A 57,671-nucleotide genomic window follows, 5' to 3' on the forward strand; every position below is an offset into this window, starting at 1 on the left:
GGCACAGGCAATGACCTATTAGATGGCGGTTCGGAAAATGACTTCCTGTACGGGGAAGCTGATAGCGACACCCTCAAGGGTGGCACAGGCAATGACCTGTTAAATGGCGGTTCGGAAAATGACTTCCTGTACGGTGAAGCTGATAGCGACACCCTCAAGGGTGGCACAGGCAATGACCTGTTAGATGGCGGTTCTGGCAATGACCATCTGTACGGTGAAGCTGATAGTGACACCCTCAAGGGTGGCACAGGCAATGACCTGTTAGATGGCGGTTCGGAAAATGACTTCCTGTACGGTGAAGCTGATAGCGACACCCTCAAGGGTGGCACAGGCAATGACCTGTTAGATGGCGGTTCTGGCAATGACTTCCTGTACGGTGAGGCTGGCAATGATTCCCTGTATGGTGGCACTGGTGCAGATGAACTCTACGGCGGCACTGGTGCAGATGAACTTTACGGTCAAGCTGGTAATGATTACCTGGAAGGAAATTCCGGCAACGACTTCATAGATGGTGGCTCAGGAGTAGACCGACTTTACGGCGGTACAGGTGACGACAAACTCTATGGTCAAGCGGGTAATGACTTCCTGTATGGTCAAGCTGCCGACGATTTGCTGGATGGTGGCACAGGCAACGACTATCTAGAAGGCAATGATGGTGATGACACCGTTTATGGCGGTGCTAACAACGACACCCTATATGGTCAAGCGGATAACGACTTCCTAGATGGTGGCACAGGTGAAGACTATCTGGAGGGCAATGACGGCAACGATAAGCTGTACGGTGGTGCTGACAATGATGCTCTGTATGGCAACGCTGGCGACGACATGATGTATGGGGAGTCTGGCGACGACTTCTTGATGGGAGAAGCAGGCGACGACTACATTGATGGTGGCAGTGAAGTTGATACCGTCAGTTACTCTAATTCACCCAGTGGCGTAACTGTCAATATTGATGAAGGTCAAGGTTACGGAAATGATGTCAACGCCAGAGCTGCTGCTGCAATCAGTGATGCCAACCCTAGCACATATTACACCGACCTGGAAGCGAACTTTGCCATCAACTCAGGCACAGCCTACGACGGATTTGGTACAGAGGACACCCTCCGAAATCTGGAAAACATCATTGGATCTGAGTATGACGACATTCTAATTGGCAACAGCAGCAATAATCGCATTGAGGCTCTAGCTGGAGATGACTTGCTGATTGGTAATGGCGGGAATGACACTTTTTATGGTGGCGATGGCATTGATACTGTCAGCTACCGCCGCGACGCTGGCAGTGTCTACGTCAACTTAGAGAAGAACGAAGCCAGCGACGGCTTTGGCGGCTATGACCAAGTTTACGACGTTGAGAACGTAGTCGGATCTAACTACAGTGATTCGATCTTCGGTGACGCCATAGCCAACATCATCACAGCCGGGGATGGCAATGACTATGTTGAGGCTGGAGACGGTGACGACAGAGTTTACGGCGAACGAGGCGATGATGTCGTCTATGCTGGCAGCGGTAACGATACGGTCTTCGGCAACGAAGGGCGAGATAATCTGTTTGGCGAAGCTGGGGACGACATCATCTATGGCGGTGATGGCGATGACTATATGAGTGGCGGTACAGGTAACGACAAGCTTTACGGCGATAGTGGCTTCGGCAATGACACTATCTATGGCGATGAAGGCGACGATGAACTGTACGGTCGCTTAGGCAATGATAGTCTCTATGGTGGTGACGGAAGCGATCTGCTGCTGGGTGAAGAAGGAGATGATAGCCTCGATGGTGGTTCTGGCAATGACAATTTAGATGCAGGAGACGGCAACGACCAACTCTACGGTCAAGCAGGCAACGACTACCTTAATGCTGGCGACGGTAACGACTTGCTGATGGGTGGAGATGATGAGGACACCCTCTTAGGCGGATCGGGAGACGATCAAATTGATGGCGGTACAGGTGACGACTACCTGGAAGGGAACGACGGCAATGACTTCCTCTTGGGGCAAGATGGGAACGATACCCTAATCGCTGGCACTGGCGACGATCGCCTGCAAGGTGGTGACGGTAATGACACCCTGGACGCAGACGCTGGCAACGACTTATTGCTTGGTGGTGCTGGGGATGATTCTCTCACAGGTGGCGACGGCGAAGATCGGCTTTTTGGCGAAGATGGAAGCGATCGCCTAGATGGTGGTGCTGGCGACGATATCCTCGACGGCGGACAAGGAAATAATCTCCTCGACGGCAGGACTGGTAACGACATCCTCTCGGCTGGTGATGGGGACGACTGGATGGATGGCGGCGACGGCGACGATAAACTCTATGCAAACAATGGCAATAACATTCTGTATGGTGGCTCTGGCGACGATGAAGTGTACGCTGGCTCTGGTGATGACAGAATTGAAGGTGGCGACGGCAACGACATCCTAGCGGCAGGAGAAGGCAACAACGCCTTGTATGGTGGTGACGGTGATGACGAACTCTACGCGGGTTCTGGCGACGACATCTTAGACGGCGGTGAAGGCAATAACAAAATGTACGCCGGGGATGGCAACAACACCATCTATGGTAACTCTGGCGATGACATTTTTTATGGTGGTTCTGGCAATGATAGCTTTTATGGTCGCGGCGGTAACGACCAGCTTTACGCAGGTGAGGGCAACAACAAGGTTTACGGCGATGACGGCGACGACATCCTCGCAGGCGGTGCTGGCGACGACATTTTAGACGGTGGTGAAGGTAACAACATCCTCTACGCCGGGGAAGGCAACAACGAATTATCTGCCCTTTCCGGCAACGACAAGATGTATGCCGGTGCTGGTAATGACATCATTCTTGCAGGCGATGGCGATAACAGCGTCTTTGCCGGAAACGGAAACAACCGAATCGAAAGCGGTTCTGGTAAAGATTTTCTGAATTCTGGCTCTGGCGACGATGTAATTAACGCTGGGGCTGGCGATGATATTATCTACGCTGGCGTTGGCTCTAACAATATTGATGCAGGTGCTGGTAATAATACCGTCTACACTGGCGGTGGTGGCAAAGACATCATCGATGCCGAAGCTGGCAATGACATCATCGGTACTGGCGGCGGTGATGACATCATTCGTGCAGGCGATGGCAATAACACGCTCTATGCCGGAGAAGGTAACAATCAACTTTACACCGGATCTGGTAGCGATCGCATCTCTGCTGGTTCCGGCAACGATCTAATTGAGGCTGGTGCTGGCGATGATACTGTCTACGCTGGCGAAGGCTCCAATAATATTGATGCTGGTGCCGGGAACAACACCGTCTACACTGGTACAGGCAACGATGTCATCATTGCAGAAGCTGGCGATGACTTGCTCTCCTCTGGTGGTGGTGATGACATCATCCGTGCAGGCGATGGCAATAACACTGTTTGGGCTGGAGAAGGCGATAATCAGCTTTATAGTGGCTTTGGTAACGATACCATTTCAGCCGGATCTGGCAACGATTTAATTACGGCTGGTGCAGGCGACGACCTAATTTACGCAGGCGAGGGCAATAACACTATCTATGCTGGTGCTGGTAGCGATACTATCTACACTGGCACTGGCAACGATACGATCCTCGCTGGTGCTGGCAACGATCTGCTGTATGCGGGTGAAGGTAACAATACCATTTACGGCGGTGCTGGTAACGATACGCTATTTAGCGGCAACGGTAATGACTTGTTCGTGCTGGCACTTGGCGCGGGAACTGACACCATTGTAAACTTCAATGTCGGTCAAGATTTAATCGGCTTATCCAGCGGTCTGACATTTGACCAACTGGCAATTGTCCAAGGCACTGGCACCAACAACGATTTCTTTACCCTAATCAGCGATCGCAACAGTGGTGAACTCTTAGCATCCCTCAGCTGGGCGCAAGCAAACACTATCACCAGTTCTTCCTTCACGATCGTCTAGGAATTAAAAAACGCGATCGCTCTAGTTCACCATTTGAATAATTTACTACTCTCACCGCCAGCAACTACACTGAAATTTTGAGGCAATACGGTTCACTACCGAATAGTTGTAGGTTGGGTTGAGGAACGAAACCCAACACGCATAAGCATTTTTTGGGTAACGTTGCCTCAACAATTCCCGACGCAGATTTGGGATTTTTAGCTCTAAATGAACCGGATTGGATTTTGAGGTTACATCTAAATACCTGCAACAGAGGTTAGCCATGTACGTATTGATTGGTGGAGCTGGACTGGTCGGGCTGGACTTAGCCCAACAATTGGTAGAATTGGGACACACGATTGCCATCATCGATACCGATCCCACCGCCTGCCGGTATGCACGCGAACAAGTAGGCGCGATGGCTTTTGAAGGCAGTGCTGTCAGTACGCAAGTGCTGATGGAAGCAGGAATTCGCAAGGCAGATGCGGTTGTTGCCGCCCTCCGCGATGATGCTTTAAATCTGGCAATGGTGACACTTGCCAAACACTATGGCGTCTCCCATATCGTGACTCGGATGCGCCAAGGTGATTTTGCCGAACCTTATCGGATTGCCGGAGCGCACCATGTAATTAGTACGATTGAGTTAGCCGTGACCACAATGGTGAACGCTATCGAATATCCCCAAGTAGAATCGATGATGCACTTCGAGCAGGGTCAGGTAGAAGTCTTCAAACTCAAAGTGCCACCGGAGTCTGACATTGCGGGTCATACCGTGGCACAAGTCGCTCAGGATGACCGTTTTCCTAGTGGTTCTTTGATCATTGGCTATCAATCCCATCCCCAAACCGATCTAATTATTCCTAATGGAAAGACAGTGCTGGAGGCGGGATCGACCGTGCTAGTAGTCACCAAATCGGAAAAGTTACATCAGGTGATTGATTTCTTAGGGTTGTGTTCTAGTCATCTTCCAAACTTAGAAGTTGCTCGTTAATAGTTTTGATGCGCTCTTGCACTACTTCTTCTGAGAGAATTCGCCTGCGGAGAGCGTCATTGAGTACCTGCTTTTCTGCCAACAGTAATTGCCGACGAATCGGGTCTAATTTTAGGCGATCGCTACTCTCATCAGCAGCATCTTCTGGACGCTGATTATATATCTCCCGCAAAGTCCTTTCAGAAGCTGCCACCCGCACCTGATAAGCTGCTCGCATCTCTTCGTAGATGGATTTTGGTAAAACTCCCGATTTCAGGAGACTCTCTAATTCATCCTGTGCTGCTTTGGAAGTCATCAATTGAGCTTGCAATTGTTCGATCTGCTGCCGTGAATCTGAATGGCGGTCGAGCTTTAAACGTCGTACAAACCCAGGTAAACTTACTCCCTGTCCCACCAACGACAGCAGCACAATCCCTAAGACAATCACAACCAGCGTATCTCGCCCTGGCAAATTAGTCGGTAAGCTTAAAGCCAAGGCTGTGGAAAGCGAACCTTTAATATTGCCCAAAAAGAGAACGTGTCGCCATTTCACAGGAATAGGTTTGTCAAAAAAACGCACCAAGTCCAAGAGTGGATAAACGGTGAGTGCCCTCCCAACTTGGTAGGCAATCAGTGCTAAAAGAACAGCTGGTAGCGTCTGCCAAAGGGTGACGAGATTAATCTCTAAGCCGATGAGTAAGAAAATAAAGGTATTGACTCCAAACCCGGCAAATTCCCAGAAACTGAACAAGGTGACTTGAGTGGAAGCAGAGGTACTGCGAGAAACCCCCAGGTTGCCCACAATCAGTCCTGCCACCACAACGGCAACCACACCGGATACGTGAAAAAATTCGCCTACTTGGAAGGCTCCCAGGGCTACGGCAACCGTGAGTAAAATCACGCTGAGAGGATCGTCTGCTTGGCTAAATAAACCAATACTAAGGTAGCCCAAGGCTAAGCCAACTAAGATTCCGCCGACAATCACGAACAAAAATGCCTGTACGACATCAAGGGGCGTTAATGACCCGGTTGAATTTGCAGTCAAGATCAGGCTAAATAAAACTAGCGCCACATCATCGTTGACCAAGCTTTCACCCTCTACTAGAGTGACCAGTCGGTGGGGAACAGACACTTCCTTGAAAACCGCAATGACCAAGGCGGTATCGGTGATTGACAAAATGACCCCAACCAGCAAGGCGGGTACCCAATCTAAGCCTAGTTCTAGTTTCAGCAAGACTGAGGTGATGCCAGCGCAGAGGGGAAATCCCACGCCTGCTAGCAAGGCAATGGGTTTAAACGTGCTGCGTAGGCGACTGATGTCGGTATTAATTGCCGATTCAAAGAGCAGAATCGGCAAAAAAAGATTAAAAATTAGGGAGGAATCCAGACGGATGCGACCTGGCAAAAGCTCTGTAATCGCCAACCCTGCCAACACTAACCCTGTAATGTAAGGAATCCGAAATCGTCGAGATAGTAGGGCAACCCCGGTGGCGACCAACAACAAGACGATCAGAAAAATTACTAATTCAGCAACATTTCCCTGATTCTCGCTGCCTGTGACCGTAGGGACTGCCAAGAGCGATCGCTCGTCTAGCCACTGCATAGCGCGTACTCACAAGTGATGAACGATACACCTAGGGTCAGTTTCTACAGAACTGCCCTTAGTATCTTAAAGGATGAATTACGATGCTTTTGTTCTGAGTTTACAAATGAAAAAACTCTTAATTACAGGTGCCAGCGGTTTTTTAGGATGGCATCTTTGCCAGCTAGCACAACCAGAATGGGACGTTTATGGAACCTACTTTTCCCATTCTCTAGAGATTCCCGGCGTAAATTTGCTGAAAGTTGACTTAAAAGATTTTCAGGAACTCAAGCACCTTTTTCAGAAAATTCAGCCGGATGGAGTGATTCATACCGCCGCGCGATCGCAGCCTAATTTTTGCCAAAAATATCCTGATGAATCCTACCCAATTAATGTCACGGTATCTTGTAATATTGCTGGACTTTGTGCGGATGCTTCGATTCCTTGCGTTTTCACTTCAACTGACTTAGTTTTCGATGGTTTAAACCCTCCCTATCAGGAAATAGATCCCGTGTGTCCTGTCAATGTTTACGGAGAGCAAAAAGTGATGGCGGAGGAAGGGATGTTAGAACGTTATCCCATGACTGCTATTTGTCGGATGCCTTTAATGTTTGGTATAGCAACGCCTACTGCTACAAGTTTTATGCAGCCGTTTATCCAAGTATTGAGAGAGGGAAAAGAGCTAAGTTTATTTATCGATGAATTCCGAACGCCAGTTAGCGCAAAAACTGCTACGCAAGGGCTTTTATTAGCCTTGGAAAAAGTAAACGGACGCATTCATTTAGGCGGAAAAGAGCGAATATCACGCTATGAATTTGGTCGTTTATTAGTGGAAGTGCTGCAACTTCCCGAAGCAAAACTTAAATCTTGCCGACAAGAAGATGTAAAAATGGCTGCGCCAAGACCAGCGGATGTTTCTTTGGATAGTTCAAAAGCTTTTGAATTAGGATATTCGCCTTTATCTGTGCGGGAAGAATTAGCGGCATTGCGAAGTAAGATTTGATAAATGCCCTGGCGATTAGCCCTGACGAATAGAATTCGCGGCTAAACATACACGCACCCGCTGGCGCGGGTTTCACAATATTATTAGTTGTAGGTTGGGTTGAGGAACGAAACCCAACACGCATAAGCATTTGTTGGGTTTCGTTCCTCAACCCAACCTACGCAGATTTGGGATTTTTAGCTCTAAATGAACCGTATTGCTTTATACATTGAATTCCGCGTAGACGGTAGGGACACGGCACTGCCGCGTCCCTACGTTTGTGTAGCTAACGTGCTTGATATGCTTGCCAAAAATAAATTCCAACTGTACCAAAAATAACTATAAGAAATATCGGCAAAAAGGCTATTCCCAAACCTGTTGATTTACCCAAAGCCACTTGAATAATCTGCCATTCTATGTAAGTAAATAGCCAGACGATTTCTGTTTTCAGCCAATTCATTAATCCAATAGCTATTTGATATTGGCGGTAGGCATTTTCTTGTGTAATTGCCCAAGGATAATTAAATGTATGAGGAAAACGCCTTAATAAAGTAAATACTAGATAAAGTACAATACTCAAAGCAGGAAATAGCAAAATAGTTGTTTTGCTACCCATAGCATCTGGCTTACCTGCAACATTAAAATGTACGGGAATAGTATTAGGCATTGTCCAAGATTGGAGAGTAAGCAAGAATAGTACAACAATGCCCGCGATCGCTACTACATCCAAGGCTAAATCTACAGGCGATCGCGCGATTGTCAAAATCGGTCGTTGATTTGATGGATTCCTCGTCATAGGGTTAATTGCTAGGCAATAACAGCATATGTTTACTACATATTTTATCTCTAAAGTCAATCGCCATAATTAGAGAAAAGTTAGTAAAGCCATCAATCTTAACATTGGCAGATAGAGGGTTGATGGGTTACAACCAAATGGAAAGCATAGCCAACCTGTGACAGATGGTACTTGAATTTACAGCAGCAAAGATTGCAGAAATCGCTTTTGGCGGAATGATAGAAGGTGGCGCTGGTAAGTTGATGGAAATTGCCATTGAAAAGGTAAATCCGCTACGCGAGAAAATTTGGAATAAATTACGGGCTAATCCAGACGCAGAAAGAGCCATTCAAGCCGTTGAGCAAGGCTCGAAGTCAGAATTAGTGAAGGTTGTTACTGAATATTTGCAGGCTTGCATGGATAAAGAGCCAGCATTTGCCAAAGATATTCGGATGATGGCTAGAGAAATTCAAATCAGCAATACTCAAGACAACAGCAGGACTCAGATTAACCGGGATAATGCCAAGGGCTATCAAGTAGAAACAGTGAATTCTCAAAGCGTGCAGTTTGGTGACACCATCAACCATCACTGACTGCTGGGAGACAACCAGGGAACAAGCCCTCAACCAGTTCAAAACTCAGCTAACCTCGATGAAATGCGCCCTCACTTGAAGTGTTGGCAAGGGCGCACGCAGGAAAGGCAGAAAATCGGGGAATGGATGGCGGATGGAAATATCCTGCTGATTGGCATTACGGGTTTAGGTGGCTTTGGTAAATCTACCCTGGCTGCCAAAATCTACGAAGACGATAGCGCTGAGTTTGATAAAAAGTTCTGGGTAGATGTCAGCCGCCGCGTGACTTTTACCGAGTTGGCGCGACGAGTCTTGCTGCGGTTGGGACTTTCCCCGTCAACTGTGGAGGCAATTCCAGAATTGTCGCTGGTGGATGCGTTGGTGAACCATCTGCGGGAGGGGCAGTATTTACTTATCATTGACAACCTGGAAAGTCTGCTGCAACCCGATGGGCAGTGGTTGGATGCTATCTACGAGCAGTTTTTTCACGGTTGGCTGGGATGTGGCGGTAAGAGTGTCATTCTGGTGACGACGCGAGAACGCCCGGATTTTCCAGAAATCAAGTTGAAATGGCTTCCTTTGTCGGGATTGTCACCAGCAGAGGGGGCTACTTTGTTGAGGGCTGCGGGGGTTCTGGGAACTGAGACAGAATTGCAAGATTTTGCGAAAAAGGCAGAGGGGCATCCCTTGCTGCTGACGCTGGTTGCAGGTTTTTTGCGGGCAGAGGAGGAGTCAGATCCGCAGATTAGCCACTTGCAGAGGTATGGTTTGGCTGACGTAGCCCAGCTAGTGACTGAGGAAAAGCTGAAAGGGCTGCACCGGGGCAAAATCGATATCTGGATGCGTCAGGTGTTAGATGCCAGCTTTAACCGTATCAGTGACAAGTTGCAACGACTGCTACTAAATCTGAGTGTCTATCGGCTTCCTTTCAATGCGGCGATGGCAGATGTCCAGTTGCCGGGAGAGAATGTATTGGAGCAGGATTTAAGGCAGTTGGCTAGGCGTTCTCTGTTGCAAGAGGAAAGGGACAAGAACGGGGGGCGATGGTTTCAGTTTCACCCGTTGATTTTGGCGTATGTCAAGCAAAAGGCGGGCGATCTAACCGAGGCACACCAAAAGGCAGTTGCATACTACAAAGAAAATGCCAAACCAGAACCCTGGCAGACAATAAGTGATGTAGCAGAATATCTAGAAGTTTTTTATCACTGCTATCAGCTCGGAGAGTATGACAATGCCTTCAACACTATTCGCCTGTGTGAGAATTTTCTAACTTTACGAGGTTACAACACTGTCCGAGCCGAACTGTACGGGCAGTTAGTTAAAGCATGGCAGCAAAATAACTCTGGTAGTTGGAAATTCGCTGCTTCTGGCAATAACTTGGGCAATGCTTACCGTTCTCTAGGACAATACCCACAAGCAATTGATTACCATCAGCAGTCTCTGGCAATATTCCGGGAGATTGGCGATCGCAATGGGGAAGCGGCTTCTCTCGGTAATTTGGGCGCTGCTTACGATTCTCTAGGACAATATCCACTGGCAATTGATTACCATCAGCAGTCTCTGGGAATAGAACGGGAGATTGGCGATCGCAATGGGGAAGCGGCTTCTCTCATAGGTTTGGGCAATGCTTACGGTTCTCTAGGACAATACCCACTCGCAATTGATTACCATCAGCAGTCTCTGGGAATAGAACGGGAGATTGGCGATCGCAATGGGGAAGCGGCTTCTCTCAATAATTTGGGCATTGCTTACCGTTCTCTAGGACAATACCCACTGGCAATTGATTACCATCAGCAGTCTCTGGGAATAGAACGGGAGATTGGCGATCGCAATGGGGAAGCGGCTTCTCTCATAGGTTTGGGCAATGCTTACAATTCTCTAGGACAATACCCACTCGCAATTGATTACCATCAGCAGTCTCTGGCAATATTCCGGGAGATTGGCGATCGCAAGGGGGAAGCTACAACTCTGCAAAACTTAGCCAGCCTATATCAGCAGTGTGGACGAGTACAAGAAGGATTTGCAGCAGCATATCAAGCACAAGAAATTTTACAAGAACTTCAGCTCCCTCTGGATGCAATGCCTTATCCAAAGTGGTTGAAATTGGTAATTAAATTTGCTCAACATGGTAAATGGCAACTGGCTTTGTGCTTCGTTTTAGGTCTGGTAGTCTTCCCGTTTGCCTTGACTGGAATGCTGGGACTGATAATGTGGCGAGTGGTACGCGCACAGCTAACGCGACGTAGTTAAGCGATCGCGTCTTTCTTCCTCTGTCCTACCTATGACGGTAAAAAAGATGCGATCGCACTCACCATCAATTAGCAAGTGCGATCGCGCTTTCCTTCAAAAGATACTAGCCTTGTGAATAAGCTTCCATCGGGAGACAAGCGCAAACTAAATTGCGATCGCCAAAAGCATTATCTATGCGTCCGACAGTAGGCCAGAACTTGTGTTCTCTCGTCCACGGCGCAGGATAGGCAGCTTGTTCGCGGGAATAGGGATGATTCCACTCAGAAGTCATTAAAGCTTCTGCGGTGTGGGGTGCGTTCTTCAAGAGATTATCTTGAGCGTCCATCTTACCCGATTCAATTTCCGCAATTTCCTGACGAATCGAGATCATCGCATCGCAGAAACGATCTAGTTCTTCCTTGGATTCGCTTTCTGTGGGTTCTACCATCATCGTACCCGCCACGGGCCAAGAGACGGTAGGGGCGTGGAAGCCGTAGTCCATCAGGCGCTTGGCGATATCATCCACTTCGATACCAGCAGACTTTTTGAGCAAGCGCAAATCTAAAATACACTCATGCGCCACCAAACCATTTTTCCCTTTGTACAAAACAGGATAGAAAGGTTCTAAGCGACGGGCAATATAGTTGGCATTGAGAATCGCCACTTTCGTCGCTTCTGTTAAGCCTGCCGCCCCCATCATGGCGATGTACATCCAAGAAATGGGTAGGATGCTGGCGCTACCCCAAGGCGCGGCTGCAACGGCACCGATGCCTTGTTCGCCGCCAGTTGGGACAACAGAGTGCCCCGGTAAAAAGGGGACTAGATGCGGCATTACCCCAATTGGTCCCATTCCTGGCCCACCGCCGCCGTGGGGGATACAGAAGGTTTTGTGCAAGTTTAAGTGACAAACATCTGCGCCAAAGTCTCCGGGACGGCATAAACCCACTTGGGCGTTCATATTCGCCCCGTCCATGTAAACTTGTCCGCCGTTAGCGTGGACGATATTGCAGATTTCTTTTATCGGTTCCTCAAAGACGCCGTGAGTAGAAGGATATGTCACCATCAAGGCGGCGAGTTCGTGGCGATGCTTCTCGGCTTTCGCTTTGAGATCGTCTACATCAATATTGCCTCGATCGTCGCAAGCGATCGCTACCACTTTCATCCCACACATTACCGCACTGGCAGGATTTGTCCCGTGGGCAGATTGCGGAATCAGACAGACATTCCGATGTTCTTCCCCGCGACTTTCGTGATACTGACGAATCACCAGTAGTCCCGCATATTCGCCTTGAGATCCGGCATTGGGTTGCAGAGAAATGCCCGTAAAACCAGTGATTTCAGCTAACCACGCCTCAAGCTGCTGGAACAGAATTTGATACCCCCGCGTTTGCGAATGGGGGGCAAAAGGATGAATTTTGCCAAATTCCGCCCATGTTACCGGGATCATTTCCGCCGTCGCATTCAACTTCATCGTGCATGAACCTAAGGGAATCATCGATGTTGTCAGCGACAAATCCTTAGCCTCTAGACGGTGCAAGTAGCGCAATAACTCAGTTTCCGAGTGATAGCGGTTAAAGACGGGATGAGTTAAATAGCTGCTAGTACGGGCAAAAGGTGCGTCAAAATCAGTTGTCACCTGACTCGCCAATTCCACCGTAAACGGTACAAAGTCTTGCGCCCCTAAACCTGCGAAAATTTCAAATAGGTCTTGCAAGTCCTGTAAGGTCGTGGTTTCGTCCAAGCTGATGCCGACAGCATTTGCATCCAGAATCCGCAAGTTAATCTGACGAGCTTGGGCAGCTGCGAGAATATCTTCAAGAGCGCGATCGCCCAATTCTACCCGCAAAGTATCAAAAAATTGTTCTGCACCGATGCTGTATCCCAGCCGCTTCAATCCTGACGCCAGAATTACCGTCAGCTTATGGATATTCTGGGCAATTTTTTTCAGTCCGGCTGACCCGTGGTAGACAGCATACATACTCGCCATCACCGCTAGGAGAACTTGGGCTGTACAGATATTACTGGTCGCTTTATCGCGGCGGATATGCTGTTCGCGGGTTTGCAAAGCTAAACGCAGCGCTGGCTTGCCGTGGGCATCTTTAGAGACTCCGACAATCCGCCCCGGAACCTGCCGCTTATACTCTTCTTTGGTGGCAAAGTAGGCTGCATGAGGTCCCCCGTATCCGAGGGGGATTCCAAAGCGCTGAGTGCTTCCTACCGCAATATCTGCCCCAAATTCTCCCGGTGGTGTTAGCAGCGTTAGGCTCAAGGGATCTGCTGCCACCGTGACTAAAGCACCCGCTGCATGAGCTTTTTCTACAAAACCCCGATAATCGTAAATCGTGCCATCAGTGGCGGGGTATTGCAGGATTGCCCCAAAGATTGCTTGCTCAAAATCAAAGTTCTGATGAACGCCGACAATAATCTCAATGCCAAGCGGTCTCGCCCGTGTTTGCAATACTTCGATAGTTTGGGGATGGCAGGCGCTGGAGACAAAAAAGGCGTTGGCTTTGGTTTTACAGAGGCTATAACTCATTGTCATTGCTTCTGCGGCTGCGGTTGCTTCATCGAGTAAGGAAGCATTAGCAATTTCCAGCCCTGTCAAGTCAATGATCGTTGTCTGAAAATTCAGCAGCGCCTCTAGTCGCCCTTGGGCAATTTCTGGCTGATAGGGAGTGTAGGCGGTATACCAGCCGGGGTTTTCTAAAATATTACGTTGAATGACCGGCGGGGTAATGCAGTCGGAATAACCCATGCCAATCAATGAGCGAAACACCTGATTTTTGGAGGCGATCGCTTTCAATCGACTCAGCGCTGCGGACTCACTCTGAGCTGCGGGAAGCTGAAGCGAATCGGTTTTCGGAGTTGCCCCATTGGGAAAACGCGATCGCCGAATTGCCTGCGGAACCGTTTGGTCGATGAGGGCATCTAGGGTCGGTATCCCCACTACCTCAAGCATTTGCTGGACTTCATCCGGGCTAGGGCCGATATGCCTCTGTACAAAAGAAATCGATCCCATTTCTCCTAGCAGATGTTGACGGCTAGACTCGGTATGAGGGATGGAAATTACCACAGGTTGCTCTCCAGACGCGACTATTTCATATTTTGCAACAATTTTCCGGGGTCAGGAGCTGTAAAAACACCGATTTGCCGCGTCTCGAAGTTACCGCAATTTTAGATTTTAGATTTTGGAAGGAATTGCCAATTGAAGAAAGCCCGCTTCCCTAGAAAGGCAAATCCCCCATTGTCGGAGGCGGAGAAACTCCGACCTCCGCAAAATCTAAAATCCAAAATTCAAAATCTACTCTCCTTCCACCTGCGATCGATACTCATCCGCCGATAAAGCCTCATCCAGCTCATCAGGGTCGTTAATCCGAAGTTTCAAAAACCATCCTTCGCCGTAAGGATCTTCCGCCACATTTTCCGGAGCTTCCAAGATGGCAGTATTGCGTTCTATAACTGTCCCGCTGACCGGGGCATACATATCTTCAACGGCTTTCACCGATTCAATTGTCCCAAAACTCTCTCCCTTTGATAGGGCGTCGCCGATTTCTGGCAAATCCAGAAATACAATATCGCCCAGCTGATCGATGGCAAAGGCGCTGATGCCAATTGTGGCAATCTCACCCTCCAGTCGCACATACTCGTGAGAGTCCAGATATTTTAGGTCTTCAGGATATTCCAGAGCCATTGCACTTCCTTCCTCAAATACGCGCTTAAATAACTTTTACCAGCCATTAAGTTTACAGCTTCAAACCCGAATATCAGAAATATTATGGATAAAAAAAAGCTAAAACGCCTGCTTTTTGGTGAATTTTCTGTTAAAAGACTTATGCGCTCCGCAATCTTCATCTACGCTTTTCTTTGCTTCTATGCCTATTTCTTTTCCGATAGGATGATTTTTTTGCCCCAGCCGTCCAGTTATCAGGATAGTAGCGAGATTCTTAAGCTAACCACAGCGGATGGCGTGCAAATCTCGGCAGCTTATCTGCCTAATCCCAATGCCACTTACACAATTTTATACAGTCACGGTAACGCTGAAGACTTATTAGATGTGCTGTCGGTGCGTCAAGGTTTGCGGAACTTGGGCTTTGCTGTCTTCGCCTACGATTATCGCGGTTATGGAACCAGTCAGGGAACGCCTACCGAGGGCAATTCTTATCGGGATATTGACGCTGCCTATACTTATCTGACTCAGCAGCTGGGTGTGCCACCGAATCAAATTATTGCCTATGGGCGTTCGGTGGGAAGTGGGCCAGCAGTGGATTTGGCTTCTCGTCAACCGCTGGCGGGTTTAATTGTGGAAAGTGCGTTTATTACGGCGTTTCGAGTGCTGACGCGCATCCCGATTGTGCCGTTTGATAAGTTCCGCAATCTCGACAAGATTAAACAGGTGCGTTGCCCAGTCTTGGTAATGCACGGAAGGGCGGATGAAGTGATTCCCTTTTGGCATGGGGAGCAACTTTTTGCTGCTGCCAACGAACCGAAGCGCTTTTTGTGGGTGGATGGGGCAGGTCACAATGACTTTAGCTGGATTGCGGCACAGCAGTCTGAGAAAGCCCTGCGGGAGTTTGCCCAGTTGGTGGAGCAGTTTCAGAGCAATCTGCCCACAGGCTGAAGCCTGGGGCTAGGCAAAAGCCTGCATAGATAGGCTTGACTGAAGGAGCGATCGCTACTTGCTAGGAAGACGACTGGGGGAGCGATAAAAAGGTTTTTTAACCACAACTGCTGGATAAGCTTTGCCCCGAATTTCTACCTCCAATTCCTGACCAATCTGAGCCAGATTCGGAGGAACATAAGCCAGAGCAATCGGTTGCCCTACAGTAGGAGCCAAGGTGCCACTGGTAACGACGCCCACGGCTTCACCTTTAGCTAGCACTGGGTAGCCATGACGCGCAATATAACGCCCCTGCATTTGCAACCCTACTAAGCGTCGTTCTACGCCATTTGCCTTCTGTTTTTCCAAGACTGGACGCCCGATAAAATCGTCTTTGGTATCCAGATGAACCAGCCAACCCAATCCAGCTTCTAAAGGGGTGGTGCTTTCGTCCATATCTTGCCCGTAGAGGCACATTGCCGCTTCTAGGCGCAGGGTGTCTCTGGCACCGAGTCCGCAGGGTACGACACCAGCAGTGGCGAGACTGCGCCACAATTCTACCCCCACTTCTGGGTCTACCATTACTTCAAATCCATCCTCTCCGGTGTATCCAGTCCGGGCGATGAAAGCTGGTTCACTCAAGACGGTTGCTTCCAAATGTCCAAATGCCTTGATCGGCGTCAAGTCTTGTTTGACAAATTGCTGAAGATATGCCAGTGCTTGCGGCCCCTGAACGGCAATCAAAACTTTTGCCTGGGAGAGATCCTCGAAGTCAATTTGAGTAGATTCCAGTTGGGCAAATAGCCATGCTTTGTCTCTGGATCGAGTGGCGGCGTTGACAATCATCGCTCCCCGCTGTTCGCCGTCTGCATCTTCGCCTTGATAATAGAAGATAATATCGTCCAAAATGCCGCCTTGAGAATTCAGCAGGACGGTATACTGAGATTCACCGGCTTTCAGGCAGCTCAAATCTGAGGGAACTAGAGGCTGTAAGTGCGAAATCAGCTGTTTCCCCTTGAAGGTAAATTTCCCCATGTGGGAGATGTCGAACATTCCCGCTGTGGTGCGGACTGCCTGGTGTTCTTGTCCAATGCTGGTGTATTGTACGGGCATTTCCCAGCCGGAAAAGGCAGTCAATCGGGCTTTTTGTTCGAGGGCAAGTTGATACAGGGGAGTACGGGCAAGCGCGATAGCCTTCGGCATGGCTTCGCTTACCGCTGTCTCTGGATGCAATTCTTCAGACTTAGCCACAGATAGTCATTCCGTCGCAGGTGGATATCTTTTATCCTACGGGATGCTTCTTGCTTGAGCAGTATAAAACAGCCAAAGCGCGATCGCGCGGTGGATGTGGTGAAGGCGATCGCCCCTACATAGAATCAGAGCAAAGCGTGCATCGTGTCCTTGCCCAAAATGAATCAGATATGCACTTGAATTGCCTTGGGTTAGATTGATGCCATTCATCAACTTAACTTGGTGATATGCCTGCTGCCAAAACAACTTGCTTGTCAGCGGAATAATCGTTGAATCAATTGGCATTAACCAGAAGCGCTGTCGCTGGGTTACGTCGCTTAAGTCACTCAATTAATTCAACTGCGATAAAAATGCTGGTCTTGTCGAGTTTTACAGGCTTTAGAAAAGGTAGAGATGTCAACTGGAATCCCCGCATGATTCAGCCGATAAAACAGGTCTCTCATGCTCGTCAAACTTTTATCTAAGACAAAGGTAAACCAGATATCAAAGAACAATCGAGAGTGCAGAACTGGGTAGTTATGTGAAGAAAGTTGTCTCAGTACAGAATTGCCAGAGGTATCCTACACCCGCGCGGTGCCGTCAGTTCCGGCGGTGACAATCCGCTTGCCATCGGGGCTAAAACTGGCGCTGTTGACACTCCCAGAATGCCCAGTCAGTTGAGCTGATTGGGCGATGTAATCAATAAAGTTGCCTGACGCAGTAGGGTTAGCGGCGGGATTTTGGTCTAATTTCTGGTTGTTGGGAGTTTGCGCGATCGCATGATTGTGTAGCCAATATTGCGGGAAAATAGACAGGCAAGGGGTTGAGACACCGAAGGCGAACCAGGGGAGAAAAAATAGACCAATTCTTTGGAGACGCATCAAGGTTGATTGGGGAAGGCGCGGCGATTATCTACTGGAAACATATCTCTCACAATTTGGCACTTATGTAATTCGATCTTTAGTTTTTTGCCAGAAACTGGGTGTCTCAAAGAATTGCCCCTGCAAACTGGACTCTTGAAGGAAGCGATCGCCCTCTTCTCAACCAAATCTGGCGCTAGACTGGACAGTGTTGCCAAGAGTCCAACCCTATGCAGTATCCAGATAAACCTCTCACTTATCCAACTAGCCAAAAAGTCGATCGAGTTGATGACTATCACGGGACAAAGGTATCCGATCCTTACCGTTGGCTAGAAGATCCGGACTCGGATGAAACCAAGACTTGGGTTGAGGCTCAAAATCAAGTTACTTTTAGCTATTTAAATGAAATTCCGGTTCGGGAACAAATTAAGCAACGCTTAACCCAACTGTGGGACTATGAAAAATACAGCCTTCCGTTTAAAGAAGGCGATCGCGCACTTCGCTATTTCTATTTCAAAAACGACGGCTTGCAAAACCAGAGCGTTCTCTATACATTAACGTCCCTGGATGCCGAACCAAAAGTTTTGCTAGATCCCAATAAACTTTCAGAAGATGGCACCATTGCTCTGTCGGGTATTGCTATCAGCGAAGATGGGAATTTGATGGCGTATGGTTTATCCACTTCTGGTTCAGACTGGCAAGAATGGAAGGTACGCGATGTTGAGACAGGCGAAGACCTTTCGGATCATCTCAAGTGGATTAAATTCTCTAGCGCCTCTTGGACTAAAGACAACCAAGGTTTTTTCTATAGCCGCTACGATGAACCGAACGAAACAACCAAATTAGAAGACATTAATTACTGTCAAAAACTCTTTTACCACCAACTAGGTAAGCCACAATCTGAGGATGTCCTAATCTATCATCGCCCCGACCAAAAAGAATGGGGTTTCAGCGGTGGCGTCACCGAGGATGGACATTACCTAATTATCAGCGTGTGGCGAGGAAGCGATCCTAAGAATTTGGTCTTTTATCAGGATTTGACAAATCCTGAGGCGTCCGTGATTGAACTAATTAGCGAGTTTGAGGCTAGCTATAGTTTTATCGACAATGATGGCTCAATCTTCTGGTTTCGCACTGACTTAGATGCGCCTCGCGGACGCGCGATCGCAATTGATACCTGCAATCTCTCCTCGTCTCCAGTAAGTAAGGAGGGATGGCAAGAAATCATCCCACAGACAGAAGAAGTCCTCGAAGGCGTGGGCATCCTCAATAATCAGTTTGTGACTGAATATCTAAAAGACGCCCGGACTCAGATTAAAATCTTTGAGCTAAACGGTTCCTTTGTGCGGGAAGTCGAGTTACCGGGAATTGGTTCGGCTGGAGGTTTTGGTGGTAAGCGCTATGACACGGAAACCTTCTACAGCTTCACCAGTTTCACGACACCTGCCACTATTTACCGCTACGACATGGTCAGTGGTGAAAGTACAATTTTTCGTCAGCCGAAAGTTGATTTCAACCCCGCCGATTATAAGACAAAGCAGATATTTTATCGCAGCAAAGATGGCACCCATCTGCCCATGTTTATCACCTACAAAAAAGGGCTGCAACTAGATGGAACTAACCCCACTTATCTCTATGGCTACGGTGGTTTTAACGTCTCCCTGACGCCTAGTTTCTCGGTTGGCAGTCTGGTGTGGATGGAGATGGGTGGCGTCTATGCCGTCCCCAATTTGCGCGGCGGCGGCGAGTACGGTGAGGAGTGGCACCAGGCAGGAACGAAGCTGAATAAGCAAAATGTCTTTGATGATTTCATGGCGGCGGCGGAGTGGCTGATTGCCAACGGCTACACAACCCCAGCAAAACTTGCTATCGGCGGCGGCAGTAATGGGGGATTGTTGGTGGGTGCGTGTATGACTCAGCGCCCGGATTTATTCGGTGCGGCGCTGCCAGCGGTGGGAGTTATGGATATGCTGCGCTTCCATAAATTCACGATTGGCTGGGCTTGGACTTCCGATTATGGTTCTCCGGAAAACCCGGAGGAGTTCAAAGCGCTTTATGCCTATTCGCCGCTGCACAATCTCAAACCTGGGACATCTTATCCAGCCACGATGATTACAACAGCGGATCATGACGATCGGGTGGTGCCTGCCCACAGTTTCAAGTTTGCTGCCGCTTTGCAAGCAGCTCATGCGGGTGTTGCACCCGTATTAATTAGAATTGAGACTAAAGCGGGACATGGGGCTGGGAAGCCAACGACTAAAATTATTGAGGAAGTTGCGGATCGGTGGGCTTTCTTGGTGCGGGTGCTGGTGCGGGAAGTGTTTGCGTAACGGCGCGGATGAGCGATCGCGATCGCTCTACTCGAATCGATTGCTATCTCACCCAATCATCAGTCTTTATCTGTCCGATTTGAAGAGCAAATCCAAGGAGCAACCCCCTATCAAACATCACCAAAAAATATAAGTTCCATGAATCTAAAATCAGCCCAGCGTTATCAGCAATCATCCCCTATCGCATCAAAGACGGAAAAATCGAAGTTTTGTTGATCACTTCCTCGACAGGCAAACGCTGGGTGATTCCTAAAGGAATGATTGAGCCGTTTATGACTCCACAAGCTTCGGCAGCCAAGGAAGCCTGGGAAGAGGCGGGGATAGTCGGTCAGGTGCTGCCGACTTCGGTGGGGACTTACGAGTATCAAAAATGGGGGGGCACCTGCCGGGTTGAAGTATTTTTGATGCAGGTAGAAACAGTGCTGGAAGTTTGGCCCGAAGCTAGCGTTAGAAAGCGACAGTGGGTTAGCGTGAAACAAGCGGTTAAGCGCATTGAGGAAGCCGAACTCAAACGCATTTTGATCATCCCCGATACCTTCTTAACTCTACAATCGCCTCTCGAATAGCTTGAATGGTTTACGGGGCTAGGAGTGGAGGTATTTTTCAGGAATTTTTGACAATCGTTGCTTCTGCTAAAACTTAGTAGAGTCGCTCTTGTTTATGGACGCGATCGCTCTACTCTTATCGCTCAATATTCAGTAGCTAGACGAGAAATAAGCGAAGTATGCCAGATCGAAAACAACCCAATGGCTGCCGTAAAATGCTGCGGCGTACTTTTCTATTTCTAGTAGGTCTAGCACTTGCTCAAATATTAACCGAATTCTTCTCAATTCCCCAAAACCGCTCCAATTTTGCCAATCTTGTTCGTCAATTATGGGAAAAAGCGATCGCTTTATGGGAGTCTCAAAACAGGGTCGCTCAAAAACCTTTACCCAGTAGTACGCCAACACCGATAAGCAGCGTCTCTCCTCAGCCTTTGCCTTCGCCAACACCACAAACCAGCACCATTCCTGAGTCTTTACCGACGCCAACGCCGCAAACCCGCGCCACTCCTAAACCACCTCAGCCGTCTTCTAAACCCAAAGTGAAGAGTCCCGCTGTTGTCAAAGGAAAACCCGTACAAGTTACCCAAAAAACAGTGGCTGGGGTGTCTTTTTATCAAACCACAATTGACCTCTCCGACCCCGAAACTTTCATCACTCTGGGATTAGCAAATAATGCGACTTATGCCAACGGGCCAACGGTGAGCAACGGCGATGAACCTTTTGCTAAGCTGGTAGCGCGTCAGAAGGCTGCTGTGGTAGCCAATGGCACCTTTTTTGACAAAAGTAACAAGAAGTGGGTGATGGGTAACATGGTGGCTGCTGGCAGATTTCTTAAATACAGCCGCTGGGAAAACTATGGTACTACCTTGGGGATTAAAGCAGGTAATCAATTAGAAATGATTACCGCACGAACCGAAGGACAGCCGAATTGGGATCAACACTGGTTTTCAATTACTTGCGGGCCAAGACTTATTAAACAAGGAAAAATTTCTATCTCGCCGCAATTAGAAGGCTTCGCAGATCCTCATGTTCTCGGTGTAGGATATCGCACTGCGATTGGGTTTCCAGCGAATCGAAAACAATTATTTTTAATTTCTTTTCTCGCTAGTCTATCTTTGCAACAAGAAGCCAACATTATGAAAGCGATTGGCTGTATTGAAGCAATGAATTTGGATGGAGGTGCTTCAGAAGCTTTAGCCCATAATGGAAGAATTTTGCTTCCCGCAGGACGGAACCTGACGAATGTAATTGTTGTTTATGACACTAATTATCCCGCTCCTTCAGCTTTGAAAACATCTTGGCAACGCTTTCAAGCAGGCGATCGCCCCTCGATTCCTCTATAAGCTTCCTCTTGACGGATATATCTCAATGTTTGTAAAAAGCCTGCATCCTAAAGGGTGGGATCGTTACGGTTCAGTTAACAATAATTGTAGGTTGGGTTGAGGAACGAAACCCAACAATTGCTATGTTTTGTTGGGTTTCGTTCCTCAACCCAACCTACCTTAACTAAAAATAATTTAATTATTTTAAGTAAAATAAGCATTTAAATAAAAAAATTAACGATTATTTATCTTGATTGAGCGATCGCGCAATCAGTTCCCGAATCGCTTGGGCGGTGGCGGGTGCAAGTAAAACGCCGTTGCGATAATGACCTGTGGCGAGGAGAACATTGCTGTAACCGGGCAGAAGACCGATAACGGGGGCGGGGCGTCCTTCGGGGCGGGGACGCAATCCCGACCAAGTTTTAAGGATTGTGGCTTCCTCTAGGCTTGGACAAAACGCGATCGCTTGCGCCATGACTGCATCCAGATGGGCGGCATCTGCCACTATCTCATCCCCATTGCTGGGAAACTCCACCGTCGCGCCGACCCAGTATTCTGTGTCAGTTACGGGCACAATGTGGACATCATTGCCCGTAATTGTCGGCTGGAAATCTGCACGCCCCATTGGCTGCGCTAGCCGCAAGTGCAACGCTTGTCCCAATACCGGGCGAATATCAATCGGTTGTTTTAAAGATGCTGTGAGTGGGGTGGAACCCAGCCCAGCTGCCACAATTAACCAATCAACATCAATTTGCCCCGCTGTTGTTTGAATGTGGCGAATGCCCGAATTTGTTGCTTCATCTTCTAAGACGGTAACGCCAAATTTGAAGGTAACGCCGTTGCGTTGGGCAGCATCAACTAAAGCTAAAGTCAGAGCAACCGGGTCGAGTTGCCGATCTTGGGGAGAATAGATAGCGCCGATCGTCTCATGACTCAACTGAGGACAGCGAGACTTAAGTTGGGCGGCGTCCCAAATTTCTAGATGCCAGCCTTGAGATTGGCGAATTTCTACCAGTTTTTCCCAACGAGATAAATCTTCACCAGCAAAGCAGAGCATAAGAATTCCCTGCCGGTTGAAGGGGATCTGACGCTCTAAAAGCGCTTCTAGCTCTGGAATTAGGGTTTCATAGCGCTGGATGCTAGTCTGCCGCATTTTCCAGGCATTGCCCTTGATTTTGTGACTGATGACGCCCATTAAGACGCCCAATGCAGCGCCAGTGGCGGCTTGTGCGGGTGGTTGCTTGTCCAAGACTGTAATCGTTAGCCCTGGAATTAGACTGAGTTCATAAGCGATCGCCGCCCCAACAACACCGCATCCAATAATTACAACCTGACTCATCACAGAGCGCATGAGAAATGGTCATCGGTAATGGGTAATCGGTAATTATGATTAGTCCTGAATTCTTAGCCAGTAGCAACGAACTAATGACAAATGACCAAGGACTAATGACTTTTTTCCCAATTACCCATTACCCAATTGGCTATGCCTTCGGAATCAAGTTCAAGAAGGCGTCGAACTCTTGCAATACAGAGCGGAAGTTAGTCACCGCTTGCTGATAATCCGCGTCTTTAGCAGCCTGATCGATCCTGACCAGATCGTTGAATAAATCTTTTGCTGCTTCACGCGCTGCTTGTTTGTCCTGGGGAGCCAAGTTGTCAACCACACGGTTCATATTCCGTCGCAAATCTCCCATTGGTCCGTGCATAAATGTACCCACATCTACCCACTGCCGTTGTTGGATTATGGTTTGCAATTGATTGATGCGATCGCGCTGTTCTTGAATTGCCGGAAGCGATCGCCCAATCTCCTCAATCTGAGCCGCCGTGTAGCTAGGAGCCGATTTTGTTGCTGCAGTCCCACTACCGCAACTAATCGTAAATGTCGCTACCACTGCCAAAATTAAACCCAAAATAGACCGATAACGTGCCATCATCCTTTTTTTTGAAACCATGAATCAAATTTCCCCTGTCATTTTAGAGAAAAATGGGGAAAGCGCGAGAAGGAAAGAGAAAAAGAGATGATATTACCCATTACCCAATTGCCTGACGACGCAGAAAGCCTTGAATCGCATCGCTGACCTTGTCCGACCAATGGTCTTGAGGATAATGCCCGACTTCTTCCATCTTCATGATTTCTGCCTTCTGGATGGAACTAGCCAGCTGTTGCGCTTGAGTGAAGGGAAGCCAAGGGTCTTTCATCCCCCAGGCAATTAAAGTTGGCTGCGTCCAGCTACGAAAACCGGATTCTATTTCTGCCATAGACTGCTGAAGTTGGAGATTCCGCACGGTAAATAGGAGACTTCGCCCCGCATCCGAACTTTTGAGGTAGGGACGGCGGTAAATGTCTAAATCCTTCTCTGAGATCACGTAACGGCTACCACCTTCTAAGGTTCTGTCCACTAACAGCGGGTCTTGCGTTATCATATCGCCGACAAAAGGCAGACCCAGTTGTTGAATCTTCCAAGGCAGCTTGGCAGTCGTTGACACAGGTGTATTGAGGATAACCAAGCGCTCGATTTGGTCTGGATGACGCAGCGCATACTGAAGTCCCACAGACCCCAAAAATCCCTGAACTACCAGATAGAATCGCTCGATTTCCAGGTGTTGGATGAATTCTGCTAGCGCGTTAATGAAGGTATCGGGTGTATAAGCAAAGTCTCGTCGGTCTGGTTTCGCCGAGAAGCCAAAACCAATCCAGTCAGGCGCGATCGCTCTATACCCTTTCTCTGCTAATGCGGGCATTACCGCACTCCAGCTGTAACTCTGCGACGGCAACCCGTGCAGCAGCAAAACTGGCAGTTTATCAGTCCTACCAATCGGATTCTCTTCTCGGTAAAACCATTCCAAGGAACCGATTTTGATTAATTGCTCATTGGTTGACACTATCTTTGCCTGCACATCTCCCGGTTGGAAAGAGCTTACCGCAAAAGCGGGAATCTCCGGCAAACCAAGTCAACTTTTAATTTTACTATTCTGGTTAAAATTGCATCTAAGATTCCGCTGCTGAAATATTAAAAGTTAAATGATTTTTTGATAACTTGGCATTTTTTTATGGTATAGTTATTATTAGTTTAAATTTATTTTCAATGCTCATTCTTTATAATGAAAATCTGAGCGAAACTTTGAAAAATGGACAGATTTCCATTCTCTAAGTATACCTTAAAAAAAGACAATTGTATAGTATCCAGCTTTACCATTCTTATCGCGTCACCGAATAAACTTAAAAAAGGATGCTCAACCAAGTTGCGAAGTGGAGAACATCCTGTTATATTTAAACGCCAAAACAACTGAAAAAGCGCAAGTTTAGGGGAACCCAAACGAAGTGAATGCAGCTGAACAGGCCACAAACATACAAGTCGCTAGTAAGATTGCTGCTATTGTCAATCTCTTCAAATCTGAGTTTTCTGATGCAAAGGCAGATTTAAAACCTTGGGCAAATGACCCGGATACTAGAGAGTTAGTCGATCCCGATTCAATTGATATCGGCTTCCATTTTCCTGGCAGAAGTCGCTTATTTCAAAGCCGCAGCATCTTGGTGCAGATTCGGTTTTACGAAGACCCCGTGACAGGTATTCGCCGCGCTATCGGTGTCGAAGCAGCGGGTTTTGACCATAAAGGCAAACAGTGGCTTCTATCGACCGTTGAAGAGTGGCAGTTTGTAGGGGAATCACAGCCAGCGGCTGAAGTGAGGGAAAAGCTGAAGCACTTTTGTCGGCAAATATTTGAACTGTTCAACAGCGAAGAAATCGCTTAAACCGAATTAGGTGATACCCGTTGCCAAGTCTTTGGAAACCCCATCCCAACCGTCCTGAATAAAAATTTATTCCCGATCTTCCCTCGCAAAAGCGGGGGATACGGGAAGAGAGAAATTTTAGCTAATTACTCGACGACTTGGGTTGTCTGAGCAATAATTACCGGCTTGCCTTCAAATTCGGCTTCCATTTTCTTCTTGACATTCAAATCGTTGGTGAAGTTATAATCTTTCTCAAAATCAGCCAGGACGAACTTACGAACTTGCCCTGTCACCGTAACATTCTTGCCTTCAGTGATAGGAACTGCGGCAGGAACTGCATTCAAAACCAACACTTTTTCGCCACTGAATATTTTTTCGTCTTCTAACCGAAACGCTTTGGGACCAACAATTTCTTCAACTTTGCCACTTACCGTCACAGTCTGACCGATCAGTTGATCCGTGTTTTGAGCAACTTTTTCAACGGCTGTGGTAGGTTCAGGGGCAGCCGCTTCTTTCTCGACAGTTACGCAAGCAGGAACAAGCATGACAAGCAGCGAAGCTGCGATCGCGCCGCCACTGTTCCACAACCCTTGGGAAAATCTCTTCGTTATGACTTGCTTTCTATCGGCAACCCGGTTATTCGTAAATCTATTGTTCATCGCCAAAATCTCCTCGCATCTACTCGCAGCTAGTCGCTACAGCAGTAGATAACCCCCCGATATAACTCGATCTGGACTTACGCAAATATCACCACATCTGCCACCGCAACCCCCTGGGGATTGCCTCTACAAAAGGCTATATGTATAAGCTTTGCGTAAGTCCTGTTGATAAAGTTTTTCCCACTGTTTTTAAATGACCGCCCCAAGGCAGCAATTGTAAAGCCACGTCACCAGCTTTTAATCGGCGACTTGTCGCAATGGGACAGCAACTGCTAACAATTATTTTAAAAGCGAAAACTACTGCTTAGCGTCTACCTGGAGAAGGAAAACTTTGAAGCGAGCATCCCAATTCTGTATGGGAGAAGCATTCGGATAGATAAATTATCTTTTCACAGCAGTAATTTAATGCCCGAATGCTTCGCCCCTACTTTTCCACCTAATGTTTTTGTGGTTTCTTACTCCGTCACACATCCTGTGGAACAAAAACTAACTGGGTAACTAGATTGATAAGTAGAAGAACGCTTGCCAAAGATGGTGTAACGGTTATCGCGGATTTGTTCGTAAGTGCGATCGCCCATCCACTTCACTCCCGGTAAAGTTCGATATGCATCCACAAATACGCTGCCCATTGGCAACAATCGCCCAATTTCTTCTGCCGCATCACTTCCCTGCCACCGTCTCCCAGGCGTATCGGCATCAATCAAAATCATCCCCATTTCACAATCTTGGGATGTAATTCCAAAGTGGTTGAGGGCTTCTGGATCTTGCATCGGGATGTACTGAAACATCTGCCCCTTATCTAAACCTTCCAGCAGTTGCACGAGGGTGACGCAGAGATTGCAGTTGCCGTCATAAATTACGTGGTAAGTCATTGAGCTAACATATTTTTTTAGAATTAATTTGAAACGGATTTTCGACTCATACACCCAGGCTGTAGAGTAAATTTAACTTCAATAACTCAACATCTGAATATGGAAGATACACCCTTTGATATCCATCAACTTGACGATCTCGACTACGACGCAGCAGAGCCAATTCTGGATGATTACCAGGATACCCTAATCAACCTGTTTGCTAATTCTCCCGAAGGGCAGACCTATCTTGAAACTAACCCAGAAATGGGAGCTTGGATAGCACAACTTATTTACTACGGCTACTGCTACGAAAGCTTCACCCTGCCCAAGATGACCAAGAATGATGTCAAAACCGTTGTAGAAGGTCTGTTCCCCAGAAAAGTTTCCCTCCTCTCCCCGGAAGAAGCTGATGATGCAATTCCAGAACTAATGGCGTTTTGGCAATTTCTGAAGCGCGAATTTAAACTCAGCAATGCAGGCTCAATCTTGACCTATCTGCGCCAAATTCAACCCAAATTCAAGAACATCATGAATGACTCCTCCAGATTTGGTCTGGCAAAGTCATTCTTTGCGATGGGTCAACAAGCAGGCTTTGATATGACGACTCCAGAAGGATTAGAAAAATTCCAGCAGTTCTATAATGCCAACATTGCCCCTAAAATTGCGGCTCAAAACTCTGAATCTTTTGGAATGTTCGGTGGACTACTAGATTCTTTAGCAGCTGAGGCTGGTGCAAGCAAAGCCACAAGCTCTAAAGTTCCCAAGGAAAAGCAGAAAAAGACACGCAGCACCAAGCAATCCCGCACGCGCAACAGCGCAAAAAAGAAGTGAGTTTGACATCTTGCATCATTCTCAATTAGCCTCAAAACCCGCCAAGAAATAGATTTTTTGGCGGATTATTGTAACTGGTGCAAAATCTAAAGGATTTCAAAGCGCGATCGCCTGCGTGGTGTACTCAGCGCATTGCTTGTCGCGATCGCCTGAAGGCAAGCAATGCCTTAGCGGTGTATTCAGCTACAGTCCTTTGAGCAGAACTCAGTAAGAATATTCAATTGCACGAATATTTAGGCAGTGATTAGGCGGGATGAAACCCAAAATTATTGTCTGCGGCTTGGGTCTGACTGGGTATAAAATATTTTGCTTGCTAAGACAGCAGGGAGCGAGCGTGATTGGCATCCACGCCGAATCGATTCCTGATGAAGATTATGATGTCGTAATAGGAGAATTACGGGCAGCTTCTACCCTGAAAGCAGCGGGGATTCAGGAAGCCCAAACGTTAGTGCTGGCTGGGGAAGACGAGGCGCTGAACTTAGCGATTCTCACCCAAGCACGAATTCTCAATCCTCGGATTCGGATTATCAATCGGTTGTTTAATACTAGCTTGGGCGATCGCCTCAACCAGACGCTTGCAGATCACGTCACCATGAGCGTTGCTGCCCTAGCAGCACCCGTGTTTGCCTTTGCCGCCTTGGGAAGTCAAGCGATTGGGCAGTTGCGGCTGTTTAACCAAACTTGGCCCATCCACGAAGAATATATCGATGAAACGCATCCTTGGATCGGTTGCAAGTTAAGTGACTTGTGGGATGACCGTTCTCGGATGCTGATTTACTATTTGCCGGTAGACAGTCAGATGGATCTGATTTCTGCCGTAGTGTATGGGCAAAAGTTGCAAATAGGCGATCGCTTAATTGTTGGCACCCAACCCAGCGTCCGCACCTCCCGCAAACCCGCACTTCCAAAACTGCTCAAAGTCTTTACCAACCTACGACAGTTTCAGCAACACGGTCAACCGATAGCGGTTGTTACCCTTGTCCTCCTGATCACAGTTTTTATTGCCACGCTCACTTATGTTTGTGTCGATGCAAAAATTTCTGTAGTTGACTCCCTTTATTTTTCGGTTGGCATGATTACGGGTGCCGGTGGTAACGAGAAAGTCGCAGAACACGCACCCGACAGCATTAAAATCTTTACCGCAATGATGATGCTAGTCGGTGCTGGTGTAATTGGGATTTGCTATGCTCTCCTCAACGATTTTGTTTTAGGCACCCGGTTCAAACAATTTTGGGACGCCGCAAGGGTTCCAGCGCGAAATCACTACATTGTGTGCGGACTCGGTGGCATCGGGGTTCAAATCGTCAACCAACTCCATACCCACGGACATGAGGTAGTTGTCATCGAACGCGACGCCAACAATCGCTTTCTCAACACTGTCCGCGCTTTGAAAGTGCCAATAATTCAAGGAGATGCCAGTTTATCTGCCACCCTAAAAGCTGCCAATGTTGACAAGGCAGACGCCCTCTTAGCTGTCACCAGCGACGATATGGCGAATTTAGAGATTGCCCTCAGCGCCAAAGGGATTGCACCGAAGTTAGCCGTCGTAGTGCGTAATCAAGACCCCCAGTTTGCATCCCAAGCGCAAAAGGTGTTTGAATTTGATGCCGTGCTGAGTCCGACTGAATTAGCCGCACCTTCCTTCGCAGCAGCGGCTTTAGGAGGACGAATTTTAGGCAATGGAATAACTGGCGATAGTCTTTGGATTGCCTTAGCCACCATGATTACACCGGGGCATCCGTTTTGTGGCAAGCGCGTTCAAGAATCGGCAATGGATGCCGACTTTGTGCCTTTGTATATTGAAACCAACTGCCAAACGATTCACGGCTGGGATGTTTTGGAAACTTGCCTCAGTGCTGGCGATATTTTGTATTTGACGATGCCAGCAAATCGGCTAGAGCAATTGTGGCGCGTGACGCCTTCTCAACTTCTAGCTAGTTGATGAGTCTGTACTAGCTAGAAGCTTTGGTCAATAATGTTTTGACGCTTTGTAGGGACGGTTAATGCAGCAGCACTCGACTCCGAGGCCCAACGGGTTGCTCAGATGTCGTCAGCTCAATGGGGCAGCCTGCCGTCGGCTCGTTGGCAGAAGATGGGACACTTGTTGAGTTGCTGCCTTGCTTGGGCGTACAACTGGTTGCGGCTGTCGTGGAATCTAAGATCGCATGATTGACCGCAGTAGAGTCATTGCGGCTGAAGAGTGAGGGAGGCACATTTGTCCCGGATGGGGATGGGGTTCCTCCACTGGCTGGACTACCGCCACTGCTGATGGGTGCTGGGGCGGGTGTTGCGGAAGATGTGGGTGCTGGGACAGGTGTTGGGGCAGGCGCAGGTGTTGGGGCAGGCGCAGGCGCTGGCGCTGGTGCAGGGGCTGGTGCAGGGGCAGGGACAGGTGTTGGGGAAGGTGTTGGAGTAATCAAGACGGCATCCGCAGGCACTTTCACCTGTAATTTCACCGGCATACCACCGGCAGGGATAGTAAAGGTCGGAAGCGGTTTTGGCACGGTGGGGGGCAGACCATTGCCGAAATTGTATTCAGATCCAAAATCAAATACCGTGGGGCTAGTGCCTCCATTGGCAGCGCTATATCTAGGCCCTTGACCCCTAATTTCAAATACACCTTGATACTGTTGCCCGGTTTTGGGATCGGTGACAACGCCTTCCCAGTAACCTCTGGCGACAAATTCATCCTGAATTGTTCCAAATAAGGTGGTTCCTACTTGTCCGGTTTGGTTTTTGGGTTGAAGATTGCCGCTAGTCAGAACCGGAGAGGTAATGGTTCCATTCGTAGAGACAACGGGAATGCCGCGAAAGTCTACATACTGAGTGCCATCCGCTTTGGTTCCTACATAGCCAGGATTGGGTGCAGTGTACACGAGGACGCCGTTGCGGAAATATTGCCCTGCGGCATTGGTGTCAACTCTAGTTGTGCTTTGGTTAAAATTTGGGTTAGCGGGGGGAAGGGTAAAGGTACCCGTGACTGTGCCAGTACTGTTAATGGTTACTTGGGCAAAAGCACCATTCGCTCCCAAGCCAACGATCGTAGCGGTTAAACTACTGCTAATCAGTAAGCTCAAACTCAGGTGAGTTTTTGAAGATAGCGATCGCATAAATATTCTTTCCTATCAGTGTTAGCCAAAAAATAGAGCGATCGCATTGATGGCAAAGCAAAGCTTCCACCAATTTGTGCCTCACTCAATCACATATACTGGGGAAATTTGCCGAAACCGCAACGGGTTATTTCATTTATCAGAGCTTTTTCGCTTTTACTAGCTTTTGTCCTTAAAACCGGAAAGTTGCTCTCACCGTTCCCACTACTAACGTGTCATTTGCCGCATTATGGTCGGGGTTGAAAACCACCAACACCCCTGGAGTCAGGAAAATGTTATCCGTCAATCTGGCTCGATAAAACAGTTCTAGGTGCAAAGCAGTGTCACGACGCCCTCCCGGCGTTCCACTCAAATTGGTCAAAAAGTTGGGAAGATTGAAGCCATCCGGCAAGGTACTGGAAGTAATTTTCGGCGGCTGTCCAAACAAAATCCCCCCCAAATTTCCTCTCCCCAATAAGTCAGGAAACGCAGAAAATAACATCCAATTTGTAGTTTCCACAGAACCCGAAAGATTCACCGGATCTGAAGAAGTCCAGCCTCCCCAAGTTCCCAAAGTCAATCTAGGGTTAACGCGCCAAGCCAAAGTCGCTCCCACGGCGTGAGTATTAAAGGCAAAAGAAGTAGATGGCGAAATAATCGGTGCCAGGGGCGAGATTAATTGATTGTCGCCGGTGCCGATACCCAGCAAACCATCGGGAGAGTGAGAATAGATATAGTGCAACCCGATATCTAGATTATTCGTAGGTGCAATTGTTAACTGCACGCCTGCGCTGGTTCTACCACCGAATAATCCACCTTGGCTGCTATTAGTTGTAAAGCTAGGAAGTTCAGCACTATAGACGGCTTGTAAACTTAGGCGCTTGTTAATTTGCCAGTCAAATCCAATGCCGCCCGTACCGTTGCCAATTGACAGAATGGGGTTGCGCTGACCTAATAAGGAAATGGAACCATCTCCCGAACCTTCCAAAGGATTGATGCCGCGAAACGTATTAGCAGGGTTAACACCAGCCGCACCAACAATAATGCCAAAGTTATCCGTGACTGGAAACCGATAGGAAAGGTCGCTCAAAATCAGGTCGTTGTTGGTTTCTAACTCAGTCGATAACCGACCCATATTCGTGAAAACATAGGGTGCAGAAGAGGCGAGATTTCCACCCTGAAGACCCGTCAGCAGTAAATCCTGCCCTGTAAACGAGGTTGCCAGAGATACTTGAACGTTACTTGCCAGAGTCAACTGAGCCTCACCAGAACGTTCCGGCACCCCATCTCTGGGGAACAAATCTACATCCACTTGATTGCTTCCCTGCAAGCCAAAAATTGCTTGCCCAAATAGTCGAGTATTGGTAGAAAATTGCTGATTTTCGAGCTGTGCGGTGCGACTTTCTAAGTTATCGACTCGACCTTTAACTTCTGCTAGTTCGGCGGCATAATCTTGTTGAAGCCGTTGCAGGGTCGCCAAATCATCTTTAGGAATGCCTTGGAGTTGTGACAAAATTGCTTCCAGGGCAGCATTCAGGGCGGCGGCAAATTCGTAGCGACTGAGGGCACGGTTGCCGCGAAAGCTGCCATCCGGGTAGCCGGAGATGACTCCATACCGTTCTGTCAGGTTTTTTAGGGCTTGGTAACTCCAATCTGCGGGAGTAACATCTGTCAGTTGATCGACTGATGTCATTTGCGCCATTGGATCGTCTGATTCATCGCCGTCAGTCGTGTCTTCTAATACCAATTTACTGTTTTGCTGCCACCTATCAGATCCCCCGCCCCCCTGATTAAGGGGGGTTGGGGAGATCGTCTGTTGCACAGGATCGTTCGGCTGAGTTGTTGCGGGTATCTCTTGGGAGGCATTCGTAGAACTCATTTCCACCAACGAACCTCTCCCCCAACCCTTCTCCTGCAAGGAGAGGGGAGTAATATTCCCCCTTCCCTGGTAGGGAAGGGGGCGGGGGGTTAGGTTCTCCAATCGACTGGTTTGAGAAGTCAGGCGATTGGAGGTTGAGAATTCTGGCTGCGTGACTTCAACCGTGACGGCAGGCTGCAAAATGGGTTGAGGCTCAGTTGCATCGAGCGATCGCGATCGCTCGGATGGCTGAGGCATTGCTGCTGAGAGTGGCAAAGTTGAGTTTTTCCCAGCAGTTAACAGTCCGACAACTACCAGGCTGAAGTCGCTCATGAGATTCTAGTCATTCTGGATACATAGCCGTTACCTTTGACAAGCGAAATTACTAACTTCAGGAAATCAAGTAAAAAAAACGGCACCCCCGTCGGGAATGCCGTTGCGATATCAGCTTTTCGCGTCAAAAGTTACGCATTTAAGCGCTATCTTTCTTACATGGTGTGCTTTTAGCTCCCTTGTTCAAGGGGTTGGGAAATCAAAAAGACCTTAACGCGCTTCCATCCAGGCGATACACTGCTGCATCTGCTGGCGCATCGTTTCGGCGTCAGCATGGTATCGGCGTCCGTGACCGGGTAGCACCCACTCAAAGGAGTAATTAGCTAGCGATCGCATTGATTTGAGCAATTCAGGCCACGAGTACCAACAGACATCGGGGAAGGCAAACAGGTGATTTAGACTTGGCGACCAAGCGAGATGATCTCCCGCGAACAGAAATTTATTTTTGTACAGTAAAACAGTGTGACCTTTTGTATGACCGGGCACTGGGATAATTAACAAATCTGGCTCCAACTGTACTGGTTCTAAGCCAGTTAGTTGAATTTCCACATTGCGAGTCCCAGCATCGATATCATCGGTGTGAAGGATGCGCTGACACCCAAAATGCTCGGCATACTTTTGATGATCCGCCACATCATCTCGGTGCGTCAAATACATATAGCGAATCTCCCCCATTTCCTCTAGTCGCTTCACCAGAGGAGGCGTAAAACGGGGAGAATCAACTAACACATTGCCTTCCGGTCGCACAATTAAGTAGCTGGCAGCGCCATAGGAATTTTCTGCATGATAGCCGCAATGATAGACATTTTCAGCCACTAAAATCGGAAAACTGTGCTGAGCGTCTTTAACGTCTTTTGGCTTCTCGACAGTCCCAATCGAAGCGGTAGGACAAGACAAAAGAGCCTGCATTGCTCTTAATCTTTCAGCCTCATTTTCTGGCTGATGATAAACTGCTGACTGCTCATCGGTGCGATAAAATACCTCTGGAGTCATCCAGCGACAAGTATCGCAATCAATACAAGTAGTATCGACGTAAAAATCGCCACTAACATTTTCCGGGTGACGCTGAGTTAAATGAGCCATAATCTAACCTAATTGGATTTTTTTAAAAAACTTTTGGTGCAAAATCAATGCCTTAAAGTGGTTGATGCAGCCATCAATATTGGACGCTCGAACCAGGGAGATAGAAAATGCTCAATTTGCAGAAATAGGATGCTATTGTGCTTACCAAGGGATGGGTTGGCGATCGCGGAAAAATCCACCTGTGGGGCCATCATCAGGAAGGGTAGCCAGCCACACAATTGTTTCAACTCCTTGCTCAACAGACCTTGTAGCATTTGAGCCACCCATATCAGTTCTCACCCAGCCAGGACACACAGAATTCACTAAAATATTGGTGCCTTGCAACTCATTGGCAAAAACCCGCGTGAGGGCATTTAATGCGGTTTTGGACATTCGATAAGCGGGAAATCCAGTTTTCATGTCGGATAACTGTCCTGCTCCTGATGATACGTTAACAACGCGCCCATAGTGATGTTTCATCAGCGGAATTAACGCTTGGCAAAGTAGTAATGGACCGTGTAAATTTGTCTCCATCGTTTCGCAGATGGTACTAACCTTGGCGTTGAATATACTACCCTCTGAATCTCCTAAAGGATCTCTAGCAATTCCAGCATTGTTCACCAGAATATCTAATCGCCCAAACTGATTGCGAATAAACTGAGCAAGATGCTCAATACTCTCTGCATTGGTGACATCAAGCGGATGAGCAACCACATTCAAGCCTTCAGCTTGCAATTTCTCAACCGCTGCTTTCCCCTTTGCTTCGTCACGACTGGTAAGAATAACTTGGATATCTCTCTTTGCCAGTTGTCGGCAAGTTTCAAACCCCAGTCCCCGATTGGCACCCGTGACAATTGCGGCTTTCTTCATCATATCTCCTCTGCTCCCGCTGATTCCTCTGTTTCTACTCTAGACTTTTTTGCTTTTATTGAGTGTTCAGTGAAAGCTTCAGGATTGATTTATAAATGAAGTCTCAGCCGATTCTTTGGCAAGTTGCTCAGAATCTGGTTAACTGCTGGTAATTGCTATAGCAATCCTATTTAAGTTGTGCGCGAGTATTCGCCTTAGTGTAGAGACGCGATTAATCGCGTCTCTACAGGGAGAGTGCGAATCTATAGATGAGCGTACAGGAGCAAAATTAGCAACACGAATACGGTTCCCTGCACGCATTACGGCGCAAGCCACAAAGCAACATTACGCACATAAGTTTTGATATTTTCTAGGGCGCGTGGCTCTTTGTTCATGCCATCGCCGGGAGGCTCATCCACAAAGCTGGGACAACCCTTTTCGATGTCCCAGTTGTAATCGACAAAATGGTGAAAACTTGATGCAGCAACTGCACGTCCTAGGGTGTTACCGCGAGCGTCTTTTTCACGTTCGATAACAACAGCCAGATTAAAGGGACGACCTGTAATTAAGCTTTTGCCCATTGCAATAACACGAGCATTCTTTGCGCCTGCGGGAACTCCGATTGCGCCCTCGTGGGGATGAGTTGGAAAATATTCGACCAATCCAGAAGGTGAATTGGGATTGTGTAGAAGTTCGTGAATGGGTTCTGTGGGCGTTATTTTTTGATAGTCGCCGTTGCGTCCAGAATGATAGTTAGGCCAGGAAATATAGGTTGTGTAGGGGTCGTCAATGCACCAGCGAGATTCGTCGGGGTCTGGATTTTTGGTGTTGAAAAAGTGGATCGCGCCGATGTCACCCAGACCGCACATTGAGCAACCCATATCTTGATGATCGCGGGTGGTGAGGATACCTCCACCGCGTTGGCGAAATGCATTGATTCCTGCACAATCTTTTTCCGTCAGACCTTCGCCAGTATCTAATGCAAATAGCCATAGCTGGTCAAAATCTGAGCGGTCGAGGGTGCTTAAAATCGGGTCGTTGCCATCTGTATCTGACACGCGATCGCGTTCTGTCACTTCAAACAGGAGATTCCCCGCTTCATCTGTCAGGGACGCGAGATAGTCGCGTAACAACGAGAAGCGCCAAATGCTCCAGTCATCTTCTGTTGTCGGGATGGTTGTCTGTAGGAGAATGCGAATTGGTTGTGTCATAGTTTTCTACTCTTTTTAGATTAATTGGATTGGCGAGAATCCTCGGATGGCTGGGGAGACTCCGCCCCTACAGCATTCCCTTTTGCTGACTCACAGGTTGGCTAACAATCGGAGACAAAAACTGACCCAAGAAAAAAAAGGTGGTGAGTCCGCCCAAAAGACGCTAGCACAGTGCCTCTGGTGACTCAGCAGACAGCCACACGGTCAGATTTGGCATAAACACACTTTCCCATTACTCAAGCTATCTTGATGCTCTATAGCACCTTCTAAGACGTAGGTGAGGATTTCCATGTCATGATGGCTGTGGGCACCGAAACCAGAACCGGGTACGACTCTATCTTCGTTAATCACCCTGAGAGTGCGAAATCCCATCCGCTTCGGGTCAAACAAACCCCCAAAGGAAAAGGTGTGATAGCTATCCAGCTTGCCCCAGCTTGGTGTAACCGCGATTCTGCCTGTCGTGGATTAGGTTGAGCGGATCTTGACTCATAGCTTGCACCTCGGTTTGAGTAGTTAGGCACGGGTGTCAGTTCATGCGATCGCTAAAGCGCTAGCAGCTACATTGGCATAGTTGAAATCATCAATGGTTATTTTAACTAATGCAACTGTTAATAACTGTTTTTAGCGCTACTGGGCGACTGTGGCTTTTGTGAGGGAGGCGAGATAGTTCCATAACGAGAAACGCTAAATACTCTAGTTATCTCCTCGGATCTGAATGGTCGGAAAGCAACAGAATCAGGACTTACGCAAAGCTTATACATATAGCGTTTTTTCGGGTTCAATCCCCCTGTGGTTGCCCTTACTATGTGGTGATGTGCGGCGAGTCCTAAGAATGCTCCCTCGATCTTTCTCTAGCCTCTCTCGGCTTACAATGAGCGCAAATCTAGCTGATTGCCCAGATGTTAACATTCGATTAATTGCAGAGGAACACTTATGACAAAATCATCTGACAAAGAATTGGTTGCTAAACCATCCCCGGCTCTTGTAGCTTTCTATCTTAGTCAGCGTCCCGATTCAGAAGGACGGATGATCGACGATATCTGGTCATGGAATTACGAAAAACTTGAGCGAATTCATGACTACATTCAGTGGCTTTTTCCCCTGAAAGATAAAAGTGGTTACAATCCTAATGCACTGGTTCTAGATGATGAAGTTGTTCAAGCTTTTCGGACAGATGCCCTACTCAAAACACGTCTGCAAAAGTCATTTAAAATAATGCTCAGGTTTTATGGACTGAAATGTAATGAAGGAAATATCAACAATATTCAAATAACAAAATCTGACAAATATCAAGATAGGAAACGGACTTGGATTGAGCCTCTGAATCATAATTACCTTCGGATTGCCAGAATTTTAAAATGTTTAACAACTCTGGGATTGGAAAATTACGCTCAAGCTTTTTTCAAATGTTTAGATAATATCTACTCAGAAGATAGTCAAAAAATTGGAAGCGACACTTATGCTTTTTGGAAAAGGGCAATTGAGATGAGTTAATTTGGCGGGGTTTATTGTTCAAATGATAATGGCAATCAACCCCGAACATTCTCATAAAAACCGCCGATAAAATCTCCTGTTCTTTTATAAAAGAACGGGCGATATTCATTTCCCTAGAAAATCTGTCTAGTAGAAGTATTTGACAAAAAAAGCAAAATATATAGTCAGTAGGGGCGAATGCGAAAGCCCCTACCGAATCCTTTATCGGTAAGCACAATATGTTGCTTTGATCAATACCGATTAATTACATAATCCAGTCGGTACTTACACAGGGTGCAGGTGAGTTTTAATCGTCACCCAAGGTGCTTTAGCGATCGCGTTCCGCATCGTCTCCTCGTCTCGGAAGGTTTCCGATAGATAGCGTCCTTCGCAAACCAGCGTCACCGCGTTCTCTGAAAAAGGCCAAGGACTCACCGCCACCTGGGTGGGATCGCCTGCTACTGGCGTCAGCTTCAGGGTAATTTCGCCGTCAGCGGTGGGAACCTTCTCCACTGAACGCTCTTTAGTCAGCTTCATGCACAGGATCAGCGATAAGCAATCCCAGATTGCCACTAACTGCCGATTCCGAGCGATCGCTTCTGGTGTGCTGTAGGGTGCGTAGTTCGGATCGTTGCGGAGGGTCGCAATTAATTCCTTCTGGAAAGCCTGTTCGCGCCCCAGGAAGTCCTGCACGAGATGGACATCTTCTGGCGAGTCATTGCTAGCGTCATAGTTCTCGTAGAGGCGCGTACCGTGCAGCGAAGCCAACAGCGCTGGATATCTTCCTTGCGCGATCGCTAATTGTCCGGCTTTTGACCAAATATCTATATGGATTTTTCTCGGTAATTCCGTGAAGCTGTGCGGCAAACCTGTTTTTGGGTTGAAGGTGGGCGTTGTTTCCCAGGACAGCCAGCCAATATCATGTTGCTCGGCACCTAAGCAAACCTCTTCTCTAGGTGCCAACTTCCCAAAATACTCATTTCCCCAAGCTTGTGCCAATTGACCCGATACCCACGCATGGGCAAGCTGCGCGATCGCTATCAGCCCCTCTGGTTCTTTGCGATATAGCATTAATCGTTCCTACCGCATCTTCCTAAATATACTCGGAATGAGTTTGATGTATCGCGATCGCAGCAAGCCGTGCTGCATCCATTTAAACCGTTCGCGCCCCACGAGTCTGTCCACTCCGGGATTGATTTCCTCGAACGGCATCGGCGGTGAATGGGGTAATCGTAATTTCCCTCCTTTTTAAGGAAGGCAAGAAGGGATCGAGGATGTCGGATACAACGTTAGGTTAACAGGACTTACGCAAAGCTGATACATATAGCGTTTTTTCGGGTTCAATCCCCCTGTGGTTGCCCTTACTATGTGGTGATATTTGCGTAAGTTTTGGTTAATGAAGCGCGATCAAACTTGAGGGGACGCTCTAGCGAAGCGTGTGCTAGAGCGTCCCCTCAAGTTCAAAAGTAGGCGCAACAACAGATGAACCGGAAGTTTTATTGACTGCTCATCTGAGCCAACCAATCCAAAATCAAAGGATTCACCACGTCCGGTCGTTCATCATGGGGACAGTGACCCGTTTTGGGAATGCCCACAACCTTCACGGGTTGCCCATTCTCACTTAGCTCTTTGTAAATCGCCGCACCCTGAATCGGCGTCCAGGGGTCATCTTCTCCCCAAAGTACCAGCAGCGGGTGTTGTATTTTTGGCAACAACTGGGCTGGGCTAGGGCCAGGAGGTGCCGTGAGAATTGAGGCAAAAACCTGCTGAGCGCCCGTGTCGCAGGAAGGATCGTAAAGCATATCCACCAGTTCATCAGTGATGGCTTCAGGGTTCACGTAGACCTGTCTGAGAGTGCGACGGAGACGATCTTTCTGACGGATGCGGTTAAACAGGAACGGACCTGCGACTTTGGAACTTACCAGCTTGGTGAAGGCTCCCATCACCAGCCGCAGGGGTAGATTTAGCTCATCGGGGCGATGATTCAAGCCACCGGCACAGTTAATCAGCACGCCACCAGCGGAAATTTCTGGATAATTCACCACTACCATCAAGCTGAGTAATGCCCCAATCGAGTTGCCCACAAAGACTGCCGGTTCCTGAATATGAGTTTCCCAGAAATCCTTAATCAGTTCTTCCCACAACTGGAGAGTGTAATCTAGGGCTGGCTTGTCCGAACCGCCAAATCCGAGTAAATCCAAGGCAAATACCCGGTAGCCCCCGGCGGCTAGGGCTGGCATATTCTTGCGCCAGTGTCCAATGGAAGCGCCAAAGCCATGAATCAGCACCAGAGGGCGACCCGTGCCCATGACTGTGTACTGAATCCGGTAGCCTCGCCAAGTCCAGTTTAATTTTTCAAAGGTACTTGCTGTTTTTAGCTGCTGAGTCGTCACGATAATTATTAAGATTAGTTAACTATTTTTCTATCGTAATCGTCTCTATCATAAAAAAAAGGTAAACCAGGAACATCTAACCGACTTTAAAAGTCACGCTACCCGTTTTGATTAGGTGTGAGAAGAGATTAATGAAGCGAAGTTCCTTGGTGTTTTTAGGCAGCGTGGCATTGGCTGCTGCCGGTTTAAGTATGACAACGGTTGCCCCGGCGATCGCGCAAGTTGGACAAACAACTGGCAATCTGCCCTTATCGGGTCGAACTCTGCTCAGCCAAGCCGAAGACGATACCGCCCAGCTGCCAAAAGCAGTTGCTGAAGCTGTTTTAAAGGATGCTGCCCAACGGACAGGAATGCAAGGTTCTGACTTAACCATTCTTCAAGTGGCTAAGCAAACTTGGTCAAATGGTTGCCTGGAGTTGGCAGAAGCGGGTGTTTCCTGCACCGAGGCAATGGTTCCCGGCTGGCTGGTGCTGGTAGCTAGCGCCAAAGAACAAGGATTTTGGGTTTATCGCACCAACGAATCTGGTTCGCTGGTGAAGTGGGATGAAACGGCGACCCAGACGCTGACGGCTCGACTCCGGTCGGAAAGCACAACTGGGCAACAGACGACAACCCGTCGCACGGAAACCACCGAGCAAAGGAGTACCGTCCGCACACAGCGGTCTACGGTGGCAATGACCGAATCGGCAGGGAACTTTAGCCTTGCCGTTCTGCAACCTTCTGGCAGCCTCACAGAGGTGATTACTCGCGTATCCGTGAAGGCGAAACAAGGCAACAGCTATTCCCAAGAGCGGTATCTCGGCGACTTCAAATACAAAATCAAGCAAAAAGCGAAGTTTGTCAAAGGAGTGAATCCGGGCGATCGCGTTGTGGTGCGTCTGTACGACCAAAACCGCTTGATTGGCTTTAGCGAGTTTGAATGCTTGTCTGAAAACGCCGCCGTTAACCTAATTTTGTCAGGAAATCCGTCTGAATCCCGTGTGGTACGGACTGTGTACGGCATTGACGCCGACGCAGATGGCAACATCGACAGCGGTGCCACCACCTACAACTACTACACCCAAATCGACTCTCAGGAACGAGTCACATTCCTGAGCAGCGTCGAGCAAATTAACGTCAGTCAGTTCCAATCGAGCGAGATTTCGACCTCGGCGGCGACCAGCGTTTATTCCAGCTCATTTACCAGCGGTGAATCGGCGCTGGCGGGTGAGACAATGAGCATTTACAGCTCAGAAATGGCTGCCTTGTTGACATCGGCTCCCGGTCAGCTGGTGCAGGTGATTGAGGTAGAAGCCGATAACGCTACCTACGAAGTCAGCCAGCTGCTGGCAAAATATCAAAACGTGGGAATGAGTCGAGCCATCCAGACGAGTTTTCCAGATGTCCCGCAGGGCTACTGGGCAAAAGATTTTATTGCCCAACTGGCGGAGTTAGAGATTATCGAAGGCTTCCCCGATGGTCGCTTCCGACCGGATCAGCCGGTGACTCGTGCCCAGTTTGCGGCGATGCTGCGAAAAGCGTTTGAGATGAATAAAGTCCGGAATGCGATCGCCTTCCGTGATGTCTCCTCCGATTATTGGGCGTACAGTGCTATCCAAGAAGCTTATGAAATGGGCTTTTTAGGCACTGTTTCCCGCAATGCATTCAACCCCACCCAAAACCTTTCTCGCCTGGATATCTTAGTGGCATTGGCGAAGGGAATGAATTACTCTTCTGCCAGTAGCACCACCGAAACGCTGCTGCAAGTTTACAGCGATGCCTCTACCATCCCTAGCAACGTCCGCAGTTTGGTTGCGGCGGCGACAGAACGGGGTCTGGTGGTTAACTATCCCAATGTCCAGTCACTCAAACCCAATCAAGTAGCCACCCGTGCAGAGGTGTGTGCTTTCCTCTACCAAGCCTTAGTCAGCACTGGGAAGGCTCAGAACATCGCCTCGCCTTACGTGGTGGGAGAAGGTGCGAAACCCCCCAAAGTGCGCGAAGCTGTTGATACCCGCGAAGAAGAAATCCCCGGTGATAACCGTGAGGTAGATGACACCCGACGCCCAAATCAGCGTCAGAATTGCAACCAAGGGGTCGGTAATGGGCCTGAAGGTTGCGATCCGGGCAATTCCAATCGGAACAAGCCCAGTAACGACGAAGGAGCAGGCGCAGCACCTGGAAATCCGGGTCGTCAGGGTCGGTAACAGTTAGTCTGACGACTAAATAAAGTCGCAGCTATCCAAATAAAGCTTGCCAGCGCGGGCTTGATAAAATCAACCGTTACTCCACAGTTTTCAACAACTGTGGAGTAATCGCTTTTACAGGCAGATACATTGGCGAAAAACTAATATCAAATTTAGTTGCTCGTTACTCTTTTTCTTAGCCTGCTCTCGTCAGGCTTTGTTTGTATAGCCGCGACTTCTAGTCGTTCGGCGTTTATGTTAGTCTCTACAAACCCAACACAATCCATGAGTTGTGTTGGGTTTCGTTCCTCAACCCAACCTACGTGAACTTTGGTGTTTTTAGCTTTAACTGTTGGACTGCCAGATCGGTCAGAAATGCCTCAATCTCTGCTCGCCCCATCTCACGCGGATGCCGCTTTTCATGGAAGAGGATAAAGCGCCTCACCCATTGCACGTAGGTTTCTTCCGTCCGGTAGGCATAATGCTTGAGCCTGATCACTTCACGCAGTTGATCTAAGAGCTTTTTGGGGCGAGGTTCCATAACCATGCAGTCACAACAAAGTATGTGTCTAATAATACTCGTAGTGCTAGCCGTACACATCTGAAGATATGCGGAAATTTTCCTGATATCCACCTCGATCGGCGTATTATGAAGAATCTTTCCTCAGATCCACCTGTTGTGGAGGGATCTGAGGAAACAATCTGCCTATCCCCTTTTTTGGATGGATCTGCGGAAAAATTCCGTCTAATCAGTTGTTAGACATCTTGTAAAAATGGTAACTCTGTTAAGTAGTCGTACAGAAATAAGTGAGCTACTATGTCCACGTCCAATCTATGTCCCAAGTGTCAAACTACGCAGACAATTGAACATAATGGGGGCAGTGGTGTTCAAATTGTGGCAAGTTTGCAGTTCCTCCCACATTGCGTCATCCTCCCACCTCTTACTCTGAGCAAAAGCAAAAATCCTCGCAGCCGATTTTACTGACTTGCTCTAGTTGCGGGCGCAAAGATAGCATGGGAGACGGTTTATATGATGATGGAGAATGGATATGTGGAGCTTGTATTGCAGGCATGGCTTATCCTCGTTGAAGGTTAAAATAATAATGAAACGCTGGAATTACTCTAATGAGACTAGATCGTATTACGAGCAACCCAAAACGGATGAATGGGCAACCCTGCATTCGTAATCTTCGCCTTACGGTTCGTCGGGTGATTGAGCTACTAGCAACTTATCCTAATCGAGAAGAATTACATCAAGAGTTTCCAGAGTTAGAGGATGAAGATATCCGACAAGCCCTAATTTTTGCCTCTTCCTATTTGGATGATCGCATCATTGAGCTTCCTAATCGCTATGAAACTGTTGCTTGATCAGGGATTGCCACTCTCTGCGGCAGCATTGTTACGTGATGCAGGTATCGACACTATCCATGTTGGTGAAATCGGGATGTCTGAAGCTGAAGATGCAGACATCATCCAGAGAGCCAGAAATGAGGGGCGTATCCTTGCTACTCTTGACGCAGATTTTCATACACTGCTGGCCCTTGATGTAGCGATCACTCCTTCGGTCATTCGCATTCGGATTGAAAGATTACGTGCCCAGGCGCTCACAAATCTTTTGTTGACAGTAATCGCTGAATGCGAGGAGGATTTAGAACAAGGAACAGCTATTACGGTTGAGCCGAGCCGTATTCGTATTCGCCGTTTGCCGTTGGTGCCAGATGTCTAACAATCCCGTTGCACACCGACCGTACAGAGTCTCTTTATTGAGTCCGAGAAGCTACTAGCGGCGGGTGAACGGGGGCGTTAGGCTTATCCTGAAAAGTCCTCTCAGGATGAGAAAGTCATAACTGGTTTGTATCCAGGGAGATTACCTGATCGGGTGCCAGAATACCTCCAACTGCGATCGCTTCCAGTCTTTCAGTTTCCTGGGGATGCTGAGTCTTGACTTTGGCGATCGCCTCCTCAATCCCTGCTGCCTGAGCAATGTATATCTGCGTCTCGCCTCGCAACACCCAGATTGGCTTAGCCCAGGTATGTCGGGGCTGTAGTACTGCTTTGTGGATAATTTGGTGGCTTACCTGAATGAATTGCTCTAAAGCATCTTCAGAACAAAGCTCAGCAATTTGCGACTGCAATAGTTCTTTGAGTTCTTCTGTTGGAATATGTTCTGTGACGTTTGTTGAATCTAGCAAAGATGCAGAACTCAAAGACTTACCGGGAGCTTGAGGAACCAAGGATTCAATTTGGTGCTGAATCTGGATTGTAATGGAATCAAAATCCGGCTCTATCAAAATCTGCCCTAAATGCTCTCGTAACAAACGCTTCAGTTTCTCATCGTCGAGAACTATTCCGCTTTTTATTCTGGATGAGTGCCATCAATTAACCACCCAGTCCCAAAATGCCCTCCTCAAGTGCATTGAGGAGCCACCCCCTCATGTGGTCTTTATGCTCTGTACCTTGGTTAAAAAGTCGCATCCGCAAAAAACTGGAGCAGTTTGATTGTCTACGAGATGCCATTGAAGATGTGCTTCGCACAGTGTCCTAACCGCCTTGGCGGTTGCTATATAATAATTCTGGATTTTATTTAATCCACATTCCTTAGTTACGACAATTGTTGCTTCAACTGCTCGATCAACTGTCTCAGATTTTCTGGGCTGAGAATGGCTTTCACTTCCACCTGTTGCTGAGTATCCCGCAGAGTGAGGATGTGGTTTTCACCTTCCTTGGCAGCAAATTGCAATTGGGGATATTTTAATTCAATCTTTTGATAGATGGTTTCTGGTATCCCTACCCGAATGACAAGTTCTTTTTGAGATTGGGGATAGATATAAAGTTGCTGGCGAAGGGTATCGAGTTCGAGTTTGATAGGCGTAGTGCTGCGTTCTCGATCTTCGTTGATTTTACGCCAGTAGAGAGTGATACCGCGAATTTCAGGGATTTGAATCTCAAATACTTCGTCAAAGCGTTGGGGTTCCCAGTCGAGTTCGGTGGCATTGCCTGTCTGAGGAATGATTCGCTGTCGCCAAGTGATTTTATTGTCGGCGAGACTTGCCCACCATTCGCGGATGGTAGCAAAGTTGTTGGTATTGTCGGGGTTATTGCTGCCCTGTTCCCAGATGATTTTGTGTTGCATTTTCTCTCCTCCCTCCCATCGCTTGCTGATTTCTCTTCTCTCCATCCAGTTTAAACTTCTTCCCTTGCCGGAAGTTGCTGTGACATGCAGATGTAGAGGCGTTGTATACGGCGTATCTACAGCGATCGCTCGTTTGCCCTATCTTCAAGTCTAAAATCAGATGAATTCTGTGCGGGTAAGAGATGCTACGCCAGATTTAGCGATCGCTTCTAAACCTACCTTGAGCAGGTTTCATCATACACTTTATATTGGTTCTCAGTCCGCACCGGCAGACTTTGTTTAAAAGTTCTCGCAACTTCTGCTTCCTTGCTTCTGAAGTGGGGTTGGCATAGCCGTGATTTGAATCGCCAGGTATTGTGGCAATATGTTTACTCTTCCGATGAACCTGTTATTTCTTCCTAACGTGGATCTATTTGTTTACCACCTGAGAAACGGGTTGGGAGATGATGCAGAGCAAATCAACCAAAACCAGCTCGCGTTTTGGGATAACTTCCCGTTAGAATTGCAAAGAATACTTGTCTGTGCTGACGATTCAAATTTTAACGATCCAGAATATTTAGAATTATTGCGCCTAGCTGGGGAAACTGAAGCTTATTATACTTTTCAAGATCGCAGTGAAGGATATCCAGTCAAAGGCTTTTATTATCCCGTGCGATTTAGCGATAGTTATGGGCTTTTGTTTAATTGCCACATTAACGATCGAGACTATCTGCAATCTTTTAAATGCTTTCCCACCCTCAAACATCTAGCTGCTGATAAACAAGGCAATCTCGGAAAAACCTGGATTGTTTCCGGAATTTTGCCTCGGAACTGTGAAACCCCTTTAGAAACTCTCGCCCAAGAAGCTTACGAGATTCTGAGGTTTGGGAGATGGCAACAGCAAAAGCCAAGTCAAGGAAAATTTTTAGGGGCAACAGTTTTTGAAGTGTGGCAACCTCCCCAGGGTTGGGACATGGAAGAGAATCGCCATGTCCTGGTTATCTTTTATCCCGATGTAGCCGCCGAAACCGAAGCTGCTAAATATTATGAGGTCTGGATGCGGTTATTTTACTACCGCAATAAAATTCTTTGGGCTTATTGTGAAGCGCAAAAACTCAGACAACAATTGCAAGAGAATTTTGGCTATATTTTTCAAGCTGGTGAAATGCTGAAGCAGCTACCTTTAAAAGAATTACAGAGAATTTTAGAAGTTAATATAAAAATATTGTCCCAGTATGCTTCAGACTTAAACCATCTAGAAATTCAGTTGCACGCGATTGAGACAAATCAGAAAAAATACCAAGAACATTTAAATTATCTGCTTCAGGAATCTAGCAAATATGGGGAAACCGAGCTGGATTTTCTGGCACATTTTAACCAAATAGTCAAGCAATATGAAATTCAAATTCAACAAGATCGTGGCAGCTTTAGCCCGGCGCTGAGAGTGCTAGAAGATGTGATTAATACGATTCGAGGCATCGTCGAGATTGAACAAGCTAAGCGCGATCGCAACCTGGAAAATATTATCGCCGCTGCCAGTTTGGGAGTCGGAACCGCCTCAGTCGCCGCCTCTGCTTCCTCAGCGCTAATAAAAGATTTTACCCAGCCTTACCCCAACCAAATCGACAACAACCAACTATCCGCAGTCATCCCCTTGGCGAATTTGCTCATTGTCATATTATTCAGTATTGGTTTAGGTTGTCTGGTTAGCGGGTTTGCCTGGAAAATTTTGCGATCGCGTAGCGTCTGAGGAAGAGAATCGCGCCGTTAATCCTCTCTTCCTTTGCGTCTGGGCAGTTCAAAATCTTAAATATGGACTTGCCAATTATTTACCACCCCGATTATGTCGCACCTCTCCCCGAAGGGCATCGCTTCCCCATGCCCAAATTCAGCAAACTCTACGAAATGCTCTTAGGCGATCGCGTGGCGCATCCAGAGCAAATTCATTCACCCGAACCTCCCCCACCAGAGTGGATAGAACTCGTTCACACCCCAGAATATGTCCAAGCATACCGTGAAGGCACCCTCGACGCCAAAGCCCAGCGACGAATCGGCTTGCCCTGGAGTCCCGCACTGGCGAATCGCACCTGCGTGGCGGTGGGAGGTACGATTCTCACCGCTAAACTAGCACTTAGTCACGGTTTAGCTTGCAATACTGCGGGTGGCACTCATCACGCCTTTCCCAGTTATGGTTCTGGTTTCTGTATTTTCAACGATTTAGCCATTGCTGCCCGTGTGCTTCAACATCTGGGACTGGTGCGCCAAATCCTGATCGTGGATTTAGATGTCCATCAAGGAGACGGTACAGCCGTTATTTTCCAAGAAGATAGCAGCGTCTTCACCTTCTCAATGCACTGCGAAGTTAATTTTCCCGGTACCAAGCAACAAAGTGACTTAGATGTTCCTCTACCGATTGGGATGGAAGATGACGCCTATCTGCAAACTTTAGCAAAATATCTCCCAGATTTGCTGTCACAAGTCAAGCCCGATCTCGTTTTATACGATGCTGGAGTCGATCCTCATGCTGGCGATCTCTTGGGCAAACTCGCCCTCACAGACACCGGAATATTCCGCCGGGAGATGCAAGTTTTGAGTACCTGTGTGGCACTCGGCTACCCAGTCGCCTGTGTGATTGGCGGGGGTTATGCTGACGATCTTGATTCCCTAGTTTATCGGCACTCCCTTCTCCATCGAGCCGCCAGCAGTGTCTATCATCAGTACCAACTTTGATGCCAGACTAGGGGCAGAGGAGCCGTTTCGTCTTCCTCGATACACTTTTAAACGGTAACGCTATACCGTGCCCGTAGTTCCTACTCACTCATCTGAGGAAAAACCCCTTGCTATCAAAAGGCTTTGAAATTGAAATGTATACTGGCACCCCCAATGGTGACATTGTGGGTTTATCCGATCGGATTGTGGCTGACCTAGACGGGTTCATGCGGGAGCCAGATAGCCGCAACGTGGAATATATCACAGAACCCTTTTATTGTTACGACCGATTATTGTGTGCCTTGCTACGTCCTAGACGGCAACTCCGAGAGTATCTAAAACGCCTGGGAAATTACACCCTGATTCCAGGGAGTACGCTGTCTTTAGGAGGAAGCGATCGCTTCTGCCGATCTGATCCCAGCAATCCTTACCACGACTACATTGAGAATACTTACGGTACCAAAGTTGTCACCGCCAGCGTCCACATCAACATCGGCATCAGCGATCCAGAAACCCTAATGCGGGCGATTCGTCTCGTCCGTCTAGAAGCACCCTTATACCTCGCCCTCAGTGCTTCTTCCCCGTTTTTGGAGGGTAAAGCCACTGGCTATCACTCGACTCGCTGGGGATTGTTTCCCAAAACCCCAGCCCGCGTCCCCTTATTTGAAAGTCACGCCCACTTTATCCAGTGGACGGAAGCCCAATTAGCCGCCGGGACAATGCAAAATGTCCGCCACCTCTGGTCATCCGTGCGACCGAATGGCAACCAGCGCCCCTACGACCTCAACCGCCTGGAACTGAGAATTTGCGACCTAATTATCGATCCGGTTGCCTTGCTGGCTGTTACAGCCTTGCTAGAAGCCCGACTTTTGCAGCTGATTGATGACCCCAGCCTCGATCCGCTGGAAATGAGTCAATTGTCTTCAGAAGACTTGATTACTTTGACAGACGCCAACGAAGACGCCGCCGCCCGTCAAAGTTTGGATGCAACTCTGAGACATTGGCAAGACGGCAGACCTATTCTGGCGCGAGATTGGATTGAAGAAATAACCGGCGAAGTTTGGGACATTTCTAAACAGATGGGCTTTCGCTGTTTCCTGTCACCCCTGAAAAAAATTCTCCGGGAAGGAAATTCTGCTCAGCGGTGGTTAAATCTCCAAAACCAAGGTTTTGACACTCCCAGCGTGATGATTGACGCCATTCAAGCGGTGGCAGACCAAGAACGCGAACTGGAAGACAAATTGTGCCACCTAGTTGCCTGAAGCACTTCAAGGATCGAGAATGAAGCCTGAAGGCAGAAATTTATCCTCAAGGCTTCATCTTTTATCCTCGATCCTTGCTTAGCCCTTCATTTCTTTTTTTGCCTTTTTATGGTTTAATTTTTTGGCGAAAAAGAATCCTTCGGAAATTAGAATATTTAATCAATTTGATCTGGGTGAGTCATATAACAAATATGTATAGGTTCCTCTCTCTTTAGGTATAATTTGGGTTCCCAGGGTGGATTTTAGTGTTAGAGCCAGAGTAATTAGTAAGTCTCATGCCGTTTGTTGTTCTCTACAAGCCGCAAATTCCGCCCAACACCGGCAATATTGCCCGGACCTGTGCTGCGACTGGGACGGAATTGCATTTAGTCGGGCCGTTGGGTTTTGAAATTAGCGATCGCTATCTGAAACGTGCCGGTCTAGATTACTGGCCCTACGTCAATCTGCACTACCACGTTGGTTTAGAGGATTTTCAGGCATTCCATCAGCAGCGAGGGGGGCGATGGATTGGCTTCAGCGTTTCTGGAAGCCATAACTACCTTCAGTTCCAGTTTCGGGCGGATGACTGGCTATTATTTGGCAGCGAAACAACTGGACTACCCCCAGAAGTTCTCGCCCTTTGTGCCAATACTGTCTATATTCCGATGTCACAGCCTCACGTTCGGAGCCTGAACCTTTCTGTTAGTGCCGCAGTCGGTTTATTTGAAGCCCGTCGCCAACTGGGCATTTTGTCCGGCTGAAGGAGGCAAAGATGTCCTTTGCTCATTGACAGTTATCAGTCTTTAGTCAGGTGTCCGCGAATTGAGTTAAAGGTTAGAAAATTGGTTTGACCTTTTATCCGGTAATCTGCAACGTGTTGATAGGCAACTGTTTGTGACCATTGCTGGCTGACCCATTCCTCATGACTTCTGACTCAACGCTCGGTGACTAATGACTCTTTTTCCTTCCTAGAGAGAGTTTATTCTCCGTCCTTTAGCTATCTAGAATACCGAATGAGTGCGGCTTTGATAAGAAATTTCTATGAACAAAAGGAGCTGTAACGTCAAATTGATTGATAGATTTTTTTATCCAAAATCTTTCAATGCTGAGTGTCTAAAACCATCTCAAATCAATCTTTAGGAAGATTTTTAGTAGGATTAGGTGAGTGCGACCTACCTCTTTTGTTAGAGCAATCGCCATAATTCTACGGTTGTTGTTACAGGCAAAATCAGCTTAAAGTCTCATGTTGTAATGAATCAACAGCAGGATGCCAACACTGAAAAAGTTGTTTTCTCAGTCTTCCGGAGTCAAGCAAGTCAAACAAGTATGTTCCAATATGCACGCCTTAAGAAGGAATACACCCTTAACTTGCCAGCTCTTGACAAAAGGCTCCTGATTAACGCAATGATGAAGTCTTCAGCAGGGTGGGTCGAATGTAGGCCGTGCATGATTGAAAATTTTCCCAGTCATGTAAACTTGTCTAAATCAAAAAAGCAGGGTAATCTTGCCTAGGTATCATTACCGGCAGTGATCCTGATCACTTCTTTGATGTGATTTGTCCCATTGACTGGTAAAAGAAAATCATTCAGGGACAGTTAAGCGCTCGTCATAAGTAGGAGGTCGTGTTTGAAACGCCCATTCACGCACAAGATTAAATCAGTTCCTTCCTGTGCAGCAGACAAAGATGCGAAAGCGAATCTGTCCGCAGGAAAGCTTTCCGGGGGAGAGTCAGGTTTATTGAAGCCAATTTCTCCAGAGGTTAACCGTCGGGCTCGCACCTCTGCCGCCATGATTGGATTGGCAATCTCAATGGGCACCTCCAGCCTATTGCTGCCGCAACAAGGCGATGAAGCAAAGGCAGCCGATCCGGTTGCCGCAGAGCCAAGTGTTAGCAACGCTCCAGATGCAACGGATATTGCTGTTGCCGCCCCTGCCTCAAAGGTGGAGCCAGAAACAACTTCTTCAGTCGCGCCATCGTCAGCAATAAAGCCGGAATCCACATCTGTCGCTGCTTCCCCGAAGGTAGTAGAGCCGGAATTCACATCTGTCGCCGTTTCCTCGAAGGTAGAGCCGGAAGCTAAAGCAGAATCGATCCCAGCACCGCGCGTCATCGAACACAAGGTGCAGCAGGGGCAGACGATTTGGCAATTGTCGAAGAACTATCAGGTAGAACCTGCCGCGATCGCCACTTCCAACAACATCAAATCCAGCTCAGTTCTTCCAGCTGGACAAGTGGTGAAAATTCCCTCAGTGAACGGCATTGTTCACGAAATTAAACCAGGCGATACCGTCGAAAAGCTATCTGAGTCTTATGGTGTTCCCCCGACCCAGGTGCAGCAATCATCTGGAGTGACAACATCGGATGGACTGCCGGTGGGTCAATCAGTCACGATTCCCGGCAACGTAAATGAGCTATTAAAAGCAAGACAAGACGCTGCCATGAGCCGCTTAAAGGAGCAGCGGGGCCGCTTGCAGAATAGTCTGGCGGAGTTGCGGTCTGAGGAGCCTACAAAAGCATCTGCTGGGCAATTAGAAGTCACTAAACCAGCCCAAATTGATAACCCTGAAGCTGCTGAGGTAGAAATAGCCGCTCCCAGGGTGCAAATTCCGGTCGTGGTGCAGACGCCAGGGGAAAATGCCCCCAATCAGGTAATTAACCAACTCCCGTCCGCACAGCCACGAAATATCGCGGTGCAGATGCCAGGGGAAAATGCCCCCAATCGGGTGATTAACCACCTCCCGTCGGCACAGACACGGGAAGCGCTAGAAGCATCCCCGCTGCCGATAGGGGTGAATGAAAGCGTACCAATCCCAGTACCGACCTTAGCGACCAACCAAGCGCTGCCAATCCAGACAGTGGCACCCGCACCGATTGCCGTCGTCGAACCCAATGGGGTAACGGCAGATGTGTACCAGGTCAAGCCGGGAGATACGCTGGATGCGATCGCTCGCACCTACGGCGTTTCCAGGGCAGAACTGCTCCGGGTAAATCAGTTAGATAACCCGAACATGATTCGAGTTAATCAGCCACTGAAAATCCCCCAAAAACAGACTGTAACTTTAATCCCTGGTCTTAATACCGCACTTAGACAATCCAAGTCTAATGTTGCTGTACCGAATCTCTCCGTTCCTACTTTGCCAACCACTGTTCCCTTACCAGTGGCAGCAACACAGGTACGGGTGCAAAGTAGTGCTAACGTACCTAGTGCTAACGTACCTATCGTCAAACCAGTGCTGTTAGCGGATAATCCGTTACCCATTGCCATACCCATTGCCGATAGGAAGCTTCCTCAGTCTGCTGGCTTGAAGCAAAACTCCGAGTACAGCACGCAGATTGAGAAACTACGGGAAGACATCATCAAACTACGGCAGCAGTATCGTTCCCAGCAAAACGGGGATACCGCTAACTCACAGAACGCTCGTGTTGCTAACATCGCGGTGCCAGTTACTCCCGCACCCGTGCTAGTTGCACCTGTAGTCAACAACCAGTTGCAACGCTCTGAATACCCGACTCCTATCAATCCAGAATTCAGCCCCAATCGTTACAACGAAGCCGTACAAGCAGAAATCCAAAAGCGGCAACGGCAACAACAGCGATCGCAGGCTGCAATCGAAATCAAAGTGCCCCCACCTGCTACACCACGGGCTAGAACCCAGCAGCCACTGGTGGCAACGGCACCCGCCGGAGCGGACACTTATAACCCGACCCTCCGACCCCCCTTCGGACAGCAAGTTGCTCCAGAGCTACCACCCCTCCCTGGTTCAAATCCCTACCTGCCGGATAGCCCAGTCCAATTCAATGGCTACATCTGGCCCTCAAAGGGCGTTTTGACCTCAGGTTATGGTCGGCGCTGGGGACGGATGCACAAGGGGATTGATATTGCTGCTCCGGTTGGCACACCTGTAGTGGCGGCAGCTCCTGGTGTCGTGGTCTATGCACGCTGGAATTCTGGTGGTTATGGAAATTTGGTGGACATTCAGCATCCTGATGGCAGTTTGACTCGCTATGCCCACAACAACCGGATTCTAGTGCGAGAAGGGCAAACGGTCGAGCAAGGAGAGCAAATTTCTGAAATGGGCAGTACCGGACGCAGTACCGGGCCACACTGTCACTTTGAGTTGCATCCATCTGGAAAAGGAGCTGTCAACCCGATAGCTTTGCTACCCCGACGCTAAAAAAAGGCAAAAGTAAAAAGACAAAAGAAAATATATTTTCTTTTGTCTTTTCTCTTTTCTGGAGTCAGGGGTAGCAATAATCCCGCCATTATGCTACGATGATAAGGTTGTTCAAGAAAAGTTGGCTCTGTAGCTCAGTGGTTAGAGCAGGGGACTCATAAGCCCAAGGTCGCAGGTTCAAATCCCGCTAGAGCCATTTAAAAGTGAAGTCAGGACTGAAGAATGAGTGAGCTGGTTATTGTACTCATTCCTCGGTTGTAATTAGTCGGAATAGTGCCGGATGAGTTCGGCAACAGACCAAGCTTGAGCGATCGCTCCTTGAGCTACATGAGGCGGATCGCCATCAAAAATTTCCGAAACCGAACCCAGGCAGGCTGAGGACTGCAAGTGTTCAATCATTGGCTGCCAATCAAAAGGGACGGGTTCTGAATCGTAGAAGCGCGTCCTGGCTCGAATAAAAGGGCCAATCAGCCAACTCCAAACCGTGCCTTGGTGGTAGGCGCGATCGCGATATTGGGGATTCCCAGCATAAGTCCCCACATAGTTGGGGTCAGCGGGGTCGAGACTGCGGAGACCGTAAGGTGTCAGTAAGCGATCGCTTGCCACCTTGAGGACAGACCGCCCTTGCTCGGCGGGAAACCCGCAATGATAGAGCGAAAGAGCCAAAACTGCATTGGGACGAATTGAGGGGTCCCGCACGTCATCCGGTGCGATTGTATCGTAGAAATATCCCACAGTCGGATTCCAGAACTTTTGCAGCGACCCCTTCACCTGTTGCGCCTGCTGAATATAGCGTTCTCGCTGATTAATTCGCTTCTCTGAATTCGCTCCCCCTTCCCTTAATAACAATTCTGCCCACCGGCTAGCCCAACACAAAGCAGAGTACCAGAGAGCGTTAATTTCTACAGGTTTACCCCGACGAGGCGTCACCGGCTGACCATCAACCACCGCATCCATCCAGGTAAGCGCCACTCCTGGCGCATCCCAGGTAACTAGCCCATCGGTGGCATCAATGCGGACATTGTAGAGGGTGCCAGCCATAAAGCTTTTGTAAATCTGCCGCACCACAGGATATTGCTGAGCCAGAAAATCCCAATCCTGCGTTGCTTCCAGGTAAAGTCCCAAAGTTTCAATCCACCACAGCGATGCATCAATACTGTTGTAGAATGGCTCAGCTCCAGTATCTGGAAATGCATTGGGAATCAAACCATTGCGACAATAGCGCCCAAAAGTTTCCAGCAGTCCCTTAGCTTCCTCATAGCGCCCAGTCGCTAAAGCCAGTCCTGGTAGAGCAATTAGCGTATCGCGTCCCCAGTCATTAAACCAGTGGTAGCCAGCAATAACAGTCGAGCCAGCAATAGATGCGCGGTAGACGATAAAGCGATCGCCTGCTCGCAACAGCTGCTGCCAAATACCATTGTCCCTTGTTGATGGTTCGTTGCCATGAACCATCAACAAGGAACTATCAACCGCTTTGGGTCGTTGTTGTACCTGCACTGCTTGCTCAAAGTCTAGGGAACTGAGGTGTGGTTGTTTGGAGTTGCATAATCCCACTTTCGCTTCTAGGGTGAGGGAGTCTCCCGGTTGTAGGGGTACTGTCAGGTATCCAGGGCTGTAGAGGTCTTCCTTGTCGCCCAATCCCCGCCGGTTCTCTTCTGGATAGTGATAATGCCAATACCAAACCGTGTCTGGTTGATAGCGACCCTTACTCCAGCGCAATTGCCAAGGAGTCCCAGTCCAGTCAGAACGCATCGCTTGCAGATAAATTTGCTTTTGACCGACTAATTGCGAGAAGGACAATCCTGAGGCTGCGGATTGCTGGTGGTGAAAGTCGCGATCGCCAATCACCGGGCGTAACCTCAGCGTAGCCAACTCAGTGCCTTCATAGCGGTACTGGATCAAAATCCGGTTACAAAACTGGGGAGTGGCTGATTGCTCAGTCTGTTTTCCGCTACCTACTATCTCTGACCTACTTTCTATTAAGCCATAGGGCATCACCAGCTGCCTGCTTAGCTGCCAGTTATCCTCACCCCAAACCCAACAGGGAAAGGGGTCAATCTTAAAAGAACGCAGCAGCTGGTACCCCCAAGGGTCAATCTTGCCATCTGTCCAAAAATTGGTTCCAAGTGCAAATACCCGTCCTCCTACATCCAAACTGGCATCCAGGTGAGACAGTAATAAAGTGCGCTGACTCGGCGGATCGAGGGCGGCAATTAACCAACCGTGATAAGTCCGAGTCCGAGCATCACAAACCGTTCCACTGGCAAAACTTCCTAACCCGTTGGTGAGTAGCCACTCGCGCGTATCTAAATTCTTCATTCCTACTCAAACTCGTTATGAGTATGATATAGTTGTTACAGTTCGTAAATCAGCCGTCGTTGCGTCTAGGGTAGACCTCAACTAGATTACCCTTGACTCAGCACGAGTCAATGCAAAATCTATTCCATTTAAGGAGAATCCATTCATGACCCACCACACAGAAGGCTGTCTTCGGGTTGGACAAACCGCCCCAGACTTTACCGCAACCGCTGTGGTCGATCAGGAATTCAAGACCATTAAACTGTCTGACTATCGTGGCAAATATGTAGTCTTGTTCTTCTATCCTCTTGACTTTACATTCGTTTGTCCTACAGAGATTACAGCTTTTAGCGACGCTTATCCAAAATTTCAGGATCTCAACACTGAAATCCTTGGCATCTCTGTTGACAGTGAATTTTCCCACTTGGCATGGATTCAAACAGACCGCAAGTCCGGCGGCGTCGGCGACCTGAACTATCCCCTCGTTTCTGATATTAAGAAAGAAATTAGTGCTGCTTTCAATGTCCTCGATCCAGAGGCAGGCATTGCACTCCGGGGGCTGTTCATCATTGATAAAGAAGGCGTGATTCAGCACGCTACAATTAACAACCTGGCTTTTGGTCGCAACGTCGATGAGACTCTGCGGACGCTGCAAGCAATCCAGTACGTACAAACTAACCCCGATGAAGTTTGCCCCGCTGGTTGGCAACCGGGCGACAAGACGATGGTTCCCGACCCCGTTAAGTCAAAGGTCTTCTTTTCTGCCGTCTAAAAAATTTCTAGTGGCGAGTCAGTTTTATAACTGATTCAGTTGTGAATAAATCAAAACCCCAAGACATCTGATGAGATTTTTCTTATCAGATGTCTTGGGGTTTATTTTTTTATGATTGCGATCGCGTTAACTCCTGTAACGCCAGCGCACGATATCTAGATGCTGGTGATTGTATGCGATCGCTTTTTCATACTCTCCCAAGGCGCAATAGGTAGCACATAAATTGAGTAAGAGCCGCTCCTGTTCTGAAAAGTCATGGATTTTTTGTGCGATTGCTAAACTATTCTGCTGGTACTCAATTGCCTTATCATATTCTCCTAGAGAGCCATAGACACATCCTAGATTTCCCAGAATACCTAGCTCTCCCTTATCGTTTTCGAGTTCACGATAAATAAGCAAACTCTGCTGCCAGTATTCAACTGCTTTAGTATAGTGGTGAGATGGAAGATGATTTTGTGGCTGATGCGAAATACCAAGTTTACGATAATTAAAGTAAAATAATTTTTTATTTTGTGTTAATTTGTTTATATATGGATTTGTTGAAGACATACTATGATAATAGTCTCCCAAATTAAAATGAGCGCCGCCCAAAATTCCTAAAACATCTGCTTCCCCTCGACGATGTTGAATTTTTTTACAAATAGCTAAACTTTGGTTAAGGTAATCAAGCGCTTCAATATCTCGGTTTAAGAAACAATAAATTCCTGCCAAATTTCCTAAAGCTGCTGCCTCTGATCGGTAATTTTGGAGTTCTCGTGCAATCTCTAAGTCCTGCTGTGTGTACTTAATTGCTGTGTCATAGTTCTCTAGGGAACGGTATACAAGTCCAATATTTCCTAGAGCCTGTCCTTCTAACTGACGATCTCCTGATTTCTGTGAAACGGCTAAACATTTCTCATGGTATTCAAGTGCTTTAGCATAGTTTCCAAGTGAATCGTAGGCATTCCCTAAGCCTCTCA

46 protein-coding genes, 1 tRNA gene and 3 pseudogenes (1 of these 50 running past the window's edge) are annotated in these 57,671 nt (G+C 48.0%); 25 read left to right on the forward strand and 25 right to left on the reverse strand.

Annotated features, from left to right (window positions below; genetic code table 11):
• Both ACFW2W_RS14535 and ACFW2W_RS14540 read left to right on the forward strand, forming a co-directional pair.
• The coding region (locus ACFW2W_RS14535) for a calcium-binding protein (protein ID WP_378179221.1) at positions 1-3,921 on the forward strand (3,921 nt) is incomplete at its 5' end.
• A gap of 262 nt (positions 3,922-4,183) precedes the next feature.
• The gene (locus ACFW2W_RS14540; RefSeq protein WP_378179224.1) at positions 4,184-4,891 is read left to right on the forward strand and encodes a potassium channel family protein; all 708 of its coding nucleotides are present in this window, start codon (positions 4,184-4,186) and stop codon (positions 4,889-4,891) included.
• Here the strand turns inward: ACFW2W_RS14540 and ACFW2W_RS14545 are convergent.
• The gene (locus ACFW2W_RS14545; protein ID WP_378179227.1) at positions 4,857-6,473 is read right to left on the reverse strand and encodes a cation:proton antiporter; all 1,617 of its coding nucleotides are present in this window, start codon (positions 6,471-6,473) and stop codon (positions 4,857-4,859) included. The genes ACFW2W_RS14540 and ACFW2W_RS14545 overlap by 35 nt on opposite strands.
• A 106-nt stretch (positions 6,474-6,579) precedes the next feature.
• Between ACFW2W_RS14545 and ACFW2W_RS14550 the strand changes: the two genes are divergently transcribed.
• Positions 6,580-7,455, forward strand: a complete 876-nt coding sequence (locus ACFW2W_RS14550) for an SDR family oxidoreductase (RefSeq protein WP_378179230.1) — start codon at positions 6,580-6,582, stop codon at positions 7,453-7,455.
• Positions 7,456-7,720: 265 nt separating this feature from the next.
• Here ACFW2W_RS14550 and ACFW2W_RS14555 read toward each other — a convergent pair whose 3' ends face one another.
• Positions 7,721-8,230: a DUF1648 domain-containing protein gene (locus ACFW2W_RS14555; protein ID WP_378179233.1), complete on the reverse strand. Its 510-nt coding sequence runs from the start codon at positions 8,228-8,230 to the stop codon at positions 7,721-7,723.
• A 164-nt stretch (positions 8,231-8,394) separates the two neighbouring features.
• On the opposite strand from ACFW2W_RS14555, the gene ACFW2W_RS14560 reads away from it, so the two are divergent.
• Positions 8,395-8,802, forward strand: coding sequence for a hypothetical protein (locus ACFW2W_RS14560; protein ID WP_378179235.1), 408 nt, complete (start codon positions 8,395-8,397; stop codon positions 8,800-8,802).
• A gap of 63 nt (positions 8,803-8,865) precedes the next feature.
• On the forward strand, positions 8,866-11,031 hold the full coding sequence (locus ACFW2W_RS14565) for a tetratricopeptide repeat protein (protein WP_378179238.1): 2,166 nt from the start codon (positions 8,866-8,868) through the stop codon (positions 11,029-11,031).
• A gap of 103 nt (positions 11,032-11,134) precedes the next feature.
• Here the strand turns inward: ACFW2W_RS14565 and gcvP are convergent, their stop codons facing one another.
• Entirely contained in the window at positions 11,135-14,083 is a 2,949-nt protein-coding gene (gene gcvP / locus ACFW2W_RS14570; protein ID WP_378179241.1) for an aminomethyl-transferring glycine dehydrogenase, read from the reverse strand.
• A gap of 228 nt (positions 14,084-14,311) precedes the next feature.
• Entirely contained in the window at positions 14,312-14,701 is a 390-nt protein-coding gene (gcvH, locus tag ACFW2W_RS14575) for a glycine cleavage system protein GcvH (RefSeq protein WP_378179243.1), read from the reverse strand.
• A gap of 84 nt (positions 14,702-14,785) precedes the next feature.
• On the opposite strand from gcvH, the gene ACFW2W_RS14580 reads away from it, so the two are divergent.
• Positions 14,786-15,628: an alpha/beta hydrolase gene (locus tag ACFW2W_RS14580; protein ID WP_378179246.1), complete on the forward strand. Its 843-nt coding sequence runs from the start codon at positions 14,786-14,788 to the stop codon at positions 15,626-15,628.
• 54 nt (positions 15,629-15,682) lie between these two features.
• Here ACFW2W_RS14580 and gcvT read toward each other — a convergent pair whose 3' ends face one another.
• The 3 genes from gcvT to ACFW2W_RS14595 all read right to left on the reverse strand — a co-directional run bounded on the left by gcvT (position 15,683) and on the right by ACFW2W_RS14595 (position 17,718).
• Entirely contained in the window at positions 15,683-16,810 is a 1,128-nt protein-coding gene (gcvT, locus tag ACFW2W_RS14585) for a glycine cleavage system aminomethyltransferase GcvT (protein ID WP_378179496.1), read from the reverse strand.
• Positions 16,811-16,894: 84 nt separating this feature from the next.
• A complete protein-coding gene (locus tag ACFW2W_RS14590) occupies positions 16,895-17,188 on the reverse strand; it encodes a hypothetical protein (protein ID WP_378179249.1) in 294 nt (97 codons plus the stop codon).
• Positions 17,189-17,418: 230 nt separating this feature from the next.
• Complete coding sequence (locus tag ACFW2W_RS14595) at positions 17,419-17,718, reverse strand: WD40 repeat domain-containing protein (protein ID WP_378179251.1); 300 nt, start codon at positions 17,716-17,718, stop codon at positions 17,419-17,421.
• 209 nt (positions 17,719-17,927) lie between these two features.
• On the opposite strand from ACFW2W_RS14595, the gene ACFW2W_RS14600 reads away from it, so the two are divergent.
• The 3 genes from ACFW2W_RS14600 (at position 17,928) to ACFW2W_RS14610 (ending at position 21,915) form a co-directional block, all read left to right on the forward strand.
• A complete protein-coding gene (locus tag ACFW2W_RS14600; protein WP_378179254.1) occupies positions 17,928-20,027 on the forward strand; it encodes a prolyl oligopeptidase family protein in 2,100 nt (699 codons plus the stop codon).
• 149 nt (positions 20,028-20,176) lie between these two features.
• Positions 20,177-20,593, forward strand: a complete 417-nt coding sequence (locus ACFW2W_RS14605) for an NUDIX hydrolase (RefSeq protein WP_378179498.1) — start codon at positions 20,177-20,179, stop codon at positions 20,591-20,593.
• A 158-nt stretch (positions 20,594-20,751) separates the two neighbouring features.
• Complete coding sequence (locus ACFW2W_RS14610; RefSeq protein WP_378179257.1) at positions 20,752-21,915, forward strand: phosphodiester glycosidase family protein; 1,164 nt, start codon at positions 20,752-20,754, stop codon at positions 21,913-21,915.
• A gap of 220 nt (positions 21,916-22,135) precedes the next feature.
• Here ACFW2W_RS14610 and ACFW2W_RS14615 read toward each other — a convergent pair whose 3' ends face one another.
• From ACFW2W_RS14615 to ACFW2W_RS14625, 3 genes are all read right to left on the reverse strand, one after another.
• The gene (locus tag ACFW2W_RS14615) at positions 22,136-23,233 is read right to left on the reverse strand and encodes an NAD(P)/FAD-dependent oxidoreductase (RefSeq protein WP_378179261.1); all 1,098 of its coding nucleotides are present in this window, start codon (positions 23,231-23,233) and stop codon (positions 22,136-22,138) included.
• Between the two features lie 142 nt (positions 23,234-23,375).
• Positions 23,376-23,846 (reverse strand): photosystem II protein PsbQ, encoded by a 471-nt coding sequence (psbQ, locus tag ACFW2W_RS14620; RefSeq protein WP_378179265.1) that lies wholly within the window; start codon positions 23,844-23,846, stop codon positions 23,376-23,378.
• A 79-nt stretch (positions 23,847-23,925) separates the two neighbouring features.
• The gene (locus tag ACFW2W_RS14625; RefSeq protein ID WP_378179268.1) at positions 23,926-24,777 is read right to left on the reverse strand and encodes an alpha/beta fold hydrolase; all 852 of its coding nucleotides are present in this window, start codon (positions 24,775-24,777) and stop codon (positions 23,926-23,928) included.
• 439 nt (positions 24,778-25,216) lie between these two features.
• Here ACFW2W_RS14625 and ACFW2W_RS14630 point away from each other — a divergent pair, with 439 nt between their 5' ends.
• Entirely contained in the window at positions 25,217-25,648 is a 432-nt protein-coding gene (locus ACFW2W_RS14630; protein WP_378179271.1) for a hypothetical protein, read from the forward strand.
• 125 nt (positions 25,649-25,773) lie between these two features.
• Here ACFW2W_RS14630 and ACFW2W_RS14635 read toward each other — a convergent pair whose 3' ends face one another.
• The gene (locus ACFW2W_RS14635; protein WP_378179274.1) at positions 25,774-26,286 is read right to left on the reverse strand and encodes a hypothetical protein; all 513 of its coding nucleotides are present in this window, start codon (positions 26,284-26,286) and stop codon (positions 25,774-25,776) included.
• A 455-nt stretch (positions 26,287-26,741) separates the two neighbouring features.
• Entirely contained in the window at positions 26,742-27,158 is a 417-nt protein-coding gene (locus tag ACFW2W_RS14640) for a thiol-disulfide oxidoreductase DCC family protein (protein WP_378179276.1), read from the reverse strand.
• Between the two features lie 99 nt (positions 27,159-27,257).
• Here ACFW2W_RS14640 and ACFW2W_RS14645 point away from each other — a divergent pair, with 99 nt between their 5' ends.
• Together ACFW2W_RS14645 and ACFW2W_RS14650 are read left to right on the forward strand one after the other, a co-directional pair.
• Entirely contained in the window at positions 27,258-27,971 is a 714-nt protein-coding gene (locus ACFW2W_RS14645) for a hypothetical protein (RefSeq protein ID WP_378179279.1), read from the forward strand.
• Between the two features lie 253 nt (positions 27,972-28,224).
• On the forward strand, positions 28,225-29,913 hold the full coding sequence (locus tag ACFW2W_RS14650) for a potassium channel family protein (RefSeq protein ID WP_378179281.1): 1,689 nt from the start codon (positions 28,225-28,227) through the stop codon (positions 29,911-29,913).
• Positions 29,914-29,971: 58 nt separating this feature from the next.
• Here the strand turns inward: ACFW2W_RS14650 and ACFW2W_RS14655 are convergent, their stop codons facing one another.
• From ACFW2W_RS14655 to ACFW2W_RS14680, 6 genes and pseudogenes are all read right to left on the reverse strand, one after another.
• The gene (locus ACFW2W_RS14655; RefSeq protein ID WP_378179284.1) at positions 29,972-31,081 is read right to left on the reverse strand and encodes a hypothetical protein; all 1,110 of its coding nucleotides are present in this window, start codon (positions 31,079-31,081) and stop codon (positions 29,972-29,974) included.
• Positions 31,082-31,253: 172 nt separating this feature from the next.
• Positions 31,254-33,251 carry an iron uptake porin gene (locus tag ACFW2W_RS14660; RefSeq protein ID WP_378179286.1) on the reverse strand — a complete coding sequence of 666 codons (1,998 nt, stop codon included), beginning with the start codon at positions 33,249-33,251 and terminating at the stop codon, positions 31,254-31,256.
• A gap of 210 nt (positions 33,252-33,461) precedes the next feature.
• Positions 33,462-34,334, reverse strand: coding sequence for an MBL fold metallo-hydrolase (locus tag ACFW2W_RS14665; protein ID WP_378179289.1), 873 nt, complete (start codon positions 34,332-34,334; stop codon positions 33,462-33,464).
• Between the two features lie 141 nt (positions 34,335-34,475).
• The gene (locus ACFW2W_RS14670) at positions 34,476-35,186 is read right to left on the reverse strand and encodes an SDR family oxidoreductase (RefSeq protein ID WP_378179292.1); all 711 of its coding nucleotides are present in this window, start codon (positions 35,184-35,186) and stop codon (positions 34,476-34,478) included.
• A 296-nt stretch (positions 35,187-35,482) separates the two neighbouring features.
• Positions 35,483-36,373, reverse strand: coding sequence for a hypothetical protein (locus ACFW2W_RS14675; RefSeq protein ID WP_378179295.1), 891 nt, complete (start codon positions 36,371-36,373; stop codon positions 35,483-35,485).
• Positions 36,374-36,595: 222 nt separating this feature from the next.
• Positions 36,596-36,863: pseudogene (locus ACFW2W_RS14680) on the reverse strand (pirin family protein); the annotation flags it as partial.
• Between the two features lie 443 nt (positions 36,864-37,306).
• Between ACFW2W_RS14680 and ACFW2W_RS14685 the strand changes: the two are divergent.
• Positions 37,307-37,867, forward strand: coding sequence for an opioid growth factor receptor-related protein (locus tag ACFW2W_RS14685; protein WP_378179298.1), 561 nt, complete (start codon positions 37,307-37,309; stop codon positions 37,865-37,867).
• A gap of 264 nt (positions 37,868-38,131) precedes the next feature.
• Here ACFW2W_RS14685 and ACFW2W_RS14690 read toward each other — a convergent pair whose 3' ends face one another.
• Positions 38,132-38,917, reverse strand: coding sequence for a DUF3891 family protein (locus tag ACFW2W_RS14690; RefSeq protein ID WP_378179301.1), 786 nt, complete (start codon positions 38,915-38,917; stop codon positions 38,132-38,134).
• Positions 38,918-39,342: 425 nt separating this feature from the next.
• On the reverse strand, positions 39,343-40,239 hold the full coding sequence (locus ACFW2W_RS14695; RefSeq protein ID WP_378179304.1) for an alpha/beta fold hydrolase: 897 nt from the start codon (positions 40,237-40,239) through the stop codon (positions 39,343-39,345).
• Positions 40,240-40,370: 131 nt separating this feature from the next.
• Between ACFW2W_RS14695 and ACFW2W_RS14700 the strand changes: the two genes are divergently transcribed.
• Positions 40,371-42,425: an S-layer homology domain-containing protein gene (locus ACFW2W_RS14700; protein WP_378179307.1), complete on the forward strand. Its 2,055-nt coding sequence runs from the start codon at positions 40,371-40,373 to the stop codon at positions 42,423-42,425.
• Between the two features lie 328 nt (positions 42,426-42,753).
• On the opposite strand, the pseudogene ACFW2W_RS14705 reads toward ACFW2W_RS14700, so the two are convergent.
• Positions 42,754-42,945, reverse strand: a pseudogene (locus tag ACFW2W_RS14705) (phage integrase N-terminal SAM-like domain-containing protein); the annotation flags it as partial.
• Positions 42,946-43,529: 584 nt separating this feature from the next.
• Between ACFW2W_RS14705 and ACFW2W_RS14710 the strand changes: the two are divergent.
• A complete protein-coding gene (locus ACFW2W_RS14710; protein ID WP_378179309.1) occupies positions 43,530-43,772 on the forward strand; it encodes a DUF433 domain-containing protein in 243 nt (80 codons plus the stop codon).
• A complete protein-coding gene (locus ACFW2W_RS14715; RefSeq protein WP_378179312.1) occupies positions 43,756-44,130 on the forward strand; it encodes a DUF5615 family PIN-like protein in 375 nt (124 codons plus the stop codon). Before ACFW2W_RS14710 ends, ACFW2W_RS14715 begins: the two co-directional genes overlap by 17 nt.
• Before the next feature lie 115 nt (positions 44,131-44,245).
• On the opposite strand, the gene ACFW2W_RS14720 is transcribed toward ACFW2W_RS14715, so the two are convergent.
• A complete protein-coding gene (locus ACFW2W_RS14720; RefSeq protein ID WP_378179506.1) occupies positions 44,246-44,722 on the reverse strand; it encodes a hypothetical protein in 477 nt (158 codons plus the stop codon).
• A gap of 34 nt (positions 44,723-44,756) precedes the next feature.
• Between ACFW2W_RS14720 and ACFW2W_RS14725 the strand changes: the two are divergent.
• Positions 44,757-44,861: pseudogene (locus tag ACFW2W_RS14725) on the forward strand (hypothetical protein); the annotation flags it as partial.
• A 145-nt stretch (positions 44,862-45,006) separates the two neighbouring features.
• On the opposite strand, the gene ACFW2W_RS14730 reads toward ACFW2W_RS14725, so the two are convergent.
• Positions 45,007-45,537, reverse strand: coding sequence for a hypothetical protein (locus tag ACFW2W_RS14730; protein ID WP_378179314.1), 531 nt, complete (start codon positions 45,535-45,537; stop codon positions 45,007-45,009).
• Positions 45,538-45,697: 160 nt separating this feature from the next.
• Between ACFW2W_RS14730 and ACFW2W_RS14735 the strand changes: the two genes are divergently transcribed.
• The 7 genes from ACFW2W_RS14735 to ACFW2W_RS14765 all read left to right on the forward strand — a co-directional run bounded on the left by ACFW2W_RS14735 (position 45,698) and on the right by ACFW2W_RS14765 (position 53,838).
• The gene (locus ACFW2W_RS14735; RefSeq protein WP_378179317.1) at positions 45,698-45,820 is read left to right on the forward strand and encodes a hypothetical protein; all 123 of its coding nucleotides are present in this window, start codon (positions 45,698-45,700) and stop codon (positions 45,818-45,820) included.
• An 81-nt stretch (positions 45,821-45,901) separates the two neighbouring features.
• Positions 45,902-47,266 (forward strand): hypothetical protein, encoded by a 1,365-nt coding sequence (locus tag ACFW2W_RS14740; protein WP_378179320.1) that lies wholly within the window; start codon positions 45,902-45,904, stop codon positions 47,264-47,266.
• Positions 47,267-47,328: 62 nt separating this feature from the next.
• A complete protein-coding gene (locus ACFW2W_RS14745) occupies positions 47,329-48,246 on the forward strand; it encodes a histone deacetylase (RefSeq protein WP_378179323.1) in 918 nt (305 codons plus the stop codon).
• Between the two features lie 107 nt (positions 48,247-48,353).
• Complete coding sequence (gene gshA / locus ACFW2W_RS14750; protein ID WP_378179326.1) at positions 48,354-49,487, forward strand: glutamate--cysteine ligase; 1,134 nt, start codon at positions 48,354-48,356, stop codon at positions 49,485-49,487.
• Between the two features lie 275 nt (positions 49,488-49,762).
• Positions 49,763-50,227, forward strand: coding sequence for a tRNA (cytidine(34)-2'-O)-methyltransferase (locus ACFW2W_RS14755; RefSeq protein ID WP_378179329.1), 465 nt, complete (start codon positions 49,763-49,765; stop codon positions 50,225-50,227).
• Between the two features lie 865 nt (positions 50,228-51,092).
• Positions 51,093-53,642: a peptidoglycan DD-metalloendopeptidase family protein gene (locus ACFW2W_RS14760; RefSeq protein WP_378179332.1), complete on the forward strand. Its 2,550-nt coding sequence runs from the start codon at positions 51,093-51,095 to the stop codon at positions 53,640-53,642.
• A 123-nt stretch (positions 53,643-53,765) separates the two neighbouring features.
• Positions 53,766-53,838, forward strand: a tRNA-Met gene (locus tag ACFW2W_RS14765).
• Positions 53,839-53,903: 65 nt separating this feature from the next.
• Here ACFW2W_RS14765 and ACFW2W_RS14770 read toward each other — a convergent pair.
• The gene (locus tag ACFW2W_RS14770) at positions 53,904-55,961 is read right to left on the reverse strand and encodes an amylo-alpha-1,6-glucosidase (RefSeq protein WP_378179335.1); all 2,058 of its coding nucleotides are present in this window, start codon (positions 55,959-55,961) and stop codon (positions 53,904-53,906) included.
• Positions 55,962-56,106: 145 nt separating this feature from the next.
• On the opposite strand from ACFW2W_RS14770, the gene ACFW2W_RS14775 reads away from it, so the two are divergent.
• Entirely contained in the window at positions 56,107-56,712 is a 606-nt protein-coding gene (locus ACFW2W_RS14775; RefSeq protein ID WP_378179338.1) for a peroxiredoxin, read from the forward strand.
• Between the two features lie 126 nt (positions 56,713-56,838).
• On the opposite strand, the gene ACFW2W_RS14780 is transcribed toward ACFW2W_RS14775, so the two are convergent.
• A protein-coding gene (locus ACFW2W_RS14780) for a tetratricopeptide repeat protein (RefSeq protein WP_378179341.1) crosses the window boundary here: on the reverse strand, positions 56,839-57,671 show its 3' portion. The gene runs 490 nt beyond the window's last position; the window shows 833 of its 1,323 coding nt (coding positions 491-1,323); its start codon lies beyond the right edge, outside the window; the stop codon is at positions 56,839-56,841.

The organism is Coleofasciculus sp. H7-2, assembly GCF_042747725.1.
Classification (GTDB): domain Bacteria; phylum Cyanobacteriota; class Cyanobacteriia; order Cyanobacteriales; family FACHB-T130; genus FACHB-T130.

Coding starts and splice junctions, on each gene's coding strand:
- ACFW2W_RS14540 (WP_378179224.1), top strand. CDS start 4,184: ATGTACGTATTGATTGGTGGAGCTGGACTGGTCGGGCTGGACTTAGCC.
- ACFW2W_RS14545 (WP_378179227.1), bottom strand. CDS start 6,473: ATGCAGTGGCTAGACGAGCGATCGCTCTTGGCAGTCCCTACGGTCACA.
- ACFW2W_RS14550 (WP_378179230.1), top strand. CDS start 6,580: ATGAAAAAACTCTTAATTACAGGTGCCAGCGGTTTTTTAGGATGGCAT.
- ACFW2W_RS14555 (WP_378179233.1), bottom strand. CDS start 8,230: ATGACGAGGAATCCATCAAATCAACGACCGATTTTGACAATCGCGCGA.
- ACFW2W_RS14560 (WP_378179235.1), top strand. CDS start 8,395: ATGGTACTTGAATTTACAGCAGCAAAGATTGCAGAAATCGCTTTTGGC.
- ACFW2W_RS14565 (WP_378179238.1), top strand. CDS start 8,866: ATGCGCCCTCACTTGAAGTGTTGGCAAGGGCGCACGCAGGAAAGGCAG.
- gcvH (WP_378179243.1), bottom strand. CDS start 14,701: ATGGCTCTGGAATATCCTGAAGACCTAAAATATCTGGACTCTCACGAG.
- ACFW2W_RS14580 (WP_378179246.1), top strand. CDS start 14,786: ATGGATAAAAAAAAGCTAAAACGCCTGCTTTTTGGTGAATTTTCTGTT.
- gcvT (WP_378179496.1), bottom strand. CDS start 16,810: ATGCCGAAGGCTATCGCGCTTGCCCGTACTCCCCTGTATCAACTTGCC.
- ACFW2W_RS14595 (WP_378179251.1), bottom strand. CDS start 17,718: ATGCGTCTCCAAAGAATTGGTCTATTTTTTCTCCCCTGGTTCGCCTTC.
- ACFW2W_RS14600 (WP_378179254.1), top strand. CDS start 17,928: ATGCAGTATCCAGATAAACCTCTCACTTATCCAACTAGCCAAAAAGTC.
- ACFW2W_RS14610 (WP_378179257.1), top strand. CDS start 20,752: ATGCCAGATCGAAAACAACCCAATGGCTGCCGTAAAATGCTGCGGCGT.
- ACFW2W_RS14615 (WP_378179261.1), bottom strand. CDS start 23,233: ATGAGTCAGGTTGTAATTATTGGATGCGGTGTTGTTGGGGCGGCGATC.
- psbQ (WP_378179265.1), bottom strand. CDS start 23,846: ATGGTTTCAAAAAAAAGGATGATGGCACGTTATCGGTCTATTTTGGGT.
- ACFW2W_RS14635 (WP_378179274.1), bottom strand. CDS start 26,286: ATGAACAATAGATTTACGAATAACCGGGTTGCCGATAGAAAGCAAGTC.
- ACFW2W_RS14640 (WP_378179276.1), bottom strand. CDS start 27,158: ATGACTTACCACGTAATTTATGACGGCAACTGCAATCTCTGCGTCACC.
- ACFW2W_RS14645 (WP_378179279.1), top strand. CDS start 27,258: ATGGAAGATACACCCTTTGATATCCATCAACTTGACGATCTCGACTAC.
- ACFW2W_RS14650 (WP_378179281.1), top strand. CDS start 28,225: ATGAAACCCAAAATTATTGTCTGCGGCTTGGGTCTGACTGGGTATAAA.
- ACFW2W_RS14655 (WP_378179284.1), bottom strand. CDS start 31,081: ATGCGATCGCTATCTTCAAAAACTCACCTGAGTTTGAGCTTACTGATT.
- ACFW2W_RS14660 (WP_378179286.1), bottom strand. CDS start 33,251: ATGAGCGACTTCAGCCTGGTAGTTGTCGGACTGTTAACTGCTGGGAAA.
- ACFW2W_RS14665 (WP_378179289.1), bottom strand. CDS start 34,334: ATGGCTCATTTAACTCAGCGTCACCCGGAAAATGTTAGTGGCGATTTT.
- ACFW2W_RS14670 (WP_378179292.1), bottom strand. CDS start 35,186: ATGATGAAGAAAGCCGCAATTGTCACGGGTGCCAATCGGGGACTGGGG.
- ACFW2W_RS14675 (WP_378179295.1), bottom strand. CDS start 36,373: ATGACACAACCAATTCGCATTCTCCTACAGACAACCATCCCGACAACA.
- ACFW2W_RS14685 (WP_378179298.1), top strand. CDS start 37,307: ATGACAAAATCATCTGACAAAGAATTGGTTGCTAAACCATCCCCGGCT.
- ACFW2W_RS14690 (WP_378179301.1), bottom strand. CDS start 38,917: ATGCTATATCGCAAAGAACCAGAGGGGCTGATAGCGATCGCGCAGCTT.
- ACFW2W_RS14700 (WP_378179307.1), top strand. CDS start 40,371: ATGAAGCGAAGTTCCTTGGTGTTTTTAGGCAGCGTGGCATTGGCTGCT.
- ACFW2W_RS14710 (WP_378179309.1), top strand. CDS start 43,530: ATGAGACTAGATCGTATTACGAGCAACCCAAAACGGATGAATGGGCAA.
- ACFW2W_RS14715 (WP_378179312.1), top strand. CDS start 43,756: ATGAAACTGTTGCTTGATCAGGGATTGCCACTCTCTGCGGCAGCATTG.
- ACFW2W_RS14730 (WP_378179314.1), bottom strand. CDS start 45,537: ATGCAACACAAAATCATCTGGGAACAGGGCAGCAATAACCCCGACAAT.
- ACFW2W_RS14735 (WP_378179317.1), top strand. CDS start 45,698: ATGAATTCTGTGCGGGTAAGAGATGCTACGCCAGATTTAGCGATCGCT.
- ACFW2W_RS14740 (WP_378179320.1), top strand. CDS start 45,902: ATGTTTACTCTTCCGATGAACCTGTTATTTCTTCCTAACGTGGATCTA.
- ACFW2W_RS14745 (WP_378179323.1), top strand. CDS start 47,329: ATGGACTTGCCAATTATTTACCACCCCGATTATGTCGCACCTCTCCCC.
- ACFW2W_RS14755 (WP_378179329.1), top strand. CDS start 49,763: ATGCCGTTTGTTGTTCTCTACAAGCCGCAAATTCCGCCCAACACCGGC.
- ACFW2W_RS14770 (WP_378179335.1), bottom strand. CDS start 55,961: ATGAAGAATTTAGATACGCGCGAGTGGCTACTCACCAACGGGTTAGGA.
- ACFW2W_RS14775 (WP_378179338.1), top strand. CDS start 56,107: ATGACCCACCACACAGAAGGCTGTCTTCGGGTTGGACAAACCGCCCCA.